Below are 57671 nucleotides of genomic sequence, written 5' to 3'. Positions count from 1 at the left end.
CATCACGGAGCACACACTCATGAAACGCCAAGCCCTTCTCAGCATCGCTTTCTCGTTCTTCGCCCTGAATGCTTTTGCCGCTGCCCCTGCCGAACCTCTGGTCGCCGAAGGCGGTGCTGATCGTCTGCTGGAACAACGCACCGTTGCGGCTGCGACTCAAACCGATCCACTGTTCAGTGATGCAGTCGCCGCCGCTACTCAATCTGATCCATTGTTCAGCGACGCCGTAGCCGCAGCCACCGAAACCGACCCGCTGTTCAGCGATGCTGTTGCCGAAGGTGGTTCCGACCGTTTGCTTGAACGCCGCGCCGTCTGAATGCAGCGCTTCAGCGCCGTCACCGAACAAAGGCCCGACCTCACCCGTCGGGCTTTTTGCGTCTGCAGGCTCTGCTCACCGCCCCGGCCCTGCCGGAAACTTTTCCTCGCCAATCGTCTCGATCACCTAACCTCATAGACTGTGTGATCAATTCGGGCTGGCCCACCCATGCGCAACCCCTTGAAGTCGTTGTTTTTTGTCGCGGTCATGCTGCTGGTTGGCGGCAGTCCGACGCTGTGGGCAGCCGATTTGCCGGCGCCGGCAACCACCGCCGCCGCGCCGCTGCCGGTGATTTCGCAAAGCGATCTGCAAGCCTTGCAACAACGCCTCGACGGTCTCAAGCAACAGATTTCCGCCGCGAACAATTACAACCAGCTCGAAGGCCCGCAGGACCGGGTGCAGGCGTTCATTCTGGATGTCGATCGATTGTCGGCGGGGTTGTTGCCGCAGCAAGCACAACTGGCAGTGCAACTGGGAGTGCTAGGGGCCGCGCCGGATACGGACCTGGCGGCGGAACAGGCGGATATCGTCGCGCAACGGGCGGCGCTGGCGGAGCAGAAAAGCAAGGTTGACGGAACCCTGAAAAGCCTGGCGGCGTTGAAGCAGAGCGCGGCAGATTTGATTACGCAGATCGCCGGTATCCGCCGCACGTTGCTCGAGAGCGAGTTGACCCTGGGCACTGACAGCGTATTGAGTCCGCACTTCTGGGCGCCGCTGGTGAGTCCGAGCGACGATGATCGCCAGCGTCTGCGATTTTTCGTCGATCACGTGAGCGACACCTGGGCCACGGTTTGGGCGCCGGGCGAACGCTTCTTCACCAGTATTCTGGTGTTATTGGCGCTGATCATCTGGACATTCGGCCGCAGGCTCGCGGATCGGGGCCTGACCTGGGTGTGTATTTACCGCATGCCGGAGGGGCGTTTGCGGCGCAGTGCGCTGGCTTTCGCCTCGGCGCTGGCGACCATCGCCACCACCGCCATTGCTTTGCAACTGCTGTTCTACGCCTGCACCCGCCATCAAGCGTTGCCGCCGGTGCTGGAAACCTTCTCCGAAGAGTTCGAAAAGGTCGTGTATGCCTGCGTGCTGCTCACTGGGTTGAGCCGCGCGCTGTTATCGACCGAGCATCCTTCGTGGCGCCTGCCGGCGATTGCCGATCCGGTGGCACTGGCGCTCAAACCTTACCCGCGCATTCTATCCTGCGCGTTACTGGTGCTGGTGACGCTGGTGCAGGTGAGCAATGCCACCGGCATGAGCAGCCAGATCGTGATCGCCGGACGCGGGGTTATTTCGATCGTCGTGCTGGTGATCGTGACGGTCATGCTGTTGCGCGTCGGCAAGGTGCGCAAGGCGCTGGTCGCGGCCAATGATGCGGCAGCGGCAAACAGCACGGTTGCCGGGGTGATTTACACCATCGCCAGCGTCTCGATGTTTGTCTCGGCGATTGCCCTGCTCGCCGGCTACGTGTCGCTGGCGCGGTTCATCAGTTACGAGTTGGTGTGGGCGTACATCGTTCTGTCGGGTTTCTACCTGCTGATCCAGTTGATCAAGGACGCCTGCGAGCACATTTTTTCTCCTCGGCACGCGAGCGGCAAGGCACTCAAACAGCTACTGGGCATCGGCGATCGCCGCCTCGATCAAATCTCGATCCTGCTCTCCGGCTTCAGTCGGGCCGCACTGATGCTGCTGGCGGTGATCGCTCTGTTTGTCGGCGGCATCGGCACCACGCTCGGGCAACTGGCGAGCAACATCATGGCCATCCTCGGCGGCGCCGGGTTGCGCAAGCTGAATATCGTCCCCGGCCACCTGCTCAATGCCGTGCTGGCGCTGATGATCGGCATCTGGCTGATCCGCGCCTTGAGTCGCTGGCTCGACAACGAGTTCCTGCCCAAGACCGACATGGACCCGGGCATGTGTGCCTCGTTGAGCACGCTGTTTTCCAACATCGGTTACGCGTTCGTGATTCTGCTGACGCTGTCCTCGCTCGGCGTGCAGTGGACCAATCTGGCATGGATCGTCAGTGCATTGTCGGTGGGCATCGGCTTCGGTTTGCAGGAGATCGTGAAGAACTTTGTCTCAGGGCTGATTCTGCTCACCGAACGACCGGTGAAGGTCGGCGACCTGATCAGCATCAGCGGCGTCGAAGGCGACATTCGCCGCATCAACGTGCGCGCCACGGAAATCCAGCTCAGCGACCGCTCGATCGTCATCGTGCCGAACTCGCAACTGATCTCGCAGAACCTGCGCAACGTGACGCTGGGCGGCAGCGCGCAGGGTGTGGCGTCACTGGAGTTGATGTTCCCGCTGGATATCGATCCTGAAGAGGTCAAGGAGTTGTTGCTCAACACTTACCGGGAGAACGAAACCATCCTCGACAAACCGGCCCCGTTCGTGCGCTTCAGCAAGTTGTCGCCGGACGGGATCACCTTGACGGTGACCGGTTATGTGGGCAGCCCGAGGATTGTCGGGGTGACCAAAAGTGATTTGTTGTTCGAGATTCTCAAGCGCCTCGGAGCGGCGGGAATCGCGTTGGCGAAACCGGCCGGGACGACGTAATCAGGTTATTCCCGAAGCGCCTGGATGCCTGCGTTTCCAAGGCGACCGCTCTCGCTCGGCGCCCAGATCGAACTGTTCACGCAGATCGGGCTGGCCACGGGTGATCTCCGAAGCGGCACGGTTGTACCCGCGAAAGTGCGGTGAGTTGATCATGCCGCCGGCGGTTTTCTCGCTGTCGGGCAATGCGAAGAACTGCCGGGCGTGGGCCTGCACCTGCTTGAGCAAGTCGCTGTCGATACCGTGGCCGGTCAGGTAGAAAAAGCCGACGTCGCGGGCGGCGTGGCGCAGGTCTTCAAGGAATTCGTAACGTTGTTGCGCCGTGCCTTCTAACAGCGACAGGTCCAGCGCCGGCAATGTGGTGATGTCGAGGGTATGTGGCATGATTTCCCTCACCCAACCCTCTCCTTAGGGAGAAGGCGCCGACCACGTTGTCTTGCGTTATACATCGACCTGAAAAAGCGCGTTGATTCTGGATTCCGCAAAAATCGTTCAGGTCGGCGTAGCGTTTTAGATCACCTCGGTCAGTCCCCTTTTCCTTCGGAAGAAGGTTGGAGTGAAGGCTTTAAACTATGCCTACACTCGCCGAAAAAATGGCCTACGCGCCCAAGAAAACAAATATGGAAAAATCCTGCTTTTTGACAGTTTTCCAAGAAAAAAAGCCCGTTCCAGTCGAAACCGAAACGGGCTTTTCCCACATTAACGGCCGTTACTTCAGGTCGTCAAAATGGTCTCGCAGGAACTCGTAAAAGCGCAATGCTTTAAACAATCTCCATACAAGGCTCAGCGTACGCAGCAAAAGCTTCATACGTTTTGGCCTCCAGGGCTGGGGGCCAAACCTCCAGCAAACTTACCGGATCATGCTTGCCTTCAGCTGGCATGTCATAGCAGCTAGTGAGGCGGCCGGTTGAAAGCCCTCCGAAGTATCATCCCGGCACGGGTGCAAAACCGTCTCAGAGGGAATGAAACCGTTGAGTTGCCAGCCAAACCCCATCGCTGCACAGACATGTGAGCGTCGGCATCATAACCTTCAATCAGCCGATACCTGACGAAGTCATTCAGCGGCTTTGTAAAACGTTATTTCTGTCAGCCTTTTCTTTCTAAATCGGATATCGGAAACAGGTGCCTGAAACAAAATATTAGTCTTGCGACGGGTCGTAAAAATTCATACCATGGGCGCGGTCATAGCAGCTAGTGAAGCAACAAACCTCGGTCGCAAACCAGGGTTAACAAAAGAACCGCCCCGCAAAGGCGGTTTTTTTTCGTCTGCCTTTTCACTGCGCCCACCGATGAAAAACACATCACAACGCCCGCGCCCACGTCTGACTCAGCAGATCCTTGCCAAAGCTGTGAATCGCTTCCTCCTCCACCAACTCAAACCCGGCCTTCTGATAAATCTTGCCTGCAGCCGTCAGGTTGCTGGTGGTCCACAAGGTCATGTGCTTGTAGCCAATCTGCCGGGCAAAGCGCAGGCACTCTTCGACCAGACGACTGCCAATGCCCAGGCCCCGCGCGCTGGCGTCGACGTAGAGCATGCGCAGTTTGGCAGTGGTGGCGTCCTGGCGGACGATGAACACGGAACCGATGACCTTGCCGTCCTTTTCCGCAATCCAGCAGCGCTCGCTCGTCGGGTCGTAATCACGCAGGTACTTGGCGACCACCTCGGCCACCAGTGTTTCGAACTCCGAGTTCCAGCCGTATTCACGGCTATACAGTGCGGCTTGTTGCTGCATCACCGTACCCATGTCGCCGGGCTGCGGATCGCGTAACACGTAAGTCGAGTCCTTACTGCCTTCCAACAAGGTCTGGATCAGCGTCATGGCGCCGATCAGCTGCTTCTGCTGCGGCTCCGGCAATCGTTCGAGCATGGCAACGATCTGTTCACGGGAGGCCTTTTCCAGCGGGATCAGGATGTCGCGGCCCAGGTCGGTAAGGTGTAATTGCGCAGCGCGGGCGTCGGTAGGCGACGGGATTTTCTGGATCAGTCCGCGCTTCTCGAAACCGCTGATGATCCGGCTCATGTAGCCGGCGTCCAGGCCAAGCATCTGGCGCAGATCTGCGCTGGTCAGGTCGCCACGCGAGGCCAGCTCATAGAGGATCCGCAGTTCAGTCAGCGAGTAATCGCTTTGCAGCAGATGCTCCTGCAAAACGCCGATCTGATGGGTGTAAAAGCGGTTGAAACCACGCACGACGTCGGCTTGCTCGAGGAGATGGCTGCTGGACATGGCAAACACTCAGATAATTGCTTAAAGCAACTATATATTTGCCAAAAGCAACCATGTCAACAAATAAACTATCGGCACTTCGCCAACACCACCTGACAGGTATCCGGCGTACCCCCGGAGCGACCGGCATAACGAATACAGTTGTTCATCGACTTCTGCCGGGCCATGTTCAAACTGGAGCCCCAAGCCAGACCGCCCTCGCCGACCGACGGCAATGCTTTCGCGTAGCAGGCATCGCCAACACCCGACGGTGGATAGTGTTTTCGGCTGGAACAGCCTGCGGTCAGCGCCAGGCTCAGGCCGATCACGGTGAGCAAAACCCCACGCGAGCATTGGTTAATCATCGCATTTCACCTGTTGCCAAGGGGCCGTGACCTACAGAGTCTAGCCCCCTCACCTGCACAAATCTTCTAAACGCCCTTCACTATTGCGCGGTATTTTATGGGGCCGCACCTTTCAATGGCGAACTCTGGAGCCTTCGTGGATAAACGCAACTGGATCGAGCTGTCCCAGGATGTCGACACCGGGATTGAGTCGATTCGCGCTCACTTCGAGGGCCATGCCTACGATCCGCACTGGCATGACAGTTTTCTCGTCGGCGTCACCGAGCAAGGTGTGCAGCAGTTCAATTGCCGCCGCATGCGCCATCGCAGTACGCCGGGCAACGTGTTCCTGCTGGAGCCGGGGGAAATCCACGATGGCCTGGCGCCGACCGAGGAGGGTTTTACCTATTCGATGCTCTACCTCGATCCGCATTGGCTTGAGCGTGAAATGCACGCGCTGTTCGAAGACGCACCGTCCGACAGCCAGCCCGGTTTTGCCGACACGCTGAGTCAGGATCCGCGTTTGGCCACAGCGATCAGCCACGCGTTCCATGCGTTGCATGACGGCGATCTGCGCATCGTCCGTCAGACCGCCCTCGACGATCTGCTGAGCTCGCTCACGCGCCATCTCGACTGGCGCAAGCGCCAGGCTTTCGACCCGCGCCTGCCATTGGTGGCGCAACTGGCGCGGGATTATCTGCACGCGCACACCTATGAAGATATCGGTCTCGATGACCTGGCGCGGGCCTGCGGCGTCGACCGTTTCCGTCTCAGTCGGGCGTTCAAGTCTGCCTTCGGACTTGCTCCGCACGCGTACCTGATCCAGCTGCGTCTGGCCAAGGCGCGGCAGTTGCTGGCCCGGGGTGAAACGCCGGCGCAGGTCGCCAGCGTGCTCGGTTTTGCCGATCAGAGTCACCTGGGTCGCTGGTTCCGGCGCGCCTATCAACTGACGCCAGCGGATTACCGCAAACGCTGCTCAAACCTTCCAGACTGACGCACGCCGTCTGGCGATGATGGATACCTGTGTTGCTATTCAGGGAATCCCGATCATGGCGTCATTACTGCCCTTCCTGCTGTTTGCTTTCGTTGCTTCGATCACACCGGGGCCGACCAATATTCTGGTGTTGAGCCACAGTTCGCGCCAAGGCTTGAGCGCCACGCTGCCGATCATTTTTGGCGCCTGCGCGGCGGCGGCACTGATTGTGCTGGTGGTCGGCCTCGGTGCCGGCGAAACGTTGCTGCGCTATCCGCGCGTGCAGCAAGCCATGTCTTGGGGCGGCGTGCTCTGGTTGAGCTGGCTGGCGTGGCAGATCTTTCGCAGCACGCCGCCATCGCTGGCCCCCACAAATGCACAAGACGAAGGCTTCGGCGTGCTGGGCGCAGCCATGTTGCAACTGGTCAACCCCAAGGTGTGGATGATGGCCGTGGCGGTGGTCAGCGTGTTCGTCGACGGTGGTGACAAGACCTTGCGACTGCTGGTGCTGTCGCTGGCGTTTTTGCTGGTGTCATTGCCGTGCATGACATTCTGGGCATTGCTGGGTGTGGGCAGTGCGCGGTTGATGGGATCGCCGAAAGCGTTCAAGCGGATGAACACGGCACTGGCATTGTTGCTGCTGCTCTCGGCATGGCTGACCGTCCTGGTTTAACTGTAGGAGCTGCCGAAGGCTGCGATCTTTTGATGTTGATTGCAAAAAACAGGATCAAAAGATCGCAGCCTTCGGCAGCTCCTACATTGCGCCTCGATACCACTTCATCAGGCTGACGTCGCCTGCCGATACTCTCGCGGCGTAAACCCGGTCGAGGCCTTGAACTGGCGAGTGAAGGCGCTGTGATCGGTGTAGCCGCATTGCAATGCCACGTCGGTTATCGGCAGGTCGGTGTGCAACAACCGGTGCGCGTGTTCGAGTCGTACTTTCTGGATCATCTGCCTTGGCGTCAGGTGGAACACCCGTTTGCAGTAACGCTCCAGTTGCGCCACGGAAATACCGGCGATGCGGGTCAATTCACCGAGGGTGACGCGGCGATTGAAATTCGCGCGGATATGTTCATCGACAGCCGCCAGCCGTTCGAATGCCGGGTGGGTTTCGCTGGCCGATTGCAAGTCAACCGAGATTCCCGCCAGGCCAATGATCACCCCGTCACGGTTGTACAGCGGCTGCTTGTGCGTCAGGCACCAACCCGGTTCGCGACTGCCATACAGATGCAGTTCGAGCTGATCCTCCAGCACAAAGCCCTCCTCCAGCACCTTGCGATCCTGCTCGGTGTAACCCGGTCCGAGTTGCGCCGGAAACACCTGCGCACTGGTTTTGCCGAGCAACGGACGCAAATCCTTCAAGCCACAGCGCTGCACCAGCGTGCGATTCGCGAGCACGTAACGGGCCTGCACATCCTTGATGAAAATCGCCGCGTTGGGAATCACATCGAGCATCGGCAACAACAGCGCCGCGCCGGCCAACAGCTCCTCCAGTGTCTGCGGACGCTGGCCAGTCATGCCTTGAGCCAGGATCGAAAACGCCTGCTGCATCGAAGATTCCCCTCGTGACGTGGACAGACCAAGTGCCCGCCATGCGCCGTTCGCCCTGCAGATTGCAGCATCGGTCACGACGTGTCGAGGGCCCTGTTTCATCGGCGCCATTGTGCCGATTTCGTCATCGAACCCGGCAAAAAGCATCAATCGCCGCGATGTCGATGCGTTCAAAGTCTGGCCGTCCCAGTGACACAACTGCCTATCCAATAACTCACAAGAAGGCGATGCCATGTCAGGCCAAGGCAAGTTCAAAAAACAGCTTTCACTGATCGACCTCACATTTATCGGGCTGGGGGCGATCTTCGGTTCCGGCTGGTTGTTCGCGGCCAGTCACGTGTCCGCCATCGCCGGTCCGGCGGGGATTTTTTCCTGGCTGCAGGGCGGCTTCGCCGTATTGTTGCTGGGCATCGTTTACTGCGAACTGGGCGCTGCATTACCGCGCGCCGGCGGCGTCGTGCGTTATCCGGTTTACTCCCACGGGCCGCTGCTCGGCTATCTGATGGGCTTTATCACCCTGATTGCGTTTTCCAGTCTGGTGGCAATCGAAGTGGTTGCCTCGCGCCAATACGCAGCGGCATGGTTTCCCGGCCTGACCAAGGCTGGCACCGGTGATCCGACGATTCTCGGTTGGATGGTGCAGTTCGGCCTGCTCTGTGTGTTCTTCCTGCTCAACTACCGCAGCGTGAAGACCTTCGCCAAGGCCAACAATCTGGTCAGCGTGTTCAAGTTCATCGTGCCGTTGCTGGTGATCGGCGTGCTGTTCACCTTCTTCAAACCGGCGAATTTCCAGGTGCAAGGCTTCGCCCCGTTCGGCTTGTCCGGCGTGGAGATGGCCGTGTCGGCGGGCGGGATCATCTTTGCCTATCTGGGCCTGACGCCGATCATCTCGGTGGCCAGTGAAGTGAAGAATCCACAGCGCACCATTCCCATCGCGCTGATCCTTTCGGTGCTGCTGTCGACATTGATTTACGTGCTGCTGCAAATGGCCTTTCTCGGCAGCATCCCGACGGAAATGCTCGCCAACGGCTGGGCCGGAATCAGCAAGGAATTTGCTCTGCCCTATCGCGACATCGCCTTGGCGCTGGGCGTGGGCTGGCTGGCGTATCTGGTGGTCGCCGATGCGGTGATCTCGCCAAGCGGCTGCGGCAACATCTACATGAACGCGACCCCGCGGGTGATCTATGGCTGGGCGCAGACCGGGACCTTCTTCAAGGTCTTCACCCACATCGACGAAAAATCCGGCATCCCGCGTCCGGCACTGTGGCTGACCTTCGCCCTGTCGGTGTTCTGGACCTTGCCGTTCCCGTCGTGGGAAGCGCTGATCAACGTGGTCTCCGCTGCGCTGGTGTTGAGCTACGCCGTGGCGCCGGTGTCGGTGGCTGCGCTGCGCCGCAATGCGCCGGACATGCCACGGCCGTTCCGGGTCAAGTGCATGGGCCTGCTCGGGCCAGTGTCGTTCATCATCGCAGCGCTGATCGTCTACTGGTCGGGCTGGAACACCGTGTCGTGGCTGCTCGGCCTGCAAATCCTGATGTTCGTGGTGTACCTGCTCTGCGGTCGCTTTGTGCCGACCGCTCACCTGAATCTGGCGCGCCAAGTGCGCTCATCGGCGTGGCTGATCGCCTTCTACGCAGTGACCATCGTGCTGTCGAAACTCGGCACCTTTGGTGGCCTGGGCATCCTCGCTCATCCGTTCGACACGATTGTCGTCGCCGCATGCGCCACCGGCATCTATTACTGGGGCGCGGCGACTGGTGTACCGGCGCATCTGCTGCGCCTGGAAGAGGACGACGAAGAAAGCGAGATTGCCGCCCCTGCTTCGACCGTGTCTGCGTGCCCTGCCGGCGCCTACTGAAATCATCCAACAGGACATGTTCATGAAACGAGTACACGTGATTGATTCCCACACCGGCGGTGAACCGACGCGCCTGGTGATGAACGGCTTCCCCGATCTGCCCGGCAACAGCATGGTGGAAAAACGCGATGCGCTACGCACTCAGCATGATCAATGGCGCCGCGCCTGCCTGCTGGAACCGCGCGGCAACGATGTGCTGGTCGGCGCCCTGTATTGCGAGCCGGTCTCGGCGGACGCCACTTGCGGGGTGATTTTCTTCAACAACGCCGGTTATCTGGGCATGTGCGGCCACGGCACCATCGGCCTGATCAACTCGCTGCAGTACCTGGGCAAAATCGAACCGGGCGAGCACAAGATCGATACCCCAGTCGGCCCGGTCAGCGCCACGCTGCATGACGACGGAACCGTCACCCTGGGCAACGTCCTTGCTTATCGCCACCGCAAACAGGTGCCGGTGGATGTACCGGGATTCGGCCGCGTATTCGGCGACATCGCCTACGGCGGCAACTGGTTCTTCCTCGTGTCCGAGCACGGCCAGACGCTGACGATGGACAACGTCGAACACCTCACGGCGTACACCTGGGCGATGCTCAAAGCCCTTGAAGACCAGTGCATTTTCGGCGAGGACGGCGCGGTGATCGATCACATCGAACTGTTCGCCGATGACGATCAGGCCGACAGCCGCAACTTCGTCATGTGCCCCGGCAAAGCCTACGACCGCTCCCCGTGCGGCACCGGCACCAGCGCCAAACTGGCCTGTCTGGCCGCCGACGACAAGCTGCAACCCGGCGCGACCTGGGTGCAGGCAAGCATCACCGGCAGCCAGTTCGAAGGCCGCTTTGAATGGCAAGGCGAACGCATCCGCCCGTACATCACCGGCCGCGCCTGGATGACCGCCGACAGCACGTTGCTGATCGACGAAGCAGACCCGTTCGCGTGGGGCATCTGAACCGCCACGCTGACTTTTCACCTCAATTTGAACGATGTGCCAAGGAGTTAAAACAATGAGCGACAACATCTTCACCGGTTGCATGCCGGCCCTGATGACCCCGTGCACCGCCCAGCGCAAACCGGACTTCGATGCTTTGGTTGCCAAGGGTCGCGAACTGATCGATATCGGCATGAGCGCCGTGGTCTATTGCGGCTCGATGGGTGACTGGCCGCTGCTGACCGAGGCCGAGCGTCAGGAAGGCGTGGCGCGCCTGGTCGCGGCGGGCATCCCGACGATCGTGGGCACTGGTGCGGTGAACTCCCGTGAGGCAGTTGCCCATGCGGCGCACGCGGCGAAAGTCGGCGCGCAGGGTTTGATGGTGATTCCCCGTGTGCTGTCCCGTGGTGCTTCGGCTACTGCGCAAAAAGCCCACTTTGCCGCGATTCTGCAAGCCGCGCCGAACCTGCCGGCGGTGATCTACAACAGCCCTTACTACGGCTTCGCCACCCGCGCCGATCTGTTTTTCGAACTGCGCCGCGAGTACCCGAACCTGATCGGCTTCAAGGAATTCGGCGGTGGCGCCGACCTGCGATACGCCGCCGAAAACATCACCAGCAAAGACGATGACGTGACCTTGATGGTCGGCGTCGACACGCAAGTGGTACACGGTTTCGTCAACTGCAACGCCACCGGCGCCATCACCGGCATCGGCAACGCCCTGCCCCGCGAGGTGCTGCAACTGGTCGCGCTGAGCAAGCAAGCGGCCAAGGGTGATGCCAAGGCCCGGCGTCAGGCGCGGGAACTGGAATCGGCACTGGCGGTGCTGTCGTCGTTCGATGAGGGCTGCGATCTGGTGCTGTATTACAAACACCTGATGGTGCTCAACGGCGACAAGGAATACACCCTGCACTTCAACGAAACCGATGCGTTGAGCGATTCGCAACGGCGTTATGCCGAGAAGCAGTATTCGCTGTTCCGTCACTGGTACGAGAACTGGTCGGCGGAACAGAACTTCGCCTGATCACGTCCCCCTCACCTGCCGCGAAACCTTGTGATTCGCGGCAGGCCTCCCTCTTTTTTATCAGGAAGACACCATGACTTTGACGGGCCACATGCTGATCGGACAGCACACGATTGCCGGCAATCGCAGCGCCATTCGCGGGATCAATCCGGCCACGAATGAAACGCTGGAACCGGCGTACGCCGGTGGGGCGGCCGAGCATGTCGAACAGGCCTGCGCGCTGGCCTGGGCTGCGTTGGATGGGTATCGCGAGACAACCCTGAATGTCCGCGCCGAATTTCTGGAAAGTATCGCCGAAGAGATTGAAGGGCTCGGCGATGCGCTGATTGACCGGGCCCACGCGGAAACCGGCCTGCCACGCGCACGCCTGCTAGGAGAACGCGGGCGTACTTGCCAACAATTGAGAATGTTCGCCCGCACCGTGCGCGCCGGCGAATGGCTGGATGTGCGCGTCGATAGCGCGCAGCCGCAACGTCAACCGCTGCCGCGTGCGGATCTGCGTCAGCGGCAGATTGCGCTGGGGCCGGTCGCGGTGTTTGGCGCGAGCAACTTCCCGCTGGCGTTTTCGGTGGCCGGCGGTGACACCGCATCGGCGCTGGCCGCCGGTTGCCCGGTGATCGTCAAGGCGCACGGTGCGCATCCCGGCACCAGCGAACTGGTCGGCCGCGCGGTCGCTCGGGCGGTAAAATCCTGTGGTTTGCCGGAAGGCGTGTTCTCGTTGCTGTACGGTTCCGGCCGCGACGTGGGCATTGCGCTGGTCACTGACCCACGGATCAAAGCAGTGGGTTTCACCGGCTCGCGCAGCGGTGGTCTGGCGCTGATGCAAGCGGCGCAAGCGCGGCCCGAGCCGATTCCGGTGTACGCGGAAATGAGTTCGATCAATCCGGTGCTGCTGTTTCCTGCGGCGCTGAGCAATCGCCCCCAGGCGTTGGCTGAAGGATTCGTCGCGTCACTGACACTGGGCGCAGGTCAGTTCTGCACCAATCCGGGTTTGGTCATTGCCTTGAAAGGACCGGCGCTGGACAAGTTTATCGCCGCCACTGCCGAGATCATTCAACGAAGCCCGGCGCAGACGATGCTGACACCGGGCATCTTCAGTGCTTACGAATCGGCCGTGAACGCGCTGGCCGAGAATGCCGCTGCGCGCATCACTGGTATCGGCCAGGCCAGCAACGGCCCGAACCAATGTCAGGCTCATGTATTCGTGACCGAAGCCGCCGACTTTCTCGCCGATCAGCACCTGCAAGCCGAAGCGTTCGGTGCGGCAGCGCTGATCGTGCAATGCAGCAGTGAGACTGAAATCCGCCAGGTCACCGAACATCTGGAAGGTCAGTTGACTGCGACATTGCACCTGGATGACCAAGACCTGGAACAGGCGCGTACATTGCTGCCGACGCTGGAGCGCAAGGCCGGTCGCTTGCTGGTGAACGGCTGGCCTACCGGGGTCGAGGTGTGTGATGCGATGGTGCATGGCGGGCCTTTCCCGGCCACGTCCGACGCGCGCACAACCTCCGTCGGGACCGCGGCGATCCTGCGTTTCCTGCGCCCGGTGTGCTATCAGGACTTCCCCGACAGCTTGTTGCCTGCCGCGCTGAAACAGGCCAATCCGCTGCAATTGCGGCGTTTGCTCGATGGGCAACGGGAAGCGCAGCGCCATGGCGAATAACGGCTCCCACGACATCGCCGTGGTCGGCGCCGGCATCATCGGTGTCGCCTGCGCACTGCGTCTGGCTCGCCAAGGGTTGCGCGTGGTCGTGATTGATCAGCAGCAACCCGGCCACGGCGCCTCATTCGGCAACGCCGGGCATCTGGCGACCGAGCAGGTGTTTCCAATCGCCGACGCGTCCATCCTCAAGCGTCTGCCGGCCATGTTGATGGACCCGATGGGACCGTTGCGACTGGACTGGAAGTACCTGCCGCGTGCGCTGCCATGGTTCACCCGGTTGTTGCTGAATCTGCGCCCGACGCCTTTTCAGAACACCGTGGCAGGCTTGCGCGCGCTGAATGAAAGCAGTCTGGAAGCCTGGCAGCGCTTGCTCGCCGACATACAGCGGCCGGACTTGCTCAAGATCGATGGCTCGCTACTGGTGTTCGAACGCCCCGAATCGCGTCAGGCCATCCAGGCGTTACAGGCTCGACTGCATCAGCAACAGGTGCCGGTCGATTACTGGCAGGCCGGCGTCATCCGCGAAGCTGCGCCGCAACTCAGTGAACGGATTCAGGGCGGCCTGTTCTTCCCGCGCACCGGGCACTTCATTGATCCCTATCGCGTGGTGTGTGAACTGGTCGAAGCGGCCAAAGCCAGCGGTGTGAATTTCGTCCAGCAACAGGTCCAGGGTGGCTACGTGCAGGAGCACGGCGTTACGCTGACCACCGGCAATGGCCGTCTGACTGCAAGCCGCGTGCTGATTGCCTGCGGCGCACATTCGGCAAAACTCACCGCCGCCCTCACCGGCAAAAAAGTACCGCTGGACACCGAGCGCGGTTATCACCTGATGCTGCCGCAGGAACACGACCGCCTGCCCTTCCCCGTGACCTCGCTGGAGCGCAAATTCATCATGACGCCGATGTCCGAAGGCTTGCGCCTGGCCGGCACGGTTGAATTCGCCGGACTGGAAAAACCACCGAGCATGCAGCGTGCGTGGCAATTGCACCGGTTGAGTCAGGGCTTGTTTCGCAAGGATCTGAATGCTGAAGCGGCGACGCCGTGGATGGGTTTTCGACCGTCGTTGCCGGATTCGCTGCCGGTGATTGATCAGGTCTGTGAAGGCAAGGTGTTGCTTGCGTTTGGGCATCAGCATCTGGGGCTGACGCAGGCGGCGGTGACGGCGGAGATGGTGGTGCGGATGGCTTGGCCAGCGACTGCAAAAGAGGCCTGCAGGCTACCAATCAACGAACATTACAGGCTCGATCGTTTCTGAAAGGAAGTCTCTGACCCACAAGCCTGCTTTCCGGCGCAGGCTGGTGGCCGCGCACTGACAGATCGGCAGGCGTTACAAAGGCATTAACCAGTGTCGCTCAATGGTCCATCCCAGAAAAACCCTCGCGCCCTCTTCTTTCTGGCGACTCAACGTCAGCCGATGCCCGGCAGCGGCAACACGCAAGCCAATCATGGCAGGCAGAAACCTTTCGCGGAATTCACTGGATTGCGCTGCAAAATGCGACTCGAGGCTGTCGAGTGCAGCACGCAAGAGCTCGCCATCCAGCATCGACAAGTAAAACATCATCTGACGCCAGGCATACGCCGTGTTCTTCAACATCACCAGACGCGCATGGTAATGCGTGATGTGCATTTGTTGCCGCTTGCAAATCCACTCGAAGCACGCCAGCGCCAGCGCGCTCAAACGATGATGCAGCAGTGTTTTCAGGTTCAATTCGCCGAACAGGAGCGCGAGATTTTGCGTCGTCAGAATCTGCTGCTGTTCGAGTATCGTGCCGTTGACCGCTGGCCGCCACGTGCCAAAGGTGGCGTTTGCACGCTGCGCGCACAGCGTCGCCAATGCATCACGGCTGTTGCTTCTGCGCCGTGATCGGCGCTGATCGGGAAGGCCTGCCAGGCCATCCGTATCAATGTCGTAATAACGAGCGTAAAGCGTCCCGGCCATAAATCTGGCCGATTGCCTGGCCGCTCTCGCGAACTTGTTGGAGAACGCGCCCATGAAAATGTCAGCCGCCACCTCATCGACGAAAGGAAGATCCAGCTTCGCCGTTTCAGCCAGTGAAACAAACTCCTGCAGTAGCTTGTTCGGAAGAATGGCCTGCGGAAACGCCGAAAGGGTCATTGCAGAGGCCTCGACCAACGCCTGCCTGGCACCCGTGGCGGAAATAGCACTCGCCTCACGCTCACCCTCTAAAGCAGCGACCCACGGCAGCTCGGCAATTTTGACCTGACTTTGCAGGTTAAGCAGCAACAACGAGCGCCGACGACGGAAGGCGCGATACGTTGCACCCGCCAACGACTGCAGCATCCCGTCCCGGTATACGCTGCTACAGATTTGCGCTGTCATTGCAGGCAGAACCTGCGCCACGGTATCGGCGGATGAGATCAAGCCATGATCAATCAACTCGGCAATAGTCCCCTTGCGGCAACGCTCGAGGCGACGGCGAACCGCAGGCGGAATCATCACACCAATGGTCAGCCGGTGACGCTTCGCCTCCTCATCGGTGATCGGTTCAAGCAGCGGCGAAAAGTCACTGACCCCGTCCGAACCCGGGTAACTAGCCAAACGTGCCGAGACAGCGCGGGCGATCAAATGATGCCCGGGGGCCGCTACATGTTGGCGCTGCTCTGCTCGTTTAAGGGAATGTGTGGCGGACTCGGGATGCCCGTGTTTGGCCACAAAGTCATCAATAATGCGCCGGATGCGACCGACCTGGCGGCCCGTCAATGATGCTTGATCACGCAAACACTGATCGAGCAACGCAAACAGTTCCGCCGCCCGGGTCTTGAAGGGACCGTTGCTGCGGTGTTCAGCGCTACAGGTCCGAGCGATCTGCGCGCCAAGTACCGTTGCGCGTTCGAACCAGCCTTCAGGAAAATGTCTGCAAGGCCAGCCATCCTGACAAGTCAAAAGAAACAGTGAGACCGCAGCGTCGTAGAGAGGCAGACGATTTTCAACCACATGCTTTTGGACGGCCAGACGCGGTTGAGCCAATTGCCGGTTCAGCCGCTGCCTGACACTGGCGTTATCAAAAACATGCACCTCAGCCGTGGAAATCGGCGGCTCGTCAACGGCAGTCGGGAAGAAACGCAGGCGATCGAAGAAAGGTGCGATCTGCTCGATCAGCGTTCGCGCCTCGTCAGTACGCTGATGCCACAAAAGCCATGACACTGTCAGCAGCGCGGCTTCCTCCGGAACATCAATCTGATAGGTGCCTTTCGCCAAACGCTCTTGCAGCGTTGCGACGCCCACATCCGATAGATGCCAGATGTTGAGATCGAACCGTTCATGACTGGGACGGATGCCGGGGATCGACGCGGCCAAGTGGCGCTCATATGAAGTCAAAGCCCCACCGGCTGGAAGTTGCCCGGTGGCAAATCCACCCGTCGCCACGTCCAGCGTGACCCACTGCGGCAAATCGGCGAAAGGCACACGTGAACCGTATTGTGCGCTTCCCTGCATCAGGTGTTCGACCACCCGCTGCCAGCGCTCGACCCGGTTGCGTGCCTGCGGGTCAGCGTCGCGCTGTGTAGCGGTCAACGCTCGTGAGAGCTGGAACACCGCATAACCGGCATTCACGCCATCGTACTCGCCGAACTCACCGTAGTCCCTGGACATACTTCCTTGTGACCCTGCAATGTAATGGGTCCGGGGGCTGGATTCGAACCAGCGCCCACCCGGTTAAGAGCCGAGTGTTCCACCGCTGAACTACCCCGGAACAGAGCGCGCATTGTCGACCAGCCACGAAGGAATGTGAAGCACGGTTTCTGTTGCGAGACAATTCGCGCGCACGAGCTGAAACGAGCACGCCGTTGCTATCTTCGGGGAGCGTTCCTGTCACTCTTGACCTCGTATCGTGGCGCGTCCGTCATGGCAGTCTTTTTCTGTTTAATGGTGTCCGTCGTCGAAGTTCAGCCCGATAGGAATAGGCAATGCTCGAAGATAAACCGGCATAGGTGCCCCGTTTGCTGATCGCTACCATGGACTCAGACCTGACCCAATGGGAGCTCGACATGACTCACGCTAAAACCCTGTTCATCACCGGCGTCAGCAGCGGTTTCGGCCATGCTTTGGCCAAAGAAGCTATCGCTACAGGCCACCGCGTCATCGGCACCGTACGCAGTGAAGCCGATCAGCAAAGCTTCCAGGCGCTGTCCCCGGATAACGCTTACGGGGTCATTCTGGACGTCACCGATTTCGAGCGGATCGACAGCGTTGTTGCGCAAGTCGAAGCCACTCACGGCCCCGTAGATGTGTTGGTCAACAACGCCGGTTATGGCCACGAAGGCGTCTTCGAGGAATCACCCTTGCAGGAGATGCGCCGTCAGTTCGACGTCAATGTGTTCGGTGCGGTGGCAGTGACCAAAGCGTTCCTGCCGTTCTTTCGCCAGCGTCGTGCGGGGCACATCCTCAATATCACCTCCATGGGTGGCACCATTACCATGCCGGGCATCGCTTACTACTGCGGTAGCAAATTTGCGCTCGAAGGGATCTCCGATACCCTGAGCAAGGAACTGCGGCCGTTCAACATCTTCGTCACTGCCGTCGCACCGGGTTCGTTCCGCACGGATTGGGCGGGCCGTTCGATGCAACGCACCGCGCGCAGCATTGCCGACTATGACGCCAGTTTCGATCCGATCCGCAAAGCCCGCGAAGAGAAAAGCGGCAAGCAACTCGGCGACCCGCAAAAGGCTGCCCAAGCGATGCTGCAGATCATCGCCAGCCCGACACCACCGGCCCACTTGCTATTGGGCAGTGACGCCTTGCGTCTGGCCCGTGACAAACTGAAAAATGCAGCCAGCGAGATTGACCAATGGGAAGCGCTCAGCCGGTCCACCGATCATTGAGAGAGGATGTGATGACGCAGGTCGATGCAGGCACCGCGCGCATGGTGCAGCTCATGAAAGCCCTCGCACCGATCGAGGGCTACAACCTCAGCGCCCTCGAAGGTGTGCGCTTCCTGCGTTCGAATCGCCCCCTGACGCGCACCCCGGTGCTGTATGACCCCGGCATCGTGATTCTCTGCCAGGGCCGCAAGCGCGGCTATCTGAGTGAGGACACCTACGTCTATGACGCCCAGCACTATCTGGTGGTCTCGGTGCCGATCCCCTTCACCATGGAAACCGATGCCACTGAGAGCGAGCCGATGCTCGCGATCTATATGCACCTCGATTTCCAGTTGGCCAGCGAGTTGATGCTGCAAGTGGATGACGTGCATGGCCCAAGCGATGCCCAGCCCAAAGGCATGTATGCCTCGCCGATGGACGCTTCACTGCGGGCAACGACCTTGCGTTTTCTGGAAGCGATGAGCGTTGCTGGCGAAGCACAAATCCTCGGGCCGTCCCTGCTGCGGGAAATCTATTACCGCATCCTGACCGGCGAGCAAGGTGGCTCCATGCGCGCCGCGCTCAACCGGCAGGGACATTTCGGCAAAGTGACCCGTGCGATCCGCAAGATCCATAGTTGTTATCAGCAGCGACTCGACGTCGAGCAACTGGCCCATGAAGCGAGCATGAGCGTGCCGAACTTCCACCTGCACTTTCGCAGCGTGACCGACACCTCACCTATGCAGTATTTGAAGTCGACGCGGTTGCATCAAGCGCGCCTGTTGATGTTGCGCCAGGCCATGAGTGCCTCGGCAGCCGCCTTCAACGTTGGCTATGAAAGTGCTTCGCAATTCAGTCGCGAGTTCAAACGCTTCTTCGGCAGGACGCCACAGGCAGAGATTGAATGGATGAAGGCAACGTATGCACTGCCATTACCGACCACAGCGTCGGAGTATGTTTCGTCGCATTGACGGTCACGCCACAAACGAAAAGCCTGCTTTTCAGAGCAGGCTTTTCGTTGTGTGCAGCGGTGAGTGCTGAAGGTGCACTAGTCGTAAAACGCCTTAACCAACACCCGACTCCCCACAAAGAAACTGTCCGCCACCAAGCGCAACGGCTGCACATCCAGGTCACTGGCCTTGTCGCCAATCAGCTGCTGAAAATGCCGATACACCGCCGCGTACTCACCCTCCTCCGACACCTTCTGGCGCACACCGTCAATACTCAACAGCGCACCACCGTTATCCAGGCGCAACACGCCTTCAGCGCAACGAATCTCGATACTCCACAGTTCATCATGCCCATGGTCAAAATCAAACTCCGCGCGTACATCGAGGCTGCGCGGGTCGGACATTTTGATCGACGCGGCAATCGGTGACTGGCAGTTGCTCGGCACGCGCAGTTCCGCGGATTCGACAAACAACGGCAGCGCCAGCAGATGAGTGACGATCGACAAGGCATTGATGCCCGGATCGAACACGCCGAGGCCGCCGGGCTGCCAGATCCAGGTCTGACCGGGGTGCCATTTGCGCACGTCTTCTTTCCAGTCGATCTGTACGCTTTGCAGGGTGCGCGTGGCGAGCCAGTCGCGGGCGGCTTCGATACCGGGTGCGTAGCGGGAGTGCCAGGCAAACAAGGCGCTGACGCCCTGCCCGGCGGCCTGATCGACCAAGGCCAGCGCCTCGCCCAACGTGGCGCACGGCGGTTTTTCCACCAGCACGTGTTTGCCAGCGGCCAGCGCTTGCTGCACCAACGCAAAGCGCCCTTGCGGTGGCGTGCAGAAGGCAATCGCATCCACCGGCGGACCGTTTTCCAGCAATTCACTCAAGGACTGGAAATTCTCCACGCCCGCGCAGGGTTTGCCTTGGGTGGCGACGGAGACCAGGTGAAAAGCGGGATTGGCGAGGATTGCCGGAACGTGTTGATCCTGGGCGATCTTGCCGTAGCCCACCAGACCGAGACGGATTGGTTGCATCAATGACTCCTGTTTTGATTTTGTTGTCGTCAGTGAACCGGGAGATTACCTGCAAAAATCACGAGCGTCTGTCCGCGCAATGTCACAACAACGCACAGAATCAGGCAAGGATTGCACAGGAATGCACTACTGCCCGCAGCGCTGAAACAGAAAGAATGTCACTACGACAAACCGATCGAGGATGTTCCCATGCTTGTACAAGCCTACGGTGCCCACGCGGGTGACAAACCCCTAGAGCCGATGCAGATCAACCGCCGCGCGCCGGCCGCCCATGATGTGCAGATCGATATCGCGTTCTGTGGCATTTGCCATTCCGACCTGCACCAGGTGCGCGCGGAATGGGCCGGCACGCAATTCCCGTGCGTACCTGGGCACGAAATCGTCGGTCGCGTTTCAGCGGTCGGCGCACATGTTGCGGACTACAAGGTCGGTGATCTGGTCGGCGTCGGTTGCATCGTCGACAGTTGCAAACACTGCGCTGACTGCGAAAGCGGCCTGGAAAACTACTGCGACGGCATGATCGGCACCTACAACTTCCCGACCCCGGATGCACCGGGCTGGACGCTGGGCGGCTACTCGCAAAACATCGTTGTGCATGAACGCTACGTCCTGCGCATCCGACATCCCGAAGCGCAACTGGCCGCCGTCGCACCGCTGCTGTGTGCCGGCATCACCACTTACTCGCCGCTGCGCCACTGGAACGCCGGCCCCGGCAAGAAAGTCGGCGTGGTCGGCATCGGTGGCCTTGGCCACATGGGCATCAAACTGGCCCACGCCCTGGGCGCCCATGTTGTTGCGTTCACCACCTCCGAATCCAAACGCGAAGCGGCCAAAGCCTTGGGCGCCGATGAAGTGGTGGTGTCGCGCAATGCCGAAGAAATGACCGCCCACGCCAAGAGTTTCGACCTGATCCTCAACACCGTCGCCGCGCCGCACGATCTCGATGCGTTCCTCGTACTGCTCAAGCGCGATGGTGCCTTGACCCTGGTCGGTGCGCCGGCCACCTCGCATCCGTCGCCGAACGTATTCAACCTGATCATGAAGCGCCGCACGATTGCCGGTTCGATGATCGGCGGCATCCCTGAAACCCAGGAGATGCTCGACTTCTGCGCCGAGCACGGCATCGTCTCCGACATCGAACTGATCCGCGCCGACCAGATCAACGATGCCTACGAGCGCATGCTCAAGGGTGACGTGAAGTATCGTTTCGTGATCGATAACGCAACGTTGGCCGGCTAAACCTCAGCGCCCATTGGCCATTAAGCGCGGCCAATGGGCCATTGAATTCCGTCGCCGGGATTTGACAGGCCCGGCGTTGCTCGCCAGAGTCGCACCCCTTTGCCTGCCATCAAGGGGTTGCCGTTGAACGAACAGACATTGTCCATGCGCCTCGAGCGCGTGGCTGCCCACGTGCCTGCCGGTGCCCGGCTGGCGGATATCGGCTCGGATCACGGCTATTTGCCGGTGGCGCTGATGCGCCGTGGCCTGATCACCTCAGCTGTGACGGGTGAAGTGGCGTCGACGCCGTTCCACGCGGCCTCGCGCACTGTGCGCGAAAATGATCTGCAACAGCACATCAGCGTGCGCCTGGCGGATGGCCTGGCGGCAATCAAAGCCTGCGACCGCATCACCGCCGTCAGCGTCTGCGGCATGGGCGGCGAAACCATCCGCGACATCCTTGACAGCGGCAAGGCTCACCTTAGCGGCCAGGAACGTTTGATCCTGCAACCCAATGGCGGCGAACAGCCGTTGCGCCAGTGGTTGATGGAAAACAGCTACCGCATCCTCAGTGAAGAAGTGCTGCGGGAAAACCGCTTCGACTACGAAATCATCGTCGCCGAACGCGCCGAAGCGGTGAGTTATTCCGATCAGGAACTGTACTTCGGCCCTTTGCATCTGCAGACCCGCAGCCCCGCGTTCCTGACCAAGTGGCAGCACAGACTTCGCCACAAGCAAAACACGCTGAACCATCTCGCCCGCACGCAGCACAACCTGCCCGAGCAAAAACTTCACGACCTTACTCGACAGACCCGCTGGATTAGCGAGCTGCTGGCCTGAGCGCCAGCGTTTGGCGCCGAGATCAGGTGAATCTCTACGCCGCCATTTGATACATCACATCACAAATGATGTACCTCAAGCCCCATTTATCAATTCCTGCCTGCCTCTTAGAGTTCTCTCCAACAGCCGCCCATCATTCCGACGGGCCAGCGACTGGAGAGTCCTCACATGCCTTTCATCAGCGTACGTATCACCCGTGACGGCGTGACCCGTGAGCAAAAAGCTCAGGTCATCAAGGAAATCACCGAAACGATGGAGCGGGTTCTGCACAAGGATCCGAAACTCACCCACATCGTGATCGAGGAAGTCGACACCGATAACTGGGGTTATGCCGGCATCACCACCACCGAATATCGCCAACAATTGGCGGACTCGCAGTCATGAGCCGGGCCGTGAAAATCGATTTCGTCTCGGACGTCGTTTGCCCTTGGTGTGCTTTGGGCGTCACCGCGCTGGAGCAGGCAATCGAGAATCTGGCAGGCGAAGTCGACGTGGAGCTGACCTACAAACCGTTCGAACTGAATCCGGACATGTCCGCCGAAGGTGAACACGCCATCGAGCACATGATGCGCAAATACGGACGCACTGCCGAGCAAGTGGCGGACCGCAACGCGATGATCATCGAGCGCGGTGAGCAGATCGGCTTTCACTTCGACCTGGAAAAACGCAGCCATTTCCACAACACCTTCGACGCCCATCGACTGCTGTTCTGGGCCGCCACCCAAGGACGTCAGCGTGAGTTGAAGCAGGCGTTGCTCAAGGCTTACTTCACTGACGGCAAGAACCCGAATGACCACGCCACGCTGGTGACGCTGGCAGGCGCAGTCGGCCTCGACAGTCAGCGTGCGCGAGAGGTTCTGGCCAACGCTGAGTTCAGCCAGGCCGTGCGCGAACTGGAACGGTTTTACCAGCAGCGCGGCATCGACTCGGTTCCGGCCATGGTGATCGACGACAAACAGGTCATCCCCGGTTCCCAATCCGTTGCTTATTACGAGCAAGCGTTACGTCAGGCAGCACAGGTTGCGGCTCACGCCTGACCTTCGAAATCCGTTTATTCAAACCATCCAGATTGCATGAGGAAACATCATGAGCACGTCCAAGAAAGTTGTTGTGATTACCGGCGCCTCGCAAGGCATTGGCGCAGGCCTGGTCAAAGGTTTCCGCGAGCGCGGCTATCAGGTTGTGGCGACCTCGCGTTCGATCAAACCGTCCACTGACCCGGACATTCTCGCCGTCGCCGGTGACATCGCCGACCCGCAGACCGCCGAGCGCGTGATTCGCGAAGCCGTCGCACGCTTCGGCCGTATCGATACGCTGGTGAACAATGCCGGGATATTCGTCGCCAAGCCTTTCACCGAATACAGCAACGAAGACTACGCACAAGTGGTGGCGACCAACATGAGCGGCTTCTTCCACATCTCGCAACTGGCGATTGCCGAAATGGAAAAAAACGCCAGCGGCCATATCGTCAGCGTCACCACCAGTCTGGTTGATCACGCGATTGACGGCGTTCCATCGGTGCTCGCATCGCTGACCAAGGGTGGCATCAACGCGGCGACCAAATCCCTCGCCATCGAGTACGCCAAGCGCGGCATTCGGGTCAATGCGGTATCGCCCGGCATCATCAAAACGCCGATGCACGGCGAAGAGACGCACGCCGCCCTCGGCAGCCTGCACCCGGTGGGCCACATGGGTGAAATCGACGACATCGTGCAAGCGATCCTTTACCTGGACAGCGCGAACTTCGTCACCGGCGAAATCCTCCATGTCGACGGTGGTCAGAGCGCTGGCCATTGATAAAGCCCTGCTGCGCCGCCGGTGTGTACCGGCGGTGTCGCTTCATGAGATAACCCTGAGCATGGACCGTCAGTCGATTCCCGGTGTACTCACATGAAGCGCCACTTTGATGATTTGCAATTAGGCAGTATCGAACTGTTTTGCCTCGCCGCTGAAGCCGGCAGTTTCACCGCTGCGGCTCTGCTTGCAGGCGTTACACCGGCCGCCGTGAGCCGGTCGATTCTGCGTCTGGAAAAGCGTTTGGGTTCACGCCTGTTTGCCCGCACCACCCGCAGCATTCGCTTGACCGAGGCCGGCAGAAACTTTTTCCTGCAGTGCAGCCAGGCCCTGACCCAACTGGTCGAAGCGCAACAGGAAGTCATGGGCGCACAGACCTCACCGTCCGGTCAGTTGCGCATCAGCCTCCCCACCACTTACGGCCATCACCGCATCCTGCCGCTGCTGCCAAAATTCCGTGCGCTCTATCCTGACGTGACTGTCGACATCCACTTGGGCAACCGCAATATCGACTTCGTCGGCGAAGGCTACGATCTGGCAATCCGCGTCCGCGCCCAACCGGATTCGACCATGGTTGCGCGCCTGCTGGAAGATGCAAAACTGGTGGTGGTTGCGTCTCCCGAGTACCTGAAAAAGGCTGGCACACCGAAGACGCTGGAAGATCTGCTGCAACACGAATGCATTCAGTTCGAACTGCCCAGCAGCGGGCGGCGGATCTCCTGGCTATTTCAGGAAAACGGCGAGAACCGTGAAGTGATTTCCGACGGCGGCTACTCCTGCTCCGACGATGTTCTGGGTGGCGTCACACTGGCCAAACATGGTGCCGGGGTCTTTCAGACCTATAAATTCATTGTCGAAAAAGAACTGGCCGATGGCAGCCTCGTCGAAGTGCTCCAGCCGTACGCCGGGCGCTCGCGACCTTACACCTTGCTGTACCCGCACGGCCGCTATGTGCCGCAACGGGTGCGGGCGTTTGTCGATTTTCTGCTGCAGTTTCGTGATGAGTGGGCGCAGGCGTAACGCGGCACAAGGGTTAAATCGGTTGAAAGGCGTTCGCCATCAACCGGAAAAGGAGTTGTTCGCGCTGACAGCCGGGCGCTGCTGGAAAATCTACAGGGCCGGCGCCATGCTATGCTTCGAAAGAGAAAACGAGGGGTTCATATGACGGGTTCAGCCACTGGCGGCGTTGCGAGCGAAGTCCGCAAACTCGCCCAAAAGCATAAGGTTACCGCTGAGCGTGACAGCATGAGCTGCATGGCAGCGACCATTACTCGCCTGGCAGGTGATGCTGTCGAGCTGGATGGCATTGAGCAATTGCTCGTCAATCTCAAGCGTAAAGGTGTACTGAACAAAGCAGAAATCATGGCCCTGCAAGGACGCTACCTTCAAGAAAAAAGGCGTTGCAAGAGGCAGCTTAGCGCATGACTTTCGACCCCTTCGGCGATTTCGAGACTGAAGGTTATCTTCAAAACTCGCTCAAACTGAAAGACCCTCTTGAAGTCAAAGAGTCCGAACACCTCTCCTTCGAAGCCAGTATCGAAGATGCCCTTGCTTATCTCGCCAAGAAAAAAACCATCGACTACAAAGCTGTCCTCAAGACTCACGAAATCCTGTTTTCCGGTTTTTATCCGTGGGCGGGAAAAGACAGAAATGCACTGGTCCCCCACCTCGCAGTTTTCAAAGGCTCCAAAGATGATCCGCATCACACGATATTCGAACGTCCTGGCCTGATCAAAAGATCCGTCGAATACGCCTTTGAACTCGCAGCAAATAAAAAACGCTTTCGTCAGCGTCCCGGCGAAGTAATGGGCCAGTTGGCGTCCGCCCACCCATTTCTGGATGGCAATGGCCGCACAATCCTGCTCATCTACATGGAATTGAGCTATCGGACCCGGTTCGCCATTGACAGGTCAAAAACCAATAAAGACGATTACTTGCGAGCACTTGCCGACGAGATTCGAGATCCTTTCAAAGGCCATCTGGACGATTATCTGACCCCCTTCGTCATCGACATCTCCAGTCGCGATGAATGGCCGGCAATGATTGGCGGGATAAAGGGTCTGGACGGACTCGACAAGGAAGGGATTACGTATAAGAGCCTGGATGATCCTGAGGTCCAGCGACTTTATAAAGCGTATCGAGCAATGCCCCTTGAATGATCAACGCGCTCCTTGGCGTAGCTGTTGAAATCCGGGTTCTGGCTTCACAACAAACAAAAGCCTGCTTTTCAGGGCAGGCTTTTGTCCGGATCGCGCAGGCTTACTTCTGCTGAGCGGTCAGCGCCGAGTAGCTGTTCATCAGGTTGCGGTAGTTGGGGATGCGCTGCGACAACAGATTGCCCAAGCCTTCAATATCGTTGCGCCAGTCGCGGTGCAGCTCACAGGCCACCGAGAACCAGTTCATCATCTGCGCACCGGCCTGGGTCATGCGACTCCATGCAGCCTGTTGCACTGTGGTGTTGAAAGTGCCGGAAGCGTCGGTCACCACAAACACCTCAAACCCTTCTGCCAGCGCCGACAAGGTCGGGAACGCTACGCACACATCCGTTACCACACCGGCAATGATGATCTGCTTGCGGCCGGTGGCTTTGATCGCCTTCACAAAATCTTCGTTATCCCAGGCGTTGATCTGGCCTGGACGAGCGATGTACGGCGCGTCCGGGAACATCTCTTTCAGCTCTGGCACCAGCGGGCCGTTCGGGCCTTGTTCGAAACTGGTGGTGAGGATGGTCGGCAGTTCGAAGAACTTGGCCAGATCCGCCAGGGCCAGCACGTTGTTCTTGAACTCGTTTGGCGAGAAGTCCTGCACCAGAGAGATCAGACCAGTCTGGTGGTCAACCAGCAGCACGATAGCGTCGTCTTTGTTGAGGCGGTTGTAGGTTGGAGTGGTCATGATTTGCTTCCCTTTTGAGTTTTTGAAGTTGTTGTTGCGTTCAAGTTGGGTACAGATTACTGACGCACAGGAACGGGATAAATCGGCTGAAAAGCGTTTATCCGTCAACTCAAAAAGGACAATCTCTATCGACCACAATCGCGCCACCTCGCCCACCGAGCGCGCGCTGTTGAGCAGGAAACTGCGTGCCTCGTGCATCCTGCGTTCGAGCACCAGCTCACTAAGGAGCATGTTCCGAAGCAGCTGCCCTCACCCTAGCCCTCTCCCTCAGGAGAGGGGACCGATTGGGGGATATTGGCGATGAACGCCGAAATGCAATAGCGCCGGTGAATCCAATACCGCCAAGCACTACGAGGTGAACCCGTAATCGACGCGATCTGTCAGGTCAATGCATAACACAAGACACCTCGGTCGGCTCCCTCTCCCTCCGGGCGGTCCGACGTTTCGGGAGGGCTGGGGTGAGGGGCCGCCGTTGCAGCGTCGAACTTGCCCTACAACGTGTAGGAAATGCCGACCTGCACGGTTCTTGGTGCGCCCGGATAGGCGTAAACGTTACCGAACGCGCCCTCCTCATAATCGCGATCAAACAGGTTTTTCAGGTCAAGGTTGAGCCGCACCTTCTCGTTGACCTTATAGAAGCCGAGCAGGTCGACCACGGTGTAGCTGTCCATCGAGAACGCGGTATTGGCGGTTTGCCCGGCACGCTCGTCGACGTACTTGAGTCCAGTGCCCAGGCCCAGGCCTTTCAGTGCACCATCCTGAAACTCGTAGACGTTGAGCAGGCTGAAGCTGTTTTGCGGAATGTTCATCAGGCGCGTGCCAGAGCGGATCACATTGTCCTTGGTCACCTCGGCATCGACGTAGGCGTAGCCGCCGATCACCCGCCACTCGGGTGTCAGGTTGCCGGCGACGTTCAGGTCGAAACCACGGCTGCGCACTTCTCCGGCGGCGACGTTGAAGGTCGAGTCAACCGGGTCGGTGGTCAGCACATTGCGCTTTTCGATCTGATAGATCGCGGCATCCACGCTCAACTGATGGTCCAGCGCTTCCCACTTGATGCCCATTTCGTAAGACTTGCCTTTCTCCGGTGCGAAGCCTCCGCCCGTGCGGCTCGCGCCGGTGTTGGGCTTGAACGAGCGCGCGGTGTCGGCGTAGATCGCCAGGGTCTCGGTCAGGTCGTAGGTCACGCCGATGCGCGGGGTCACCGCGTTGTCACTGGCCTGCCAGTTTTTGCCGCCCGGCACATAGGTTTCATAGTCGTGCTCGAAACGCTCAAAACGTGCGCCGGCCAAGACCTTCAGACGCTCGGTCAACGCGACCTGATCCTGTACAAACGCGGCGTAAGTCTTGAGGTTTTCCTTGTCGTGGGTTGGCGTGCGCGTCAGTGCCGGACGCGGCTGACCGTACACCGGATCGAAGATGTCGATCGGGTAGGCGCCGACCGCGCCGCTGGAGCGTTGAATGATCGACTTGTAGTCATAATCTTCATACTCAATACCGGTCAACAAGGTGTGCTGCAAACCACCAGTGCTGAAATGCCCGGTCAGATTGAGCTGCGTGTCCTTGTCGGTCCATTCCAGTTTGCGGTAGTTGAAGTTGCGTCCCAGGGTGCGACCGTCAGCGGCAATGCCATTGGCCTCGATCGCATTGCCCTGCAGCGAGCCGTCGAGCCACTGGAACCCGCCGCCCAGCGTCCAGTCATCATTGAGCAAATGTTCGAAGCGCAGTTGCGCCATGTTGTTGTCGTTGTGCAATTTGCCGGCGTCTTTCTCGCCGAAGAAGGTATCCCTCGATGCGGTGCCAATCTGCTTGGGGTAACGCGTCACACCGCGATCCAGCGGATGATTGTTGCGCATGAAATCACCTTCGAAGATCACCCGGGTGGCATCGCTGGCCTGCCAGGTCAGCACTGGCGTGATGCCGTAGCGCTCGGTCTCGACGTGATCGCGGAAGGTATCACCGCCCTCACCCACCACGTTCAATCGATAGGCCAGGCGTCCCTCTTCATCCAGCGGTCCGGAAGCGTCCAGAGTGCCGCGCTTCATGCCTTGATCATTCAACTGACTGCCCAACGTGACCGTGCGCTCGGCCAACGGCTGCTTGGACACGACATTGAAGGTACCGCCGGGATCGCCACGGCCATAGAGCATGGTTGCCGGCCCGCGCAACACTTCCAGACGCTCGATGGTGTTGGCGTCGGGCATGTTCGGGTAGCCGCGATTGATCGGGAAACCGTTACGGTAGAACTCGCCGGTGGTGAATCCCCGCACAGTGAACGTCGTCAGTCCCTGGCCGCCGAAGTTGTTCGCCCGGCCCACACCGCCGGCGTAGTCGAGTGCATCTTGCAGGCGCGTGGCGCCGAGGTCTTCGACAGCATCCTTGGTGACGACGCTGATCGATTGCGGTGTTTCATGAATCGAGGTGTCGGTACGGGTAGCACTGGCGGAACGTGTGGCGCGGTAACCCTGCACCGGGCCGTCGGCCCGTTCGTAATCCGCTGTACCGACCACGTCGGTCGCCTCCAGCTCTAGCGCTGAAGATGTCGAATCGGCCTGTTCGGCCCATGAGGAAGAAGACAACGCCTGCAGCACGCAAATTGAAAGCAGAGTACGACGCATGAAATGAAAACCTTACGAATAGGCCAGAACGAAGGGTAAAACCGCCAGCAAAACGCGGCGATGGTATACCAAGCGTTCCGTTATTGAAACTTATTCCCATTCGTATGTTTAAGCCGACCGCGTGCCAGTACGCATGTCATCCATTGCATCGCACAAAAAACCTTGGTCAAACGTGCAAAAGCTGTTTCGTCATTGCCATCGAAGTATCCAGGGATTGCCCGGTACGCTGCAGCTTGTTCAGCAAACTGGCGCCCAACCACAGCTGATAAAGGGTTTCCGCCAGATGCCAGGCATCGCCCTCGGGCAGGCTTTTTTCAGCCTGGCCCTGCTCGATGCACAGGGCAATGCGCGCCACCACTTGCTCGGCGCCATCGCGCAAGGTGAGGCGCATCGACTCCGACAAGTCGGCGACTTCGGCGCTGAGTTTCACCACCAGACACTCATCGCCATGGCCCTCGAGGGTGCAGCGGTTCTGCCAGCCCTGCCAGTAATCCATCAACCGCTCGTAGGCGCTCAGGCCTGGTAGCGTCAGGCGCCGCTCCATGTCGGCGAGGTAGTCAACGAAGTAATCCGCCAGCAATGCCTGGCCGTAAAGTTCTTTGGATTTGAAGTAGTGATAGAACGAACCCTTGGGCACACCGGCGGTTTGCAGGATCTCGTTGAGGCCGACACTGGTGAAGCCCTTCTCGGCCATCATCCGGTGGCCGGTGTCGAGCAAATGTTGGCGGGTGTCGTCATAGGTCGGTTTCATGGGGCGCGAATTACCAGGCAATAGACCAGTCGTATTTTCGGAGGAACGGAAGTTTGCCATACCTGTCGATGAAAAACCCCAGGATAAAAATTGCTAGACGACTGGTCTAATTGGAATCTATGCTGCGCCCCGACAACCGTTTTCCGCCCGGTGTGGCCGATGCGCGAATGTTTCGCCCAATCGAAGACACCCGACCTACGCAAGGTGCTCTATGAAAATCTTGATGGTTCTGACTTCCCACGATCAACTCGGCGACACCGGCAAGAAAACCGGCTTCTGGCTGGAAGAGTTCGCCGCGCCCTACTACGCCTTCAAAGACGCCGGCGCCGAGATCACCCTGGTTTCCCCAGCCGGTGGCCAGCCGCCGCTGGACCCGAAAAGCGATGAACCCGATGCGCAGACCGCCGAGACCGATCGCTTTCGGCAGGACCCGGCCGCACAACAGGCACTGGCCAACACCGGTCGCCTGGCCGACGTCAGCGCTGAGGGTTTCGATGCCGTGTTTTATCCGGGTGGCCATGGCCCTCTGTGGGATCTGGCCGAAGACAAGCACTCGATCGCGTTGATCGAAGCGTTCGACCGCGCCAACAAGCCCCACGGTTTTGTCTGCCATGCGCCTGGCGTATTGCGCCATGTCCTCACCGCTGACGGCAAACCGTTGGTGCAGCATCGCGAAGTCACCGGTTTCACCAATTCCGAAGAAGCCGCTGTCGGCCTGACGGACGTGGTGCCGTTCCTGATCGAGGACGAGTTCCAGCGCCTCGGCGGTCATTACTCGAAAGTCGCTGACTGGCAGGTTCATGTGGTCGCCGACGGGCAACTGGTCACTGGCCAGAATCCAGCCAGCTCCGCCGCCGTCGCCGAGAAATTGCTGAAGATGCTCGGCTAAACCCTCGCACAACCCTTCCAAACGCCGGGTGCGTCTTGCCCGGCGTTATTTTTTCGCCCAACCAATAGACGACTGGTCTAATAAGCCACGAACAAGGTCATCCATGAACCACAGCAGTTTCTTCACCCCCGCCAAACTGGGTCACCACACCCTGAAAAACCGTATCGTCCTGCCGCCCCTGACCCGCCAGCGCAGCACCCAGCCGGGCAACATCGCCAATGAGCTGATGGCCGAGTATTACCAACAGCGCGCCGGCGCCGGCCTGCTGGTCACCGAAGGCACGCAGATCGAACCCCGTGGCCAGGGTTACGCGTGGACGCCGGGCATTCATACGCCGGAACAAATCGCCGGATGGCGCAAAGTCACTGAGGCCGTGCATGCCGTGGACGGGGTGATTTTCGCCCAGTTGTGGCACGTTGGCCGTGTCTCGCATACCGCTCTGCAGCCCGACGGCGCAGCTCCGGTTTCAGCCTCCGCCTTGGCCACCGACCGCGTCAGCGTGTTTATCGAAACCGCGCCCGGCGCCGGTGAACTGGTCACCCCGTCGGCACCGCGCGCACTGAGCACCGATGAAGTGCAGGAACTGGTGCAGCTGTATATCCAGGCCGCGCGCAACGCCATGGACGCCGGCTTCGACGGCATCGAATTGCATTGCGCCAACGGTTATCTGGTCAACCAGTTCATCTCCGCCCACAGCAACCTGCGCGACGATCAGTACGGCGGCTCGCTGGACAATCGCCTGCGTTTTCTGCGCGAAGTGGTCGCCGGTGTTGCCGAATGCATCGGCAAGGAAAAAGTCGGTGTGCGTTTCGCCCCGCTGTTCACCACTACCGACGAAGCGCGCACGTACTTGGGCATGGTCGAGGAAGACCCGCACACGACTTACATCGAAGCGATCAAAGTACTGCAGGACGTGGGCATCGCCTATCTGTCGATCGCCGAAGCCGATTGGGACAACGCCCCGGCGATGCCGTTGACGTTTCGTCAGGCCGTGCGCGAGACCTTCAGTGGCGCGATCATTTACGCCGGGCGCTACACCGCGGAATCCGGGGCGCAATTGCTCGATTCCGGGCTGGCCGATCTGGTCGCTTTCGGCCGTCCGTTCATGGCCAACCCGGATCTGCCGGCGCGCATTGCCAATGACTGGCCGTTGAATGCACTGAACCCGGCGACGGTGTATGGCGGCAACGCCGACGGCTATACCGACTACCCCGTTTATCCCGGCTAAATCCTTCCTGACAGCGTAAGGCGCTCCCGCAACAGCGGGAGCGTTCATCAAGCGCGCCTCGCAATCGCTCTGAACTGCGCAATCCCTCCTACAAAAAACCTATACACAGACTACAATCTGTACAACTATCTGGACTTGATACTTAAACGTCCACTCAGCAGCCTGCTGCTCATTACGTTGAATTCGTGAAATGAACGAAACCCGTCGACTGTGCCTGGTACTGGGTGACCAGCTCTCTTTTGATCTGGCGTCATTGGCCGGTCTGGATAGGGAACACGACTGTGTGCTGATGGTCGAGGTCATGGAAGAAGCCACCCATGTCGCCCATCATCCGCAGAAGATCGCGCTGATTTTCAGCGCCATGCGTCACTTCGCTCAGGCGCTGGAAAGCCAGGGCATCCACGTGCATTACGTGGCCCTCGACGACCCGCAGAACAGCGGCTCGGTGCCCGGCGAGTTAAAGCGCTGGCAAGCTTTGTTGCAGGCCAGCGAGTTGCATGTGACGGAGTGCGGAGACTGGCGCCTGGAGCAATCGCTCAAGGACTGTGGTGTGCCGATCCACTGGCACGCCGACGGCCGCTTCCTGTGCAGCCGCGATGAGTTTCGCGCCTGGGCCGCAGGCAAAAAGCAGTTGCGCATGGAGTTCTTCTACCGCGAGATGCGCCGCAAAAGTCGCCTGTTGCTCAACGGTGACGGCACGCCCGTCGGCGGCGCGTGGAACTTTGACGCCGACAATCGCAAAGCCTTGCCGAAAACCGTCAAAGCGCCCTACCCGGCCGGTTTTACCAACGATGCAATCACCCTCGAAGTCCTCGCCCTGGTCAAACAACGCTTCGCCAGTCACTACGGCAGTCTGGATGATTTCAACTATCCGGTGACACACGCCGATGCCCAGGCGCTCTGGGCGTACTTTCTCGATTACGCCCTGGCCGGGTTCGGCGATTATCAGGACGCCATGGCCAGCGGCGAGCCGTTTCTGTTCCATGCGCGCATCAGCGCGGCGCTGAACATCGGCCTGCTCGACCTGCGCCAGCTCTGCGCTGATGTGGAGTCGGCCTACTGGTCCGGCAGCATCGCGCTGAATGCGGCCGAAGGTTTCATCCGCCAACTGATCGGCTGGCGCGAATATGTCCGTGGCGTTTACTGGCTGCACATGCCCGAGTACGCCGAGGGCAATGCATTTGCCAACCAGCGGCCGCTGCCGGAGTTCTACTGGACCGGCGCAACCAACATGAATTGCATGCGCCAGGCCATCGGCCAAAGCCTCAAACACGCCTACGCGCATCACATCCAGCGCCTGATGGTCACCGGCAATTTCGCCCTGCTCGCTGGCATCGCACCGAAGCAGATCTGTGAATGGTATCTGGCGATTTACATGGACGCGTTCGATTGGGTCGAGCTGCCCAACACCCTCGGTATGGTCATGCACGCCGATGGCGGTTACCTCGGGTCCAAGCCTTATTGCGCCAGCGGCCAGTACATCAACCGGATGTCCGACTATTGTCGCGACTGTGCTTACTCGGTGCGCGAAACCACGGCTGACAACGCCTGCCCGTTCAACGCCTTGTACTGGCATTTCCTCATGCGCCACGGCGAGCTTCTGCGCGGCAATCAGCGCATGGCGATGATGTACAAAAACCTCGATCGCATGTCGCCAGACAAGCAACAGGCACTGTGGCAACGCGGCCAACACTTGCTCGACGCACTGGATAACGGCCAATCGTTATGAAAACGCCTGCGCCGCTGGTCCGCGTGCAACTTAAACCGGCCGTCCCGGGTCAATGCCTCACAACGCTTAAGAAGCAACCTGGGTGTTCGCTTGAAACACGCCTATTGAACGCAGACCAATAATCCAAGGCATGAGGGGTGGATATCCTGAAACAGCTTACTCGCGAGGAGCTTGAGTCCGAGGTCACGCGTCTGCGCCTGGCCGTCAAGGCGACCTGCGACGCCGTCTGGGACTGGGACCTGACGACCAATCAGATTGTCTGGAACGACGCGCTGCAACACGCGTACGGCTATGCCCCGGCGGCCATCGACCCGACGATTGACTGGCGCTTTGCGCAGATCCACCCGCAGGATCGCGCACGGGTAGAGACTTCGATTCGCTCGGCAATCGACGGCGCAGGCACGACCTGGAGTGCCGAGTACCGCTTCCGCTGTCAGGATGGTTCCTGGGCCGAAGTGCTTGATCGCGGCCACCTGATTCGCAATGCCGATGGCCAGGCCGAACGCATGATCGGTGCGATGCTCGACCTGACCCGTTCGCGCAGTGCCGAAACCGCACTGCGCCAAAGTGAAGAGCGCTTCAGCACCATTCTGGAAACCATCGAAGCCGCGTTCGCCATCGTCAAAGTGAAATTCGACGCCGACGACCACCCCATCGATTACTACTTTGTCGAGGCCAACCCGGCGTTCGAACGGCAGGCCGGGGTCAACCTGCGGGGCAAATGGGTCACCGAGTTTGCGCCCAACCTGGAAAAATTCTGGTTCGAGACCTACGGCCACGTCGCCAAAACCGGCGAGCCGGCCAACTTCGAAAACTACGCCAACACCTTCGAACGCTGGTTCGATGTGCGCGCCGTCCGCGTCGGCGACCCGGCCGATCGGCAGATCGCGATTTTCTTCAGCGACGTCACCGAGCGCCGCGACGCACAAGAGCGCTTGCGCAACAGCGAGGCGATCGCTCGGGAAAACATCGAACGGGTCCAACTGGCCCTCGCCGCCGGCGCCATTATCGGCACCTGGCACTGGCACTTGCCCACCGATCGCTTCTACGTCGATGAAGCCTTCGCGCGGGTCTTCAACCTCGACCCGGCGCTGGGCCGTGACGGTCTGAGCCTGGAGCAAGTGGTGAAGAGCGTGCATCCCGATGACCGCGACGGGCTCACAGCGGCAATCAATGAAGCCATTGCCCGTGGCGGGGCGTATTCGCACCAATATCGAGTGCGCGGCGCGGATGGCAAATTCACCTGGATCGAAGCCAACGGACGCGTCGAATGCGCCGGAGACGGCACGCCTTTGCGCTTTCCCGGTGTGCTGATCGATGTCGAAGAGCGGCGCAATGTCGAAGACGAACGCGACCGGGTCACCGCCGCTTTAAAAGCGCTCAACGACACCTTGGAACAGCGGGTCTCGGCGCGTACCGCAGAACTGATGCAGGCCGAAGAAAAGTTGCGCCAATCGCAGAAAATGGAAGCGGTCGGGCAACTCACTGGCGGTCTGGCCCATGACTTCAACAACCTGCTGGCAGGGATTTGCGCCTCTCTGGAACTGATGGAAAAACGCATCGCCCAAGGTCGCCTGGAGGACATCGACAAATACATGCTGATCGCCCAGGACGCGGCCAAACGCGCCACCGCCCTGACCCATCGCCTGCTGGCGTTCTCCCGCCGGCAGACCCTCGATCCACGGCCGACCGAAATCAACGCGCTGATTGCCGGCATGACCGAACTGATCCAGCGCACCGTCGGCCCGAGCATTCGCCTGAAGACGGTCGCCGCCGCCGATCTGTGGCCGACGCTGGTCGATGCCAGTCAACTGGAAAACGCCCTGCTCAACCTGTGCATCAACGCCCGCGATGCGATGCCCGATGGCGGCACCATCACCGTCGAAACCGCCAATCGAACCCTCGATGCTGAATCGGCGCGCATCAGGGAGATGCCCGAAGGGCAATACCTGTGCCTGTCGGTCGCCGACACCGGTACCGGCATGAGTGCGGAAGTCATAGCCAAGGCCTTCGACCCGTTTTTCACCACCAAACCGCTGGGCCAGGGCACGGGCCTGGGACTGTCGATGATCTACGGCTTCACCAAGCAATCCGGCGGGCAGGTGCGGGTGCAATCGACTGTGGGGCAAGGCACCATCATCTGCATTTACCTGCCGCGCTACCGCGGCGAAACGCAGCGCAATCACGACGACGCGCAACGCTCGGCCCCGCTGCAGGCAAAGGCCGGCGAGACCATACTGATTGTCGACGACGAACCCACCGTTCGCACGCTGCTCAAAGACGTGCTGAACGACCTCGGCTACAACCTGTTCGAAGCGAGCGACAGCGTTGAGGGACTGGAAGTGTTGCGCTCCAGCGCGCACATCGATCTGCTGATCACCGATGTCGGCTTGCCGGGCGGCATGAACGGCCGGCAGATGGCCGACGCGGGCCGGGAAATCAGGCCGAAGCTCAAGACCTTGTTCATCACCGGGTACGCGGAAAACTCAGTGCTCGGCAACGGTCAGCTCGGCCCGGGCATGCAGGTGCTGACCAAACCGTTTGCCGTCGACACTCTGGTGTCACGGGTCGGTGGCCTGCTGTCCATCGACATCGAATGAGGGTTACGCAGCGGATTTCATCAACCGGTTGCGCCCGGCTGTCTTTGCTTGATACAGCGCCTGATCGGCGCACTTGATCAGCGCCTGCACCGGCTCCAGCTGCGGGCCACGCGCAGCGGCAATACCGATGCTCAGGCTCACCCGGGCCAACGGACTGCTCGGGTGAGCGATGTTGGCTTGCTGCAAGCGCTCAATCATCAGCTGCGCCACCACGGCCGCCCCATCAATATCGGTGTCGGGCATGATCACCGCGAACTCTTCGCCGCCGTAGCGCGCCACCAGGTCCGACGGTCGCCGCACACACTCATCCAGCACGTGACCGACGGTTTGCAGGCAGGCGTCACCGGCAACGTGCCCGAACGCATCATTGAACCGTTTGAAATAGTCGATATCGATCATCAGCAACGCCAGCGAAGAGCCGTCGCGCTGTGCCCGCCGCGCCTCTGTCGCCAGGGTTTCATCGAAGCAGCGCCGATTAGCCAGCCCCGTCAGCGCATCCTTCATGGCCAACAGTTCCAGTTGCCTATTGGAGCCGAGCAACTGTTGCTGAGCGATGCGCAGTTCTCCTTCCACCTGGGTTCGGCGCCGGATGTCGAGGATCAGGAACCAGCCGATCAGCCCGGTTAGCCCCAGCAGCCCCGCCACCACCACCGCCGACAGCAAAGCCTCGGTTCGCCACGCCGTCAGCGCTTCATGCTTGCCGATGGCGACCGTGGTGATCAGCGGCAACTTTTCACTTTTGCGGAAGGCGTAGAGGCGTTCGACGCCATCCAGGCTGGAGGTATAAGACGCGGTACCCACCGATTGCTCGACCAGGTACTTGGCGTAGAGCAGCGACTTGGAAAAATTGCGGCCCATGTCCTGCTCGCGGAACGGGTAGCGCACCAGCAACGTGCCGTCGGTATAGGACAAGCCGATGGCGCCCTCCTGACCGATGTCGAGTTTGCCGAACAGGCGCAGAAAGTTTTCCACACCCAGGGTCACGGCCACGACCCCGGCGAACTCGCCGCGGTCATCATTGAAACGGCGGCTGACGGTGATCACCCATTCCTGATTGGAACGGCTGCGGATGGGCGGCCCGATAAAGGGGTCGCGGCTCGGATCATCGCGATGATGAATGAAATAGGCCCGATCAATGCTGCTGGCACCCACCGGAATCGGCCGGTTCGACGACATCAGCCAATGACCTTCGCGGTCATAGATGGTGATACCGCTCAGTTGTGGCATCAGCGGTTGCTGGCGGTCAATCAGCGCACTCAGGCGCTGGATCTGCGCGGGGCCACTGCCTTCGGTTTCCAGGCGCTCGACCAACCCGAGCAACAGCAGCGAACTTTGCCGGACAATGCCTTCGGAATAGGTCTCCAGTGCCTGGGTCAGGTTCAACCCGTGCACGTTGACTTCCTCCAGCGCGCGCTCGCGCGAAGACAGCACTTTCCAGATGGTCAACGACGCCAGAGAGCAGCCGATGACCAGCAGCAAGAGAATGACGAGGTGGGTATCACGCTTCACGAAAGCACCTTATGGAAAGTCCGGTTTCCCGTTCCGGCCGTTACTGATTCAAGGCAATAACAGCAGTCGTATGTCCTCGACCGGCGCAAGGATACAAGCAGTGCGTTGAACGCGCAGCAACCGCGTGACGGAACGTCGTTTTCAGGACTTTGGCGTTGTTTCGCAACGTCGCGGCGGTGGCCTGCAACTTATATTCACGGCCGCAGGTCATTAGGCTTGCTGAGGTTGAATCCATCCGCAGACCTCCAATATTGAAGACACCGCCGTGGCCGCTGACCTCGATCGCCGCAATAACCTGTCCCTGGACAGCCTGAACTTTTTCCTCGCCGACGTGCGCGACGGCCTCGGCCCCTATCTGGCCATCTATCTGTTGGCGGTGCATCACTGGGAACCGGCGAGCATTGGTCTGGTAATGACCATCGCCGGGGTCGCCGCGCTGATCACCCAGACACCCGCCGGCGCCTGGGTCGACAACAGCCGGCGCAAACGTGCGTTGATTGCGATCGCCGCGCTGGTGGTGACCGGAAGCTGCCTGGTGCTGCCGTTCGTGACGTCGTTCACGTGGGTGGCTCTGACCCAAACCTTGAGCGCAATGGCGGCGTCGATATTCGCCCCGGCCATTTGTGCGATTACCCTGGGTATGACCGGGCCACGGGCGTTCACTCGGCGAACCGGGCGCAACGAAACCTTCAATCATGCCGGCAATGCCTGCGCCGCTCTGCTGGCCGGTGTGTTCGCCTATCTGTTCGGCCCGGTGGCGGTGTTCTATTTGATGGCGGCCATGGCTTTGGCCAGTGTCATTGCCATCGCCTGCGTTTCTCCAGCAGCCATCGACCATGATCTGGCGCGCGGACTGGACCCCGCCGATGCCAGCCACCGCCAGCCTTCCGGTTTATCGGTGCTGCTGGGCAACCGGTCGCTGTTGCTGTTCGCCATTTGCTGTGCGCTGTTCCACCTCGCCAATGCGGCAATGTTGCCGCTGGTGAGCCAAAAACTCGCGCAAGCCAATTTGCAGATGGCCACTCCGCTCACCTCGGCCTGCATCGTCGCGGCGCAACTGGTGATGGTGCCGGCGGCATTACTGGTCGGGGCGAAAGCCGATCTGTGGGGACGCAAACCGCTGCTGCTGGCCGGATTCCTGATCCTGCCCTTGCGCGGCGTGCTCTACACGCTGTCGGACGATGCCTATTGGCTGGTCGCGGTGCAATTGCTCGACGGCGTCGGCGCGGGTCTGTTCGGCGCGTTGTTTCCGATCATGGTTAAAGACCTCACCCAAGGCACCGGCCACTTCAACATCAGCCTCGGCGCACTGACGACAGCCTTCGGACTCGGCGCGGCGCTGAGCAACGGCCTCGCCGGACTCGTTGTGCAGGAGGCCGGTTACAGCGCGGCGTTTCTGACGCTGGCGGGTATTGCGGCGGTGGCGGTTGTGTTGCTTGGGATCGGGGTTCCGGAAACCCAGCGTAGTAGCCGTCAGACTAAAACCGGGGTGGTCGAGGCCAGCACTGAACCCTCAGCGTAATCCATATCCCGTCCCTGACCTCTCATCGCCGCCCTATCGTGTTTGCGCGGCGTTAACAATCCAGATTCAGTGGATCAGGCAAACAATCCAGAGGAATGCACTTCGGCGCCGAGGCGCTGATCGAGAGAATGTTCGTGCACAGGCTCAGACGAATAAACCCTCAATCGCAAGGACATTCCAGTGAAAGGTTTTTGCTTGGCCTTCGGGCTGCTCTTCAGTACTTTTTCAGCCATGGGAGCCGATATGTCGAACGGCGCAGACAACTTCTACACCAGCGATAAAGTGACCGTGGAAAAGGTCACCTTCAAGAACCAGTACGGAATGAAGGTCGCAGGCAATCTGTTCAGCCTGAAGAACCTTGACCCACAGTCAAAAAATGCCGCGATCATCGTCGGCCACCCGATGGGCGCAGTGAAAGAGCAAAGCGCCAATCTCTACGCGACCAAAATGGCGGAACAGGGTTTCGTCACGCTGTCGTTCGACTTGTCCTTCTGGGGCGAAAGCGAAGGCCTGCCACGCCAGTCGGTTGCGCCGGACATTTATGCCGAGGACTTCAGCGCGGCGGTGGACTTTCTCGGCACTCGCCCACTGGTCGATCGCGAGCGAATCGGCGTTATCGGTATTTGCGGCAGCGGCAGCTTCGCCATCAGTGCCGCCAAGATCGACCCACGTTTGAAGGCGATTGCCACCGTCAGCATGTACGACATGGGCGCCGCCAACCGTAACGGCCTCAAGCATTCGCTCACGCCCGCGCAACGCCAATCCATCATTGAACAGGCGGCGCAGCAGCGTGACGCGCAGTCCTGGGGCGGCCCGGTCCGCTACACCGGCGGCACACCGCTCAAACTCACCGGTAATGCCGTGGGGGACGAGTTCTACGATTTCTACCGCACCCCGCGTGGCCAGGTCACTCCGGCCGGTGCTTCGCCGCAGACCACCACCATGCCGACGCTGATCAGCAATGTGAAGTTCATGAACTTCTACCCGTTCAATGACATCGAGAGCATCTCCCCCCGCCCGCTGCTGTTCATCGCCGGTGCTCAGGCGCACTCCCGCGAGTTCAGTGAAGACGCGTACCAGCGCGCGGCCGAACCCAAAGAGCTGCTGATCATTCCAGGGGCCGGCCATGTCGACTTGTACGACCGGGTCAACCTGATTCCCTTCGCCAAATTGACCGAGTTCTTCAGCCATAACCTGAAGTAACGCCATCGCAACGCTGCCAGCGCTTTAAAGTGCAGACACGCCAAAAGCCTGCTTTTCAGGGCAGGCTTTTCGTTTGCAGCACGTCGGCTTACTTCTGCTGAGCGGTCAGCGCCGAGTAGCTGTTCATCAGGTTGCGGTAGTTGGGGATGCGCTGCGACAGCAGATTGCCCAAGCCTTCAATATCGTTGCGCCAGTCGCGGTGCAGCTCACAGGCTACCGAGAACCAGTTCATCATCTGCGCACCGGCCTGGGTCATGCGACTCCATGCAGCCTGTTGCACTGTGGTGTTGAAAGTGCCGGAAGCGTCGGTCACTACAAACACATCAAACCCTTCTGCCAGCGCCGACAAGGTCGGGAACGCTACGCACACATCCGTCACCACACCGGCAATGATGATCTGCTTGCGGCCGGTGGCTTTGATCGCCTTCACAAAATCTTCGTTGTCCCAGGCGTTGATCTGGCCTGGACGGGCGATGTACGGCGCATCCGGGAACATCTCTTTCAGCTCTGGCACCAGCGGGCCGTTCGGGCCTTGTTCGAAACTGGTGGTGAGGATGGTCGGCAGTTCGAAGAACTTGGCCAGATCGGCCAGGGCCAGCACGTTGTTCTTGAACTCGTTTGGCGAGAAGTCCTGCACCAGAGAGATCAGACCGGTCTGGTGGTCTACCAGCAGCACGATAGCGTCGTCTTTGTTGAGGCGGTTGTAGGTTGGAGTGGTCATGGTGGGCGTCCCTTTTCAATGTTGGAAGTTGTTGTTGCGTTCAAGTTGTGTACAGGTTACTGACGCATCGAAAAGGGATAAATCGGTTGAAACGCGTTTCACCGTCAACTTCAACAGGACAATCGGCGAAGGAGTTTTCCGCGCGGTGACCTTTAAGCCAGTAAAATCAGGGTTATTAGCTAATAACACCTTCATTAAACAGTCGCTCAAACGTTGTACTAGGATAGGATCCAAGTCTGCGGTATTTCGTCGACCAAGGAGATCGTCGACAGTGCGGCAGATGTTTTTGAATTAACGCCTCTCAGGGATGACACGCATATGAATTCACACTTGTTCCCCCACATCGGCAAGGTCATCGCCAGCACCGGCAGCCGGCACTTTCCGCGCATGCTGCATGACCTGATCCTGACGCAACTGGCGGTAGACGCCACGCACATCCGGCAGATGCGTGTCGAACCGGTGAGCCGCGCGTCGAGCCGCAGTGAGCCGGAGCCACTGAAAGAGCCGGCCCTGCTCGCCGAAACGGTGTTTTCCGAACACAGTGCGGCGGCCCACCACTTACAGAATCCGCCGGCCGCGACCAGCGCGGACGCCTCGCAACTGCACCTGACCCGGCGCAAGGACGGCTACCGCTACGTGATTTCGGTGTACCGCAACGGCGAGTCGCAGCGCTTCTCCGCGCAGGAACGCAGCCTGTTGCAGGACATCTCCCCGGTGCTGCTGCCGATGGTGGAAAAACACATCAACGCCCTGCAACCGGCCACCCTTGAACCGCAAACCCCGTCCGAAGCAGCCGAAGGCAGCGGCCTGGAAACCTTGCGCCTGCGCTTTGACGAGCGCCTGGAGCAACTGGGGCTAAGCCTGTCCAACCGCGAAACCGAAGTCTGCGTCGGCCTGCTCGCCGGCCGCACGGCGCCGGAACTGGCGGAGCAATTGGCGTTGAAGGTCAACACCGTAGAGAGTTATCTGAAACGCGCGGCGATCAAGTTGGGCATCAGCGGGCGGCATTCGTTGATGCGCTGGATGTATTCGCCGTTGGAGGCGTCGGCGTCGAGTGCGGCGTGACAGAGGTGGTTTTTGTGCACGGCTCTGGATCGCTACCCCCTCACCCCAGCCCTCTCCCCCAAGGGGGCGAGGGAGAAAGGGAGCCGATTTTGGTTGAGTTCGAAACCGAGCTCGGCTTGGGAGCCAATCTTCGTGCTGTTCAAAACCTGAGTTCGACTCGGTATCCCACGTCGGCGTATCTCCAGCAAACACTGCAGTCAGTCCCCTCTCCCTCTGGGAGAGGGTTAGGGTGAGGGCAATCCCGCGACGCGCACCAAAGCCTGATTCACCGCCAATTCCCCCAACATCACGACCTGAGCAATGCCCCAACAGGTTTGATGAGGGCCGCTTTTAATCCCGCGCTAACGCCTCAATCGGATCAAGCCGTGAAGCATTGCGCGCCGGCACAAAGCCAAACACCACCCCGATCAACGTCGAGCACACCACCGCCGTCAACACCGACGCCAGCGAGAACACCATCTCCCACTCCTTGATAAACACCGAAAACAAATGCCCGATCGCATACGACAGGGAAATGCCGATCGCCCCGCCCAACAGGCACACCATCACCGCCTCCACCAGAAACTGCTGACGAATGTCCGACTGCCGTGCCCCGACCGCCATGCGAATACCGATCTCGCGGGTACGCTCGGTCACCGACACCAGCATGATGTTCATCACCCCGATACCGCCGACCACCAAAGAAATCACCGCAATCAGCGACAGCAGCAACGCCAGCGAGCGGCTGGTTTTCTGCACGGTCTGCAAGACGCTGTCGAGGTTGTTGGTGAAGAAGTCCTTGGTGCCGTGGCGTTGCAGCAGCAGTTGGGTGACGTGCTGTTCCACCACTTTGCTTGGTTGGCCGTCCTTCATGCGCACGCTGATGCTGTCCAGATAACGTTGGCCCAACACCCGCCCGGCGGCGGTTTCGTAGGGCACCCAGACGTTGAGGGTCTTGCCCGAGGCAAACAGGCTTTTATCTTCGGCAGCCACGCCGATCACTGTGCACGGCAGGTTGCCGATCAGGATCACCTGACCCAACGGATCGACATCCTGGCCGAACAGACGCTGCCGAGTGTTGTGATCGATAACCACCACCTGCGCCTGCCGCCGCGCATCGCTTTCACTGAACGCAATACCGGCGGCCATTTTGATCCCGCGCACCTTGAAGTACTGATCGCTGACACCGTTGACCTGGGCGTCGAGGTCGATATTGCGATAACGCAACAACAGGCTGCGGCCGATCATCGGCGTGGCGCTGTCGACGTAATACAGCTGATTCAGCGCAGTGACGTCGGCCGGTGTCAGGGTTTCGATGGCGGCGGCACGTTTGTCACCATAACTGCTGCCCGGATAGACATCGATGGTGTTGCTGCCAATGGCGGCGATGTCCTTGAGCACGTAATTCTTCGCGCCCTCCCCGACCGCCGAAATCGACACCACCGAGGTGATGCCAATGACGATGCCGAGCATGGTCAGCAAGGTGCGCATGCGATGGGAAATCAACGCCACCCACGCCATGGCAAACGCCTCTTTGAACAGCCCGAGACTGGCGACAAGGCGCCGTGAGGCGGTGGCTTTCGGGGCCACTGGTTCTTCGCTGAGCAGGTGCGTGGTGTCGCGTTCGTTGGCACGGTCGCTGAGGATTTCGCCGTCGCTGACTTCGATGATGCGCTCGGCGTTGGCCGCCACTTTCGGATCGTGGGTGACCAGAATCACCGTGTGCCCCGCTGCGTGCAGCTCCAGCAGGATGCGCATCACCTCTTTGCCGCTGGCCGTGTCGAGAGCGCCGGTCGGTTCGTCGGCGAGGATCACTTCGCCGCCGTTCATCAAGGCCCGGGCGATACTTACGCGCTGCTGCTGACCGCCAGAGAGCTGGCTCGGCCGATGCGTTAAATGGCCTTCCAGACCCAGTCGCGCCAACAACTCGCGGGCGCGGGCATGACGCTGAAGCTGCGGCGTCCCGGCGTAAATCGCCGGCATCTCGACGTTGTGCATCGCGCTCAGATGCGGCAGCAAGTGGTAACGCTGGAAGATGAAACCAAAGTAATCACGACGCAGCTCGGCCAGGGCCTGATTGTCCAGATCGCGGGTTTCCTGGCCGTTGATCCTGTAGCTGCCGGCGGTGGCGTAATCGAGGCAACCGAGGATGTTCATCAAGGTAGATTTGCCGGAGCCGGAAGCGCCGATAATCGCGACCATTTCTCCGGCATTGATCGTCAGGTTGATGTTTTTCAGCGCGAGAAATTCGCGGTCGCCGGCGGTGAAACTGCGGGTGATGCCGGTCAGTTGGAGCAGTGGCTCAATCATGCTCAGGCCCCCGCCACATTGTTCACCGGATCACCGATCACCACGCGGTCGCCTTCTGCCAGACCGGCGTTGATCTGCACTTTGACGTTGTTGTTGATCCCGGTCTGCACGTTGCGCGACTGCGCGTGGCCCTTGGCGTCGAGTACGCGTACCGGAAAACTGCCATCGGCATTGCGCGGGCCGAGCGCCGCCACCGGCACGGTCAGCACCGACTTGGCGGTGTCGAGGATAATGCGTACCTGCGCGGTCATGGAAATGCGCAAACGATGGTCAGGATTGGGCACCTCGAACAACGCGTTGTAGAACACCGCGCTGCTTTGCTTCGGCGTGCCGGCGGGCGGTGTTTCAAGAAAGTTCTGTGGCGCCGGGTCGGTGCCGCGCAGTTTCGCGTAGTAGCGTTTGTCCTCGCCGAGAATGGTGAAATACACCTCTTGCCCCGGCGCAATGTGAATCACGTCGGCTTCGGACACCTGTGCCTTGACCGTCATGGTGTCCAGATCCGCCAGTTTCAGCAGGACCGGCGCCAGTTGGCTGGCGATCACCGTTTGCCCTTCCTGGGTCACCACGCCGACCACATCACCATCGATCGGCGCGACGATGCGCGTGTACGCCAGATTGACCTTGGCCGTGTCGATCTGGATGTGCGCGCTTTTGATCTGCGCATCCAGCGACATCAGATTGGCCTGCTGCACCTGATAGTTCGACTCAGCGGTTTCGAAATCCTGCCGCGAGATCGACGCGTCGTCCTGCAAGTTCTTGTAGCGCTCGTAAATTGCTTTGGTCTGCCTGAGCTGGGCCTGGGTGGCGCGTTTTTGCGCTTGCAGGTTTTCCTCGTCGACCTGGGCCTGACGCAGGGTGTTCTGCAACACCAGCGGATCGATTTCCGCCAGCCATTGGCCCTTTTTGACTTTGTCGCCGACCTTGACCTTGAGCGACTTCAATTGCCCCGACACTTGCGCACCGACGTCCACTTGCTTGACGCCTTCGAGCAACCCGGTGGCGAGCACCGCGTTTTCAATGTCACTGCGTTCCACCGGCGCGGTCAGGTATTGCGGCGCCTCGGCCGGTGCCTGCACCGTGTAGAACGCCAATCCCGCCACTGCCACTAACGCCAAACCCATACCGACTTTGCGCAACTTCGACTTTTCCATAAATAACCACAAGTCCGTTCAGGGGTGAGCCCGGCCAGCGGCCGGGTTCTGGTAGATAAACAACAATCAGGAAACCACTTGGCCGGCCGGAACTTTCAGGCCGTCATGCCACCACGCCGCGAGACTGAAGACGTTGGGCGCCTTGAGAATCGTGAAGTGGTTGCCCGGCCCGTACCACACCGCCAGATCCGTCACCTGGCGCTGCCAACCCTCAACCATCGCCGCTTGCTCGCGCTGATTGCCCCACGCATCCAGCGTCGGGTCATCGACCAGCGCCAGCCGCACCGGCCCGCTGTAGGCCAGTTGCGGTTGATAGACCGTGCGCAAGGCTGTGGCGAAGGTGCGCACCGGACCATGCAGCGCCTGCGCTGACGAACGCGCCGACAACACACCGGCGCGCACCATGCCCTCGTGCAACAGGCGCATTTGCGTGATGTCGTCAGCCTCGGCGAACGCCAGTGGATCGATGCCCAACGACTTGCCGCTGGACAGTTGCAGCGTCTCGATCAAGCGTTCCAGCGCGGCAGTCGTCGTGTAAGGCTTGCCCGCCGTGCCGTTGCCACCGGGAGACTCGCTGTCGATCAGGGTCAACGACGCCACCTCACGCCCGGCCGCCTGCAATTGCGCGGCCATGGCATGCGCGACCCATCCCCCGAAAGAGTGGCCGATCAAATGCACCGGACCATGCGGGTAGACCTGCGCGATCGCCTGCAGATAGAACGCGGCAGCGGCCTCGACCTGACTGTGCGGCACACTGCTGCCGTCCAGCCCGCGCGGTTGCAGGCCGATGATCGGCCACTCCGGGCCCAAGGCTTCGGTCAGGTGAATGAACCCGGTGACACTGTCGCCCGCCCCCGGCACGCAGAAGATCGGCGCATGCCCGGCGTGCCCGCTCTGAATGGTCAACAGCGGTTGATAGGCCTCTGGCTCCGGAGCCTGCGCAGCGGCCATGGCCTGACTCAAGGCCTGACCGAGCGCCTGAATATCCGGGGCTTTCATCATGCTGCGGTGATCCCCCGGGACATCGATGCAGCGCAGCAAACCGGTACTGATCGTGTTTTCCCAACCTCGGGTCGGACTCGGCTGCGCCTGCCCCGGCATCAGTGCCTGAGCGCGGAACAAGTGCACCGGCTGACTGGCCGGGCTGACCCGGTAATGCGCCAGCGCCAGGCCATGAGCGGCCTCACGGTCGAAGTAGCTCCAGGCCTGCGCCGCTGTCAGCGCGGCCAGCTCCGGGTCGGGCAATTGCCGTTCGCAGCAGCGCTGGAACAGTTCATCGAACCCGATGAGTTCGACTTCAGCCTCCAGCCTGGCGACGTCAGCCAATGCTGCCTGCCCTTCTGCACCACGCAGCTGCGAACGCGCGCGGCAGTGCTCAAGCAACTGACGCTTGTCGCGATGCTCGCCGCTCCAGCGGGTTTTATCCTGACTGGCCGGATGCGGCGCGTAGGTATCGAGCAGGCCGACAAACGCCACCGCCTCATCGAGGCCGAGCAACTGCTGAGCGATTTCATACGCCAGCAAGCCGCCAAACGACCACCCGGCCAGACGATACGGGCCATGCGGTTGTACCGCGCGGATAATCCCGACCATCCGCGTGGCCATGCATTCAAGGGTGCGCAGTTGCGGTTGTCCCAACGGCACACCGGGCAAACCGTAAATCGGAAACTGACCGCCGATGTGCATCGCCAATGCCGGAAAATACACATCCCGGCCGCTGAACTCATGGATCAGGAACAGCGCATCGCCACCCTCGCCCGGTCGCACCACGACCAGTCCTTCCGGCTGTTCGGGCACTGCGCTGCGCTGACTGAGCAGCGCCGCCAGCGACTCGACACTCGGCCGCTGGAACAGCTCGGCCAGCGTCACTGGCTGCCCCGCACGTTGCAGCAGGTTGACCAGACGAATTGCCAACAGCGAATGCCCGCCCAATTCGAAGAAGTTGTCGTGGCGTCCGACCTGCTCGACATTCAGCACTTCAGCCCAGACCCGCGCCAACACGGTTTCGACCTCGCCTTGCGGCGCTTCGTAGTGTCGGCTGAGCACCGCATCGATGCCCGGTGCCGGCAGCGCCTGACGGTCGATCTTGCCGTTGGGACTCAGCGGCAAAACGTCGAGCGCAACAAACGCACCCGGCACCATGTACTCGGGCAATTGTTCGAGGATGAACGCGCGCAGCGTGTCGATAGCCGGTGCAGCGCTGCCCTCGCGCAAAGTGAAATACGCGACCAGACGCTCGTCGCGCATCAGCACCACCACCTCGCGCACCTGCGGGTGCTGGATCAACCGTGCTTCAATTTCACCGAGTTCCAGGCGCAAGCCGTGCAGCTTGACCTGGAAGTCGTTGCGCCCGAGGAATTCGAGGTTGCCGTCAGCGCGGTACCGCACCAGATCGCCGGTACGGTACAAGCGATCACCGGCAACAAACGGACTGTCGATAAAGCGCTCGGCCTGCATCTGTGGCAGCCCCATATAACCGCGCGCCACGCCGATGCCGCCGATGTGCAACTGGCCAATGACGCCCAGCGGCACCGCTTGGTCGTGCGCATCGAGCACATACAGGCGCGTATTGCAGATCGCTTTGCCGATCGGCAATTCCGACGTTGGCACCGGCATGTGCGGTTCCAGTGTCCACGCCGTGCTGTCGACCGTGGCTTCGGTCGGACCATACACGTTATGCAGGCGCACCCACGGCAGGTGCTGGCGCACTTCGCGGGCCAGTGCCGCCGTGAGTTCGCCGCCACCACAGAAAATATCGGTGAGGCTGGTGCATTCACTGACCTCCTGCAGTTCAACAAACTGCTGCAACAGCGCCGGCACAAACTTGACCACCGTAACCCTTTGCTGACGAATCACCTGCGCCAGATACGCCGGTTCACGGTGACCGCCGGGCCGTGCCAGCACCAGACGCACACCGGCGGTCAGCGGCCAGAAGAATTCCCACACCGAACCATCGAAACTGAACGGTGCTTTTTGCAATAACGCGCCGTCCCGGGTCGGCGGGCAAATCTGCGAACCCCAATGCACCAGATTGCACAGGCCACGGTGTTCGAGCATTACGCCCTTCGGTGTACCGGTCGAGCCCGAGGTGTAGATCATGTACGCCAGATTCGAAGGACTCAGGCCAGACACCTGCGGATCGTTTTCTGACTGGTCGTGCCAGGTGCATTGGTCAAAGTCGATCAGCACCGCCCCAGCCTCGGCAAACAGCGATCGGGTGGCCGTCTGAACCAGCACCGCCACCGGCGCGCAATCCCTGAGCATAAAGTCCAGGCGCTCCACCGGATAAGCCGGATCCAGCGGCACGTATGCACCACCGGCCTTGAGAATGCCGAGCAGCCCCACCACCAGATCGAATCCACGCTCAACGCACAGCGCCACCCGCGCATCCGGCCCCACGCCCTGCTCGCGCAGGTGATGCGCGAGGCGGTTGGCACGGGCATTCAGTTCACGATAGGTCAGGCTGTGTTCGCCCGACTGCACGGCGATGGCGTCCGGCTGACGCTGCACCTGCGCTTCGAACAGGCTCTGGATCGGTTGCTCGACCGGGCAATCAAGCGCCGTCGCGTTGAAATCGTCAAGCACACGCTGCTGCTCATCCGCCGCCAGCAGATTGACCTGCGCCAACACCGCTTGATCATCAATGACCAGCGCCACCAGCAAGCGCTGCAAGTAACCGACAAAACGCCGCACGGTTGATTCGTCGAACAGCGCAGTGGCGTAGCGCAGCGAGCCGCGAACCCCGTGCTCGCTTTCGCCCAGACTCAGCGACAGGTCGAACTTCACAAAATGATTTTCCCCGGCCACGCCTTCCAGCGTGAGACCGTCCAGTGCCAGGGCCGGCGCCACGCTGCTGTCCCAACTCACCAGGGTCTGGAACAACGGTGTGTGGGAAAGGCTGCGCAGCGGCCGGGTGATTTCCACCACGTGTTCAAACGGCAGATCCTGATGCGCCTGCGCGGCCAGCGTCTGCGCTTTGACCCGCGCCAACAACGCTGCCCCCGTCAGATCGCCCGAGGTATCGATGCGCAGCGCCAGGGTGTTGACGAACATGCCGATCAGCCCTTCGATCTCCGCGCGGGTACGGTTGGCCACTGGCGAGCCGATGATCACATCGGACTGTCCGGACAGGCGAGTCAGCAACATCGCCCAGGCGCTCATGATCACCATGTACGGCGTCACGGCGTGACGCTGACACAGCGTCTTGAGACCGGCGCTGGTCTGCTCGTCCAGCACGATCTCGACACTGCCGCCGTGGTGATCCTGTTGCGCCGGACGCGGACGGTCGGTCGGCAGACTCAACAAGGCCGGCGCGCCCGCCAGCGTCTGCTGCCAGTAATCACTCTGGCGCTGCAACACCTCGCCGCTCAGCCAGCGCCGTTGCCATACCGCGTAGTCGGTGTATTGCAAGGCCAGCGGCGGCAGCGGATCGTCCTCGCCACGGCTGAACGCCTGATACAGCGCCATCAGTTCGCGGGTCAGCACGCCCATCGACCAGCCGTCGGAGATGATGTGGTGCATCGTCAGCAACAGCACATGGTGCTCATCGGCCAGTTGCACCAGTCGTCCGCGAATCAACGGACCGTCCTGCAGATTGAACGGTCCGCGCGCTTCAGTTTCGATCAGCGCGCGCAAGGTCTCATCGGTCTGCGGCTGTTGCCGCCAGTCTTCCGCAATCAGCGGCAGGCCACTGTCGACAGGGGCAATCAGCACCTGCGCTTGATCGTTCAATTGCGCGAAACGGCTGCGCAGGGTTTCGTGCCGCTCGACGATCCGCGCCAATGCCCGTTGCAGGGCCACGGCGTCAAGTCGACCCCGCAGGTGCAGGCCCAAAGGAATGTTGTAGGCAGTATTGCCGCCGTCCATCTGCGCCAGGAACCACAAGCGCTGCTGGGCGAACGACAACGGCAGCGCCTGATCGCGCGGCGCCGGCAGAATCGCCGGCAAGCTGCTGCGTTCGGCCTGACTTAACACCTCGGCGACCGCCGCCAGTTCCGGGTTGGCAAACAGATCGGCCAGCGCCAGCTCCACGCCCAATTGCTCTCGCACCTGGGACAGCATGCGCATGGCCAGCAATGAATGGCCGCCGAGTTCGAAGAAATTGTCGTGGCGGCCGACCTGTTCGACCTGCAACACCTCGGCCCAGACCTGTGCGAGGCTGATTTCCAGTGAATTGGCCGGCGCCTCGTAGACCCGACTGAGCAGTGCCTCCGGTGTCGGTGCCGGCAGCGCCTTGCGGTCGACCTTGCCGTTGTTGTTCAGTGGTAATACATCGAGTTGCACCCACGCAGAGGGCACCATGTATTCCGGCAGTCGTGCGTGCAACTGAGCGTGCAGTTCAGCGCTGTCCAAGACGCCATCGTGCGCCGTGTAATAAGCCACCAGACGCGTAGCGTCCTGAGCGTCGCGACGCGCCAGCACCACAGCTTCCCTGATCCCCGGGCAATTCAGCAGACGATTTTCGATTTCCCCCAGCTCGATGCGGAAACCACGAATCTTCACCTGATCGTCGTTGCGACCGATGCAATCGAGTTGTCCCGACGCCAGCCAGCGCGCGAGGTCACCGGTGCGATAAAGCAACGCGCCCGGCATCTCGCTGAACGGATCGCAGAGGAATTTCTCGGCAGTCAGATCTGGCCGGTTCAGATAACCCAGCGCCACGCCCTGCCCGCCGATGTACACCTCGCCGGTGACGCCCATCGGCACCGGTTGCTGATACGCGTCGAGCACGTAAACCTGCGTGTTAGCGATCGGCCCGCCAATCGGCACGCTCTCGGCGTTTTCCGCCACTTCGCGCACTTCAAAGGTTGTGGCGTAGGTGGTGGTTTCGGTCGGACCGTAGCAGTGCACGATGCGCAATGCCGGGGCCTCGGCCAACAGGCGACGGAACGCCGCTGGATCACCACGTTCACCGCCGCACAGGAGGATGCGCAAACCTTTGAGCGCCTGCGGAATCAGTTGCACGTATTGATTGAACAGCGCGGTGGTGACGAACAGGATCGTCGCGCCACTGGTGTTCAGTTCACGGCCGAAGGCATTCGGATCGAGCAAGGTTTGATGGTCGATGATCACCACACGACCGCCATTGAGCAGCGGCCCCCAGATGTCCATGGTGCTCGCATCGAACGCCGGGTTCGAAGCGAAGACCACACGATCCTGTGCATTGAAATCGGCGTAACCGTTGTTGAGCACCAAGCGGCCGATGCCGCGGTGCGGCACCATCACTCCTTTCGGCGTGCCGGTAGAGCCGGAGGTGTACATGATGTACGCCAGCGCCTCGGAAGACTGCACAAGGTTCGGGTTATGCGTCGGCTGGCCGTTGAGGGTCAGCGTGTCCAGATCGATGCGCGGTGCGACGTAGTCGATGACTTCGCTGCTGAGGGTCAGCAGCGCCACCGCTCGGCAATCCTCGACCATGAACGCCTGGCGCTCGCCAGGTGCATTGATGTCCAGCGGCACATAGGCCGCCGCGCATTTGGCAACAGCCAGTTGCGCCACCAGCAACTCCAGCGAACGTGGCAGCAGGATCGCCACGTGGTCACCCGGCTGCACGCCGTGAGCGATCAGGTGATGGGCCAGGCGGTTGGCTTGGGCGTTCAGCTCAAAGTAGCTCAGTGAATGTGCGCCATGCACCGCTGCCACAGCTTTGGGATGCGCCGCAGCCTGCTGTTGGAAAATGCCGTGCACGGTCAGCGTTTGCGGGTAGTCACGCGCAGTGGCGTTGAAGTCGTGCAGCAAGTGCTGAAGCTCGTCCGTCGCCAGCAGCGGCACCTGCTCCAGTACCGTTTGCTCACCGCTGATCATCGCTTCGAGCAGACGCTCGAAGTAGCCGATATAGCGCTCGATCGTCAGCGCATCGAACAGCGCCGTGGCGTAGTTCAGCGAGCCGCGAATCACTCCGTTGACCTCGCCCAGTGTCAGCGTCAGGTCAAACTTGGCGACCTCGCCCGGCACGGCGACGCCCTCCAGTGTCAGCTCGCCCAGCGCCAGTTGCGGGCCGACGCTGCCGTCCCAGCTCAGCGTGGTCTGGAACAGTGGGCTATGAGCCAGACTGCGCACCGGCCGGGTGATTTCCACCACCTGCTCGAACGGCAGGTCCTGGTGCGCCTGCGCCTCGAGTGTCCGCGCCTTGACCCGCGCCAGCAGCGCTCCGACGCTCGGCGCGCCCGAGGTGTCGATGCGCACGGCGAGCGTATTGACGAACATGCCAATCAAGCCTTCGACTTCAGCGCGGCTGCGGTTGGCCACCGGCGCGCCGATCACCACATCGGTTTGCCCGGACAGTCGACTCATCAGCAACGCCCAGGCGCTCATCAGGGTCATGAACAGGGTCACGCCGTGACGTTGGCTCAAGGCCTTGAGCGCCGCACTCAAACGCTGGTCCAGCAGCACTTCGACGTTGCCACCGGTGTAATCCTGTTGTGCCGGTCGCGGGCGATCGGTGGGCAGCGTCAACAAGGCCGGCGCACCTTCGAGGGTTTGCTGCCAGTACTCGCTTTGCCGCTGCAGCACCTCTCCGCTGAGCCAACGCCGTTGCCACACGGCATAGTCGCCGTATTGCAACGTCAGGACTGGCAACGGGTCAGGCTGTCCCTGGCTGAACGCTTGATACAACGCCATCAATTCAGCCGTCAGCACGCCCATCGACCAGCCGTCAGCGACAATGTGATGCACGGTCAACAGCAACACATGATGATCGTCGGCCAAGCGCACCAACCGTCCACGAATCAGCGAATCATTCTGCAGATCAAACGCTGTCGAGGCTTCCTGCGCCATTAATATTTGCAAGGTGTGCTCGGCCTGCGGCTGTTGGCGCAGATCTTCTACGCGCAGCAGCCAACCGTTATCGACCGGGGCAATCGACACCTGTGCGCTGTCGTCGAGGCGGATGAAACGGCTGCGCAGGGTTTCGTGGCGGGCGACGATCCGCGCCAGCGCCGATTGCAGGGCATCGACGTCGAGGTGGCCGCGCAGGCGCAGGCCGAGAGGAATGTTGTACGCCGAGTTGCCACCCGCCATTTGCGCGAGGAACCACAGACGTTGCTGGGCGAAAGACATCGGCAGCGCCTGATCACGCGGTGCCGGCACGATCTCCGGTAACGCGCTGCGCCCGGCACGATTCAATACTTCAGCGACTGCGCTCAGTTGCGCATCGGCAAACAGATCACTCAACGCCAGTTCGACGCCGAGGCGCTGACGGATCAGCGAGACCATGCGCATCGCCAACAGCGAATGGCCGCCGAGTTCGAAGAAGTGATCGCGACGGCCGACCTGCTCGACTTGCAGCACCTCGGCCCAGATCTGCGCCAGGGCGATTTCCAGCTCGCCTTGGGGCACCGCATATTCGCGGGTCGGCAGCGCGGCCAGATCAGGTTTCGGCAACGCCTTGCGGTCAACCTTGCCATTGGCAGTCAGCGGCAAAGCCTCAAGCCGGACAAACGCGGCCGGCACCATGTAGTCCGGCAACTGCGTCAGCAGCTGTGCGCGCAACTCGCCCAGCGCCAGCGGCTCAGCCCCCGCCTGTTCGGTGAAATAGGCCACCAGCCGCGGCTGGCCGGGTTGGTCCTCGCGGGCCAGCAGCAACGCTTCGTTGACACCGGGAAGCTGATTGAGGCGGGTTTCGATTTCACCGAGTTCAATGCGCATGCCGCGAATTTTTACCTGGTCGTCGTTACGCCCCAGATACTCAAGCGAGCCGTCGTCGCGCCAGCGGGCAAGGTCACCGGTGCGGTACATACGCGCATTCGGCGTGCGGCTGAACGGGTCGTGCAGGAAGCGCTCGGCGGTCAGGTCGGCGCGGTTCAGATAACCCCGGGCCACACCGGCCCCGCCCACGTACAACTCACCCATGACGCCCATCGGCACCGGCCGTTGCTGCTCATCGAGCAGGTAAACCGCCGCGTTCGCCACCGGTTTGCCGATGTGCAACGCCTCACCGACTTCAATGCGGCCCGACGTGGCGACCACAGTGGCCTCGGTCGGGCCGTAGTTGTTGATCACCGCGAAGCGCTGGTCGCGGCTGAACTGACGCAAGCGATCGCCACCGATCAGCAGGGTGTGCAAGGTCGGATGATCAAGGTTTTGACTGAATGCGTACTCAGCGACCGGCGTCGGCAAAAAGCTCACATCCAGAGGTTGCGCGCGCCACCAGTCGAGCAAGGCATCGACGTCTTCCGCGCCGTCGTGAGTGGGTGCCAGAAACACGGTCGCGCCCACACACAGGGCCGGCCAGACTTCCCACGCCATCGCATCGAAGCCAAACCCGGCAAGGCTTGAGGTGTGGCTGCCGGCGCGCAGGTTGAATGCCTCACAGTGCCAGTCGACCAGGTTCGACAGCGTCTGATGCTCGACCATGACCCCTTTGGGCAGGCCGGTCGAACCGGAGGTGTAGATCACGTACGCCAGATGCGCAGCGGTCAGGCCCGGCACCGCAGGGTTGTGCTGCGCCTGCGCCGGCCATGCACACAGGTCGACATCGATCACTGGCACGCTCAACAGCGGCAGTCTCTGGTGCAGATCGCTTTGCGTGAGCACCGCGACCGGTGCGCTGTCGCTGAGCAAATAACGGATCCGCTCGGCGGGATGCGCCGGATCGATCGGCACATAACCAGCGCCTGCCTTGAGGATGGCGACCAGCCCGACCAATGTATCCAGCCCCCGGCGGGCGACGATGGCCACACGGTCGTCGGCTTTCACCCCCATGGCGATCAAGTGATGAGCCAGGGCATTGGCCTGTCGATTGAGCTGCAAGTAAGTCAGTGGCTGGCCGGCAAACACCGCTGCAATAGCCTGCGGACGCTCGGCAACCTGCGACTCGAAGCGCTGGGCAATCGTCAGCCCACGCGGGAAAACGGCCTCGGTCGCATTGAAATCCACCAGCAACTGCTGACGTTCTGCCGCCGGCAGGATCGACAACCGGTCAAACCCCGCGTGCGGCTTGTGCTCCAGCGCATCCAGCAAAGTACTCAACGCCCCCTGCATGTACCCGCAAATGCGTTGCGCATCCATGCCAGCCCCGGCCAATACCTTGAGGTGGAAGTCTTCACCGAGATCATCAACGCTGAGGGTCAGGCGATAGTTGGTGTGTTCCTCGGCATCGAGCAATTGCATGCCCTGCCACGCCGCTTGTACCTCGGCGGATATCGGCCCGACCGGAGCGCTGTGACGATAGTTGAGCAGCGTGCTGAACAGCGGCGTACCCGAGGGCATGGCGCTGCACTGTTGCACCTGCGCCAGTTGCGCATGTTCATGGGCCAGCAACTGACTCAGGCGTTCATGGGTAGCCAGCGCCGCCCCTTTGACGCTGTGTGCACTGAGTTCAATGCACAGCGGCAAGGTGTTGATGAACACACCGAGCGCGCGCTCCGACCCTTCACCGCCCTGCAATCTGCCCAGTAAAACCGTGCCGAACACCACGGTTTCGCGCCCGGACAATTGCCCCAACACCTGTGCCCAGGCGAGGTGCATCAGGCTGGCAGCGCTGACACCCAAACGCCGGGCCTGCTGACGTACGCTGTGGCTCAGCGCGCTTTCCAAGTCCAGTTGCGCCTCTTGTGCGGGGCCGTCGCTGGCCAGATTGTGCCCGTAGGGCAAGGTCGGCTCATCAACAGCGCCGAGCATCTCGCCGAAGAAACTGGCGTGCTCGTGCTCGGTCAGGCCGCAACGGGTGTGCGCCACGTAATTGCGGTACGGCACAGGCTCGCTCAGTTGTCCGGCGTTGCCGAGCAGAAACGCCTGCATCTCGTGCTGCAACACCTCCAGCGCCACGTGATCCATCACCAGGTGATGGAACAGCAGCAACGCCACGATGCGTTGATGGGGCTCATCGCGGCTGTACACCACGCGCATCAGCGGCGCCTCGGTGACGGGCATGCGGTAGTTATCGATGGTGAAGCGGCGCCGCAACTGGCTCAGCGCATCACCCGCTTCGCCGTCCAGCTGCAATGCCTCGCAGCTCAGCGAAGCCTCACGCCAGACCACTTGCACCGGCTCTTCCAGCCCCTCCCAGAACAGCGAAGTGCGCAGAATGTCATGGCGTTCGATCACCCGTTGCAGTGCATCGGTGAATACCTGCAAACGCTGTTCGTCAGCAAAGGCAAACTGCGCCTGCAGCACATACGGATCGCCCTGCGCGGCCGACAGGTGATGGAACAGGATGCCGGTCTGCAACGGCGCCAGCGGGTAGATGTCCTGCACGTTGCGCGCACCGCCGGGGACACTCGCGACGATGCGGTCAATCGTCGTTTGGTCCAGCGCCACCAGTGGCAACAAATCAGGCGTGATGCGCGTGCAGTCCGCCGGAACAAGATTCGCCGGCACCGCCGCATCGGGTTCGCCGCCCACTGCCGCAGCGAGCGCGGCCAATGTCGGCTGGCCAAAGAGCACACGAATATCCGCCGACAGACCGGCCCGACGCATGCGCGCCACCAGATTGACCGCCAT

General features: G+C 60.6%; 39 protein-coding genes, 1 tRNA gene and 1 pseudogene (1 of these 41 only partly in view). 26 read left to right on the top strand and 15 right to left on the bottom strand.

Going from position 1 to position 57671, the window contains the following annotated elements; translation table 11 throughout:
• Positions 1 to 19: 19 nt before the first annotated feature.
• Both QZR14_RS19325 and QZR14_RS19320 read left to right on the top strand, forming a co-directional pair.
• The gene (locus QZR14_RS19325; RefSeq protein ID WP_311997439.1) at positions 20 to 316 is read left to right on the top strand and encodes a hypothetical protein; all 297 of its coding nucleotides are present in this window, start codon (positions 20 to 22) and stop codon (positions 314 to 316) included.
• Positions 317 to 484: 168 nt separating this feature from the next.
• Positions 485 to 2869, top strand: a complete 2385-nt coding sequence (locus QZR14_RS19320) for a DUF3772 domain-containing protein (RefSeq protein ID WP_250604676.1) — start codon at positions 485 to 487, stop codon at positions 2867 to 2869.
• A gap of 39 nt (positions 2870 to 2908) precedes the next feature.
• Here the strand turns inward: QZR14_RS19320 and QZR14_RS19315 are convergent.
• The 3 genes and pseudogenes from QZR14_RS19315 to QZR14_RS19305 form a co-directional block, all read right to left on the bottom strand.
• Positions 2909 to 3250 (bottom strand): annotated as a pseudogene (locus QZR14_RS19315) (2-oxoglutarate and iron-dependent oxygenase domain-containing protein); the annotation flags it as partial.
• Between the two features lie 917 nt (positions 3251 to 4167).
• Entirely contained in the window at positions 4168 to 5091 is a 924-nt protein-coding gene (locus QZR14_RS19310; RefSeq protein ID WP_250604674.1) for a bifunctional helix-turn-helix transcriptional regulator/GNAT family N-acetyltransferase, read from the bottom strand.
• A gap of 68 nt (positions 5092 to 5159) precedes the next feature.
• A complete protein-coding gene (locus QZR14_RS19305) occupies positions 5160 to 5435 on the bottom strand; it encodes a hypothetical protein (protein ID WP_311997438.1) in 276 nt (91 codons plus the stop codon).
• 136 nt (positions 5436 to 5571) lie between these two features.
• Here QZR14_RS19305 and QZR14_RS19300 point away from each other — a divergent pair, with 136 nt between their 5' ends.
• Complete coding sequence (locus QZR14_RS19300) at positions 5572 to 6408, top strand: AraC family transcriptional regulator (RefSeq protein ID WP_311997437.1); 837 nt, start codon at positions 5572 to 5574, stop codon at positions 6406 to 6408.
• Between the two features lie 55 nt (positions 6409 to 6463).
• Complete coding sequence (locus tag QZR14_RS19295; RefSeq protein ID WP_311997436.1) at positions 6464 to 7060, top strand: LysE family translocator; 597 nt, start codon at positions 6464 to 6466, stop codon at positions 7058 to 7060.
• A 107-nt stretch (positions 7061 to 7167) separates the two neighbouring features.
• Here QZR14_RS19295 and QZR14_RS19290 read toward each other — a convergent pair whose 3' ends face one another.
• Positions 7168 to 7938: an AraC family transcriptional regulator gene (locus QZR14_RS19290; RefSeq protein WP_311997435.1), complete on the bottom strand. Its 771-nt coding sequence runs from the start codon at positions 7936 to 7938 to the stop codon at positions 7168 to 7170.
• 232 nt (positions 7939 to 8170) lie between these two features.
• On the opposite strand from QZR14_RS19290, the gene QZR14_RS19285 reads away from it, so the two are divergent.
• From QZR14_RS19285 to QZR14_RS19265, 5 genes are all read left to right on the top strand, one after another.
• Positions 8171 to 9796 (top strand): APC family permease, encoded by a 1626-nt coding sequence (locus tag QZR14_RS19285; protein WP_311997434.1) that lies wholly within the window; start codon positions 8171 to 8173, stop codon positions 9794 to 9796.
• Between the two features lie 22 nt (positions 9797 to 9818).
• Complete coding sequence (locus QZR14_RS19280; RefSeq protein WP_311997433.1) at positions 9819 to 10745, top strand: 4-hydroxyproline epimerase; 927 nt, start codon at positions 9819 to 9821, stop codon at positions 10743 to 10745.
• Between the two features lie 55 nt (positions 10746 to 10800).
• The gene (locus QZR14_RS19275) at positions 10801 to 11748 is read left to right on the top strand and encodes a dihydrodipicolinate synthase family protein (protein ID WP_250604660.1); all 948 of its coding nucleotides are present in this window, start codon (positions 10801 to 10803) and stop codon (positions 11746 to 11748) included.
• A 73-nt stretch (positions 11749 to 11821) separates the two neighbouring features.
• Positions 11822 to 13414, top strand: coding sequence for an aldehyde dehydrogenase (NADP(+)) (locus QZR14_RS19270; protein WP_311997432.1), 1593 nt, complete (start codon positions 11822 to 11824; stop codon positions 13412 to 13414).
• Positions 13404 to 14669 carry an NAD(P)/FAD-dependent oxidoreductase gene (locus QZR14_RS19265; protein WP_311997486.1) on the top strand — a complete coding sequence of 422 codons (1266 nt, stop codon included), beginning with the start codon at positions 13404 to 13406 and terminating at the stop codon, positions 14667 to 14669. The genes QZR14_RS19270 and QZR14_RS19265 overlap by 11 nt, the downstream gene beginning before the upstream one ends.
• A gap of 72 nt (positions 14670 to 14741) precedes the next feature.
• On the opposite strand, the gene QZR14_RS19260 is transcribed toward QZR14_RS19265, so the two are convergent.
• On the bottom strand, positions 14742 to 17027 hold the full coding sequence (locus tag QZR14_RS19260) for a hypothetical protein (RefSeq protein WP_311997431.1): 2286 nt from the start codon (positions 17025 to 17027) through the stop codon (positions 14742 to 14744).
• A gap of 25 nt (positions 17028 to 17052) precedes the next feature.
• Positions 17053 to 17127: transfer RNA gene (locus QZR14_RS19255), tRNA-Lys, on the bottom strand.
• A gap of 295 nt (positions 17128 to 17422) precedes the next feature.
• On the opposite strand from QZR14_RS19255, the gene QZR14_RS19250 reads away from it, so the two are divergent.
• Together QZR14_RS19250 and QZR14_RS19245 are read left to right on the top strand one after the other, a co-directional pair.
• On the top strand, positions 17423 to 18256 hold the full coding sequence (locus QZR14_RS19250) for an oxidoreductase (RefSeq protein WP_311997430.1): 834 nt from the start codon (positions 17423 to 17425) through the stop codon (positions 18254 to 18256).
• A gap of 11 nt (positions 18257 to 18267) precedes the next feature.
• Complete coding sequence (locus QZR14_RS19245; protein ID WP_311997429.1) at positions 18268 to 19206, top strand: AraC family transcriptional regulator; 939 nt, start codon at positions 18268 to 18270, stop codon at positions 19204 to 19206.
• 77 nt (positions 19207 to 19283) lie between these two features.
• Here the strand turns inward: QZR14_RS19245 and QZR14_RS19240 are convergent, their stop codons facing one another.
• Positions 19284 to 20210, bottom strand: coding sequence for a Gfo/Idh/MocA family protein (locus tag QZR14_RS19240; RefSeq protein WP_311997428.1), 927 nt, complete (start codon positions 20208 to 20210; stop codon positions 19284 to 19286).
• 189 nt (positions 20211 to 20399) lie between these two features.
• Between QZR14_RS19240 and QZR14_RS19235 the strand changes: the two genes are divergently transcribed.
• The 8 genes from QZR14_RS19235 (at position 20400) to QZR14_RS19200 (ending at position 26221) form a co-directional block, all read left to right on the top strand.
• Complete coding sequence (locus tag QZR14_RS19235) at positions 20400 to 21449, top strand: NAD(P)-dependent alcohol dehydrogenase (protein WP_311997427.1); 1050 nt, start codon at positions 20400 to 20402, stop codon at positions 21447 to 21449.
• Positions 21450 to 21572: 123 nt separating this feature from the next.
• A complete protein-coding gene (locus QZR14_RS19230; protein WP_311997426.1) occupies positions 21573 to 22268 on the top strand; it encodes a tRNA (adenine(22)-N(1))-methyltransferase in 696 nt (231 codons plus the stop codon).
• Between the two features lie 168 nt (positions 22269 to 22436).
• Entirely contained in the window at positions 22437 to 22652 is a 216-nt protein-coding gene (locus QZR14_RS19225; RefSeq protein WP_007916028.1) for a tautomerase family protein, read from the top strand.
• Positions 22649 to 23305 carry a DsbA family oxidoreductase gene (locus QZR14_RS19220; RefSeq protein ID WP_311997425.1) on the top strand — a complete coding sequence of 219 codons (657 nt, stop codon included), beginning with the start codon at positions 22649 to 22651 and terminating at the stop codon, positions 23303 to 23305. The genes QZR14_RS19225 and QZR14_RS19220 overlap by 4 nt, the downstream gene beginning before the upstream one ends.
• A 49-nt stretch (positions 23306 to 23354) precedes the next feature.
• Positions 23355 to 24065, top strand: a complete 711-nt coding sequence (locus tag QZR14_RS19215) for an SDR family NAD(P)-dependent oxidoreductase (RefSeq protein ID WP_250604646.1) — start codon at positions 23355 to 23357, stop codon at positions 24063 to 24065.
• Positions 24066 to 24158: 93 nt separating this feature from the next.
• Complete coding sequence (locus QZR14_RS19210; protein WP_311997424.1) at positions 24159 to 25082, top strand: LysR family transcriptional regulator; 924 nt, start codon at positions 24159 to 24161, stop codon at positions 25080 to 25082.
• A gap of 141 nt (positions 25083 to 25223) precedes the next feature.
• Entirely contained in the window at positions 25224 to 25487 is a 264-nt protein-coding gene (locus tag QZR14_RS19205) for a hypothetical protein (RefSeq protein WP_095126629.1), read from the top strand.
• A complete protein-coding gene (locus QZR14_RS19200) occupies positions 25484 to 26221 on the top strand; it encodes a Fic family protein (RefSeq protein ID WP_311997423.1) in 738 nt (245 codons plus the stop codon). The genes QZR14_RS19205 and QZR14_RS19200 overlap by 4 nt, the downstream gene beginning before the upstream one ends.
• A 100-nt stretch (positions 26222 to 26321) precedes the next feature.
• Here QZR14_RS19200 and ycaC (QZR14_RS19195) read toward each other — a convergent pair whose 3' ends face one another.
• The 3 genes from ycaC (QZR14_RS19195) to QZR14_RS19185 all read right to left on the bottom strand — a co-directional run bounded on the left by ycaC (QZR14_RS19195) (position 26322) and on the right by QZR14_RS19185 (position 30323).
• Positions 26322 to 26954, bottom strand: coding sequence for an isochorismate family cysteine hydrolase YcaC (gene ycaC, locus QZR14_RS19195; RefSeq protein WP_007915995.1), 633 nt, complete (start codon positions 26952 to 26954; stop codon positions 26322 to 26324).
• Positions 26955 to 27445: 491 nt separating this feature from the next.
• A complete protein-coding gene (locus tag QZR14_RS19190) occupies positions 27446 to 29572 on the bottom strand; it encodes a TonB-dependent siderophore receptor (protein WP_311997422.1) in 2127 nt (708 codons plus the stop codon).
• A gap of 166 nt (positions 29573 to 29738) precedes the next feature.
• Entirely contained in the window at positions 29739 to 30323 is a 585-nt protein-coding gene (locus QZR14_RS19185) for a TetR/AcrR family transcriptional regulator (RefSeq protein ID WP_311997421.1), read from the bottom strand.
• Positions 30324 to 30534: 211 nt separating this feature from the next.
• On the opposite strand from QZR14_RS19185, the gene QZR14_RS19180 reads away from it, so the two are divergent.
• The 4 genes from QZR14_RS19180 (at position 30535) to QZR14_RS19165 (ending at position 36769) form a co-directional block, all read left to right on the top strand.
• On the top strand, positions 30535 to 31212 hold the full coding sequence (locus QZR14_RS19180; protein ID WP_311997420.1) for a type 1 glutamine amidotransferase domain-containing protein: 678 nt from the start codon (positions 30535 to 30537) through the stop codon (positions 31210 to 31212).
• Positions 31213 to 31315: 103 nt separating this feature from the next.
• Positions 31316 to 32440, top strand: coding sequence for an alkene reductase (locus QZR14_RS19175; protein WP_311997419.1), 1125 nt, complete (start codon positions 31316 to 31318; stop codon positions 32438 to 32440).
• Positions 32441 to 32630: 190 nt separating this feature from the next.
• Positions 32631 to 34169: a cryptochrome/photolyase family protein gene (locus QZR14_RS19170; protein ID WP_311997418.1), complete on the top strand. Its 1539-nt coding sequence runs from the start codon at positions 32631 to 32633 to the stop codon at positions 34167 to 34169.
• A gap of 137 nt (positions 34170 to 34306) precedes the next feature.
• On the top strand, positions 34307 to 36769 hold the full coding sequence (locus QZR14_RS19165) for a PAS domain-containing protein (protein ID WP_311997417.1): 2463 nt from the start codon (positions 34307 to 34309) through the stop codon (positions 36767 to 36769).
• 3 nt (positions 36770 to 36772) lie between these two features.
• On the opposite strand, the gene QZR14_RS19160 is transcribed toward QZR14_RS19165, so the two are convergent.
• Positions 36773 to 38278, bottom strand: a complete 1506-nt coding sequence (locus QZR14_RS19160; protein WP_250604628.1) for a GGDEF domain-containing protein — start codon at positions 38276 to 38278, stop codon at positions 36773 to 36775.
• A gap of 265 nt (positions 38279 to 38543) precedes the next feature.
• Here QZR14_RS19160 and QZR14_RS19155 point away from each other — a divergent pair, with 265 nt between their 5' ends.
• Together QZR14_RS19155 and QZR14_RS19150 are read left to right on the top strand one after the other, a co-directional pair.
• Entirely contained in the window at positions 38544 to 39800 is a 1257-nt protein-coding gene (locus tag QZR14_RS19155) for an MFS transporter (protein WP_311997416.1), read from the top strand.
• A gap of 180 nt (positions 39801 to 39980) precedes the next feature.
• The gene (locus QZR14_RS19150) at positions 39981 to 41003 is read left to right on the top strand and encodes an alpha/beta hydrolase (RefSeq protein ID WP_250604624.1); all 1023 of its coding nucleotides are present in this window, start codon (positions 39981 to 39983) and stop codon (positions 41001 to 41003) included.
• An 88-nt stretch (positions 41004 to 41091) separates the two neighbouring features.
• Here the strand turns inward: QZR14_RS19150 and ycaC (QZR14_RS19145) are convergent, their stop codons facing one another.
• A complete protein-coding gene (gene ycaC, locus QZR14_RS19145; protein WP_007916011.1) occupies positions 41092 to 41724 on the bottom strand; it encodes an isochorismate family cysteine hydrolase YcaC in 633 nt (210 codons plus the stop codon).
• 318 nt (positions 41725 to 42042) lie between these two features.
• Here ycaC (QZR14_RS19145) and QZR14_RS19140 point away from each other — a divergent pair, with 318 nt between their 5' ends.
• Positions 42043 to 42789, top strand: coding sequence for a response regulator transcription factor (locus tag QZR14_RS19140; protein ID WP_250604622.1), 747 nt, complete (start codon positions 42043 to 42045; stop codon positions 42787 to 42789).
• A 330-nt stretch (positions 42790 to 43119) separates the two neighbouring features.
• On the opposite strand, the gene QZR14_RS19135 is transcribed toward QZR14_RS19140, so the two are convergent.
• The 3 genes from QZR14_RS19135 to QZR14_RS19125 form a co-directional block, all read right to left on the bottom strand.
• Positions 43120 to 45078 (bottom strand): MacB family efflux pump subunit, encoded by a 1959-nt coding sequence (locus QZR14_RS19135; RefSeq protein ID WP_311997415.1) that lies wholly within the window; start codon positions 45076 to 45078, stop codon positions 43120 to 43122.
• A gap of 2 nt (positions 45079 to 45080) precedes the next feature.
• Positions 45081 to 46229, bottom strand: a complete 1149-nt coding sequence (gene macA, locus QZR14_RS19130; RefSeq protein WP_311997414.1) for a macrolide transporter subunit MacA — start codon at positions 46227 to 46229, stop codon at positions 45081 to 45083.
• Positions 46230 to 46295: 66 nt separating this feature from the next.
• Positions 46296 to 57671, bottom strand: partial view of a non-ribosomal peptide synthase/polyketide synthase gene (locus tag QZR14_RS19125; protein ID WP_311997413.1) — the 3' portion only. The gene runs 6468 nt beyond the window's last position; only the last 11376 of its 17844 coding nucleotides appear in the window; the start codon falls outside the window, past its right edge — the gene reads right to left on this strand; it ends in the stop codon at positions 46296 to 46298.

The sequence above is a fragment of the Pseudomonas sp. rhizo66 genome (assembly GCF_031931925.1).
Classification (GTDB): Bacteria; Pseudomonadota; Gammaproteobacteria; order Pseudomonadales; family Pseudomonadaceae; genus Aquipseudomonas.
The sequence above is the reverse complement of the archived record's forward strand: the minus strand, read 5'-3'. Positions and strand labels throughout refer to the sequence as shown.

Excerpts from the sequence above, each read along its gene's own strand:
- ycaC (WP_007915995.1), bottom strand. The coding sequence starts at position 26,954 with ATGACCACTCCAACCTACAACCGCCTCAACAAAGACGACGCTATCGTG.
- QZR14_RS19210 (WP_311997424.1), top strand. The coding sequence starts at position 24,159 with ATGAAGCGCCACTTTGATGATTTGCAATTAGGCAGTATCGAACTGTTT.
- QZR14_RS19280 (WP_311997433.1), top strand. The coding sequence starts at position 9,819 with ATGAAACGAGTACACGTGATTGATTCCCACACCGGCGGTGAACCGACG.
- QZR14_RS19215 (WP_250604646.1), top strand. The coding sequence starts at position 23,355 with ATGAGCACGTCCAAGAAAGTTGTTGTGATTACCGGCGCCTCGCAAGGC.
- QZR14_RS19240 (WP_311997428.1), bottom strand. The coding sequence starts at position 20,210 with ATGCAACCAATCCGTCTCGGTCTGGTGGGCTACGGCAAGATCGCCCAG.
- macA (WP_311997414.1), bottom strand. The coding sequence starts at position 46,229 with ATGGAAAAGTCGAAGTTGCGCAAAGTCGGTATGGGTTTGGCGTTAGTG.
- QZR14_RS19180 (WP_311997420.1), top strand. The coding sequence starts at position 30,535 with ATGAAAATCTTGATGGTTCTGACTTCCCACGATCAACTCGGCGACACC.
- QZR14_RS19200 (WP_311997423.1), top strand. The coding sequence starts at position 25,484 with ATGACTTTCGACCCCTTCGGCGATTTCGAGACTGAAGGTTATCTTCAA.
- QZR14_RS19250 (WP_311997430.1), top strand. The coding sequence starts at position 17,423 with ATGACTCACGCTAAAACCCTGTTCATCACCGGCGTCAGCAGCGGTTTC.
- QZR14_RS19325 (WP_311997439.1), top strand. The coding sequence starts at position 20 with ATGAAACGCCAAGCCCTTCTCAGCATCGCTTTCTCGTTCTTCGCCCTG.
- QZR14_RS19270 (WP_311997432.1), top strand. The coding sequence starts at position 11,822 with ATGACTTTGACGGGCCACATGCTGATCGGACAGCACACGATTGCCGGC.
- QZR14_RS19135 (WP_311997415.1), bottom strand. The coding sequence starts at position 45,078 with ATGATTGAGCCACTGCTCCAACTGACCGGCATCACCCGCAGTTTCACC.
- QZR14_RS19170 (WP_311997418.1), top strand. The coding sequence starts at position 32,631 with ATGAACGAAACCCGTCGACTGTGCCTGGTACTGGGTGACCAGCTCTCT.
- QZR14_RS19235 (WP_311997427.1), top strand. The coding sequence starts at position 20,400 with ATGCTTGTACAAGCCTACGGTGCCCACGCGGGTGACAAACCCCTAGAG.
- QZR14_RS19225 (WP_007916028.1), top strand. The coding sequence starts at position 22,437 with ATGCCTTTCATCAGCGTACGTATCACCCGTGACGGCGTGACCCGTGAG.
- QZR14_RS19285 (WP_311997434.1), top strand. The coding sequence starts at position 8,171 with ATGTCAGGCCAAGGCAAGTTCAAAAAACAGCTTTCACTGATCGACCTC.
- ycaC (WP_007916011.1), bottom strand. The coding sequence starts at position 41,724 with ATGACCACTCCAACCTACAACCGCCTCAACAAAGACGACGCTATCGTG.
- QZR14_RS19245 (WP_311997429.1), top strand. The coding sequence starts at position 18,268 with ATGACGCAGGTCGATGCAGGCACCGCGCGCATGGTGCAGCTCATGAAA.
- QZR14_RS19140 (WP_250604622.1), top strand. The coding sequence starts at position 42,043 with ATGAATTCACACTTGTTCCCCCACATCGGCAAGGTCATCGCCAGCACC.
- QZR14_RS19320 (WP_250604676.1), top strand. The coding sequence starts at position 485 with ATGCGCAACCCCTTGAAGTCGTTGTTTTTTGTCGCGGTCATGCTGCTG.
- QZR14_RS19290 (WP_311997435.1), bottom strand. The coding sequence starts at position 7,938 with ATGCAGCAGGCGTTTTCGATCCTGGCTCAAGGCATGACTGGCCAGCGT.
- QZR14_RS19175 (WP_311997419.1), top strand. The coding sequence starts at position 31,316 with ATGAACCACAGCAGTTTCTTCACCCCCGCCAAACTGGGTCACCACACC.
- QZR14_RS19310 (WP_250604674.1), bottom strand. The coding sequence starts at position 5,091 with ATGTCCAGCAGCCATCTCCTCGAGCAAGCCGACGTCGTGCGTGGTTTC.
- QZR14_RS19305 (WP_311997438.1), bottom strand. The coding sequence starts at position 5,435 with ATGATTAACCAATGCTCGCGTGGGGTTTTGCTCACCGTGATCGGCCTG.
- QZR14_RS19260 (WP_311997431.1), bottom strand. The coding sequence starts at position 17,027 with ATGTCCAGGGACTACGGTGAGTTCGGCGAGTACGATGGCGTGAATGCC.
- QZR14_RS19275 (WP_250604660.1), top strand. The coding sequence starts at position 10,801 with ATGAGCGACAACATCTTCACCGGTTGCATGCCGGCCCTGATGACCCCG.
- QZR14_RS19205 (WP_095126629.1), top strand. The coding sequence starts at position 25,224 with ATGACGGGTTCAGCCACTGGCGGCGTTGCGAGCGAAGTCCGCAAACTC.
- QZR14_RS19265 (WP_311997486.1), top strand. The coding sequence starts at position 13,404 with ATGGCGAATAACGGCTCCCACGACATCGCCGTGGTCGGCGCCGGCATC.
- QZR14_RS19190 (WP_311997422.1), bottom strand. The coding sequence starts at position 29,572 with ATGCGTCGTACTCTGCTTTCAATTTGCGTGCTGCAGGCGTTGTCTTCT.
- QZR14_RS19185 (WP_311997421.1), bottom strand. The coding sequence starts at position 30,323 with ATGAAACCGACCTATGACGACACCCGCCAACATTTGCTCGACACCGGC.
- QZR14_RS19220 (WP_311997425.1), top strand. The coding sequence starts at position 22,649 with ATGAGCCGGGCCGTGAAAATCGATTTCGTCTCGGACGTCGTTTGCCCT.
- QZR14_RS19295 (WP_311997436.1), top strand. The coding sequence starts at position 6,464 with ATGGCGTCATTACTGCCCTTCCTGCTGTTTGCTTTCGTTGCTTCGATC.